The 40493-nt window shown below is 71.3% G+C and carries 29 protein-coding genes and 1 pseudogene; 24 read left to right on the top strand and 6 right to left on the bottom strand.

Annotated features, from left to right (window positions below):
- The first annotated feature begins 457 nt into the window (after positions 1 to 457).
- The 11 genes from ACNFOC_RS14810 to moeZ all read left to right on the top strand — a co-directional run bounded on the left by ACNFOC_RS14810 (position 458) and on the right by moeZ (position 14452).
- Entirely contained in the window at positions 458 to 1945 is a 1488-nt protein-coding gene (locus tag ACNFOC_RS14810; RefSeq protein ID WP_416959574.1) for a DUF3152 domain-containing protein, read from the top strand.
- A gap of 56 nt (positions 1946 to 2001) precedes the next feature.
- Positions 2002 to 2094, top strand: coding sequence for an Ms4533A family Cys-rich leader peptide (locus tag ACNFOC_RS14805; RefSeq protein WP_317886218.1), 93 nt, complete (start codon positions 2002 to 2004; stop codon positions 2092 to 2094).
- Between the two features lie 192 nt (positions 2095 to 2286).
- Complete coding sequence (locus ACNFOC_RS14800; RefSeq protein WP_416959573.1) at positions 2287 to 4005, top strand: ABC transporter substrate-binding protein; 1719 nt, start codon at positions 2287 to 2289, stop codon at positions 4003 to 4005.
- Between the two features lie 4 nt (positions 4006 to 4009).
- Positions 4010 to 5170 (top strand): ABC transporter permease, encoded by a 1161-nt coding sequence (locus ACNFOC_RS14795; protein ID WP_416959572.1) that lies wholly within the window; start codon positions 4010 to 4012, stop codon positions 5168 to 5170.
- Positions 5167 to 6165 (top strand): ABC transporter permease, encoded by a 999-nt coding sequence (locus ACNFOC_RS14790; protein WP_327401458.1) that lies wholly within the window; start codon positions 5167 to 5169, stop codon positions 6163 to 6165. The genes ACNFOC_RS14795 and ACNFOC_RS14790 overlap by 4 nt, the downstream gene beginning before the upstream one ends.
- A complete protein-coding gene (locus ACNFOC_RS14785) occupies positions 6162 to 7790 on the top strand; it encodes a dipeptide ABC transporter ATP-binding protein (protein ID WP_416959571.1) in 1629 nt (542 codons plus the stop codon). The genes ACNFOC_RS14790 and ACNFOC_RS14785 overlap by 4 nt, the downstream gene beginning before the upstream one ends.
- Before the next feature lie 391 nt (positions 7791 to 8181).
- Positions 8182 to 9912, top strand: coding sequence for a DUF3492 domain-containing protein (locus ACNFOC_RS14780; protein WP_416959570.1), 1731 nt, complete (start codon positions 8182 to 8184; stop codon positions 9910 to 9912).
- Positions 9909 to 11369, top strand: coding sequence for a hypothetical protein (locus ACNFOC_RS14775; RefSeq protein ID WP_416959569.1), 1461 nt, complete (start codon positions 9909 to 9911; stop codon positions 11367 to 11369). The genes ACNFOC_RS14780 and ACNFOC_RS14775 overlap by 4 nt, the downstream gene beginning before the upstream one ends.
- Positions 11370 to 11513: 144 nt before the next feature.
- Positions 11514 to 12473, top strand: coding sequence for an NAD-dependent epimerase/dehydratase family protein (locus tag ACNFOC_RS14770; protein ID WP_398991803.1), 960 nt, complete (start codon positions 11514 to 11516; stop codon positions 12471 to 12473).
- On the top strand, positions 12461 to 13210 hold the full coding sequence (locus ACNFOC_RS14765) for a spherulation-specific family 4 protein (protein ID WP_416959568.1): 750 nt from the start codon (positions 12461 to 12463) through the stop codon (positions 13208 to 13210). Before ACNFOC_RS14770 ends, ACNFOC_RS14765 begins: the two co-directional genes overlap by 13 nt.
- 63 nt (positions 13211 to 13273) lie before the next feature.
- The gene (gene moeZ / locus ACNFOC_RS14760) at positions 13274 to 14452 is read left to right on the top strand and encodes an adenylyltransferase/sulfurtransferase MoeZ (RefSeq protein WP_416959567.1); all 1179 of its coding nucleotides are present in this window, start codon (positions 13274 to 13276) and stop codon (positions 14450 to 14452) included.
- 98 nt (positions 14453 to 14550) lie between these two features.
- On the opposite strand, the gene ACNFOC_RS14755 is transcribed toward moeZ, so the two are convergent.
- From ACNFOC_RS14755 to ACNFOC_RS14745, 3 genes are all read right to left on the bottom strand, one after another.
- On the bottom strand, positions 14551 to 16113 hold the full coding sequence (locus ACNFOC_RS14755; RefSeq protein ID WP_416959566.1) for an alpha/beta hydrolase: 1563 nt from the start codon (positions 16111 to 16113) through the stop codon (positions 14551 to 14553).
- A gap of 137 nt (positions 16114 to 16250) precedes the next feature.
- Complete coding sequence (locus tag ACNFOC_RS14750) at positions 16251 to 17795, bottom strand: alpha/beta hydrolase (protein ID WP_416959565.1); 1545 nt, start codon at positions 17793 to 17795, stop codon at positions 16251 to 16253.
- A 106-nt stretch (positions 17796 to 17901) separates the two neighbouring features.
- Positions 17902 to 20673, bottom strand: coding sequence for a lysylphosphatidylglycerol synthase transmembrane domain-containing protein (locus ACNFOC_RS14745; RefSeq protein WP_416959564.1), 2772 nt, complete (start codon positions 20671 to 20673; stop codon positions 17902 to 17904).
- A 186-nt stretch (positions 20674 to 20859) separates the two neighbouring features.
- Here ACNFOC_RS14745 and ACNFOC_RS14740 point away from each other — a divergent pair, with 186 nt between their 5' ends.
- The 6 genes from ACNFOC_RS14740 to ACNFOC_RS14715 all read left to right on the top strand — a co-directional run bounded on the left by ACNFOC_RS14740 (position 20860) and on the right by ACNFOC_RS14715 (position 31875).
- Complete coding sequence (locus ACNFOC_RS14740; protein ID WP_416959563.1) at positions 20860 to 21246, top strand: MGMT family protein; 387 nt, start codon at positions 20860 to 20862, stop codon at positions 21244 to 21246.
- Between the two features lie 257 nt (positions 21247 to 21503).
- Positions 21504 to 24980 carry an ATP-dependent helicase gene (locus ACNFOC_RS14735; protein WP_416959562.1) on the top strand — a complete coding sequence of 1159 codons (3477 nt, stop codon included), beginning with the start codon at positions 21504 to 21506 and terminating at the stop codon, positions 24978 to 24980.
- Between the two features lie 100 nt (positions 24981 to 25080).
- On the top strand, positions 25081 to 28635 hold the full coding sequence (locus tag ACNFOC_RS14730; protein WP_416959561.1) for an ATP-dependent helicase: 3555 nt from the start codon (positions 25081 to 25083) through the stop codon (positions 28633 to 28635).
- Positions 28636 to 28705: 70 nt separating this feature from the next.
- Positions 28706 to 30118, top strand: coding sequence for a dipeptidase (locus tag ACNFOC_RS14725; RefSeq protein WP_416959560.1), 1413 nt, complete (start codon positions 28706 to 28708; stop codon positions 30116 to 30118).
- A gap of 154 nt (positions 30119 to 30272) precedes the next feature.
- Positions 30273 to 31217 (top strand): NAD(+) diphosphatase, encoded by a 945-nt coding sequence (gene nudC, locus ACNFOC_RS14720; RefSeq protein WP_416959559.1) that lies wholly within the window; start codon positions 30273 to 30275, stop codon positions 31215 to 31217.
- A gap of 31 nt (positions 31218 to 31248) precedes the next feature.
- A complete protein-coding gene (locus ACNFOC_RS14715; protein WP_416959558.1) occupies positions 31249 to 31875 on the top strand; it encodes a class I SAM-dependent methyltransferase in 627 nt (208 codons plus the stop codon).
- Between the two features lie 105 nt (positions 31876 to 31980).
- Here ACNFOC_RS14715 and ACNFOC_RS14710 read toward each other — a convergent pair whose 3' ends face one another.
- Positions 31981 to 32223 (bottom strand): mycoredoxin, encoded by a 243-nt coding sequence (locus ACNFOC_RS14710; protein ID WP_416959557.1) that lies wholly within the window; start codon positions 32221 to 32223, stop codon positions 31981 to 31983.
- Positions 32224 to 32350: 127 nt separating this feature from the next.
- On the opposite strand from ACNFOC_RS14710, the gene ACNFOC_RS14705 reads away from it, so the two are divergent.
- The 5 genes from ACNFOC_RS14705 (at position 32351) to ACNFOC_RS14685 (ending at position 36302) form a co-directional block, all read left to right on the top strand.
- Complete coding sequence (locus tag ACNFOC_RS14705; protein ID WP_416959556.1) at positions 32351 to 34603, top strand: ATP-dependent DNA helicase UvrD2; 2253 nt, start codon at positions 32351 to 32353, stop codon at positions 34601 to 34603.
- Between the two features lie 168 nt (positions 34604 to 34771).
- Complete coding sequence (locus ACNFOC_RS14700) at positions 34772 to 35089, top strand: hypothetical protein (protein WP_416959555.1); 318 nt, start codon at positions 34772 to 34774, stop codon at positions 35087 to 35089.
- A gap of 174 nt (positions 35090 to 35263) precedes the next feature.
- Positions 35264 to 35632, top strand: a complete 369-nt coding sequence (locus ACNFOC_RS14695; RefSeq protein WP_019058340.1) for a WhiB family transcriptional regulator — start codon at positions 35264 to 35266, stop codon at positions 35630 to 35632.
- Positions 35629 to 35958, top strand: coding sequence for a putative WhiB-interacting protein (locus ACNFOC_RS14690; RefSeq protein WP_043674579.1), 330 nt, complete (start codon positions 35629 to 35631; stop codon positions 35956 to 35958). Before ACNFOC_RS14695 ends, ACNFOC_RS14690 begins: the two co-directional genes overlap by 4 nt.
- A gap of 134 nt (positions 35959 to 36092) precedes the next feature.
- Entirely contained in the window at positions 36093 to 36302 is a 210-nt protein-coding gene (locus ACNFOC_RS14685) for a hypothetical protein (protein ID WP_416959554.1), read from the top strand.
- A gap of 49 nt (positions 36303 to 36351) precedes the next feature.
- Here ACNFOC_RS14685 and ACNFOC_RS14680 read toward each other — a convergent pair whose 3' ends face one another.
- Together ACNFOC_RS14680 and ACNFOC_RS14675 are read right to left on the bottom strand one after the other, a co-directional pair.
- Positions 36352 to 37740, bottom strand: a complete 1389-nt coding sequence (locus ACNFOC_RS14680) for an ABC1 kinase family protein (RefSeq protein WP_416959553.1) — start codon at positions 37738 to 37740, stop codon at positions 36352 to 36354.
- The gene (locus ACNFOC_RS14675; RefSeq protein WP_416959552.1) at positions 37733 to 38959 is read right to left on the bottom strand and encodes a TOMM precursor leader peptide-binding protein; all 1227 of its coding nucleotides are present in this window, start codon (positions 38957 to 38959) and stop codon (positions 37733 to 37735) included. Before ACNFOC_RS14675 ends, ACNFOC_RS14680 begins: the two co-directional genes overlap by 8 nt.
- Before the next feature lie 218 nt (positions 38960 to 39177).
- Between ACNFOC_RS14675 and ACNFOC_RS14670 the strand changes: the two genes are divergently transcribed.
- Together ACNFOC_RS14670 and ACNFOC_RS14665 are read left to right on the top strand one after the other, a co-directional pair.
- A complete protein-coding gene (locus tag ACNFOC_RS14670; protein ID WP_328679205.1) occupies positions 39178 to 39774 on the top strand; it encodes a M48 metallopeptidase family protein in 597 nt (198 codons plus the stop codon).
- Positions 39775 to 39887: 113 nt separating this feature from the next.
- Positions 39888 to 40376: pseudogene (locus tag ACNFOC_RS14665) on the top strand (TerD family protein); the annotation flags it as partial.
- Between the last annotated feature and the right edge of the window lie 117 nt (positions 40377 to 40493).

Raw genomic sequence — 40493 nt, 5'->3', positions numbered from 1 at the left:
GTCTGCGGCTGGGTCTGGGTCCGGGGCTGGGCCTGGGGCGATCCCTGGCCAACAGCAGTCTTCAGTCGGCGGGAATCCGGGGTACGGCGCGTCGAGTCGCCCGGACGGGACGCCGGCTCGTGGGGTACCGCGTGTCCAGGGGCAGCCGCCGGCTCAAGGCGGGCCGCGTCCTCAGGAGGGGACGCCCGCTCACGGAGTGCCGCGTGTCCAGGGGCAGCCGCCCGCTCAAGGTGGGCCGCGTCCTCCTGATGGGACCCCTGCTCATGGGTCGCCGCGTTTCTTCGGCGGTGCTCCTGCGGCTGGGGGACAGCGTCTTCCTGACGGCACTCCCGCGCGCGGGGTCCCGCCTTTGCCGGATGGCTGGTCCGCGCAGGGTGGGCCGCGTTTCGCGGACGGCACGCCGGCCCACGGCGTTCCCCGGCTTCCGGACGGCACTCCGGCCCATGGGTTTCCCAGGGTGGCCGATGGCACTCCGGCCCATGGTTTTCCGAGGCTGCCGGACGGTACACCGGCTCGCGGTGTTCCGCGCGCGTCGGACGGTACGCCTGCGCACGGCACTTCCCGCTTTCCCGATGGGACTCCCGCGCACGGGACTCCCCGCTTTCCCGATGGCACTCCGGCTCATGGGTTTCCGCGGCTGCCCGACGGCACCCCGGCCCATGGTTTCCCGAGGCTGCCTGATGGCACTCCCGCGCGCGGAGTCCCTCGCCTGCCCGACGGCACTCCACGCGCGCGTGCCGGTCATCCTGAGCAGTCTGAATCCGGGGGCGGCTGGGGTGAGTTGAGGGGGCGGACCGGTGCGGGACCTGGCGGGCGGCTCGGCGTTTCTCAGGGCTTGCCCGGTGCGCCCGGTGGCGTGCCCCAAGTCCCTGTCGCCGGTATGCCCTCCGCCGCGGGCCCGGGGCTGCCCATTCCCCGGCAGCGCCAGGCCCCTCAGGACGGTTCCCGGCGAGGCGGGCGTGCCGGTCGTAGTCCACGGCAGGAGTACGTCGACGCCTTCGAAGGGGACGACGACGTCTTCGCGCCCCGGACCGGCGTCGCGACGCACCCCTCCGACCCGTACGGCTCCGTCACCACCTGGACCCCCGAGAGCGCCGACGAGGACATCGAGGCGCCCCCTGCCCGCACTGACTCCGTGCCCGCCAAGGGCCGTAAGGGACGGACGTACACCGGCATCGCGGCCGCCGCCGTCACCACCGTGCTGGCCGTCATCGTGGCCGGGCAGGTCGCCAAGGACGGTGACAGTGACGGTGCGCGGTCGCAGGCGGCCACCGACCGGGCCCGGGACGCGAGAGCGACGGCCTCGCCGGAGGTCAGCCCGTCCGCTTCTCCGCGGGTGGTGGCCCTGACGTATGCCGAGAAGATGGCCAAGAAGTACCCGCTCAGCGCCAAGCTCAAGGGGCCGGACAAGTTCGACGCGGTGCCCGGTGTCGACAAGGCGCCCGGCAAGGGGCGCAAGTACACGTACCGCGTGGACGTGGAGCAGGGGCTCGGGCTCGACGGGACGCTCTTCGCGCAGGCCGTGCAGAAGACGCTGAACGACAAGCGGAGTTGGGCCCACAACGGCGCCCGTACCTTCGAGCGCATCTACACCGGCAAACCGGACTTCGTGATCACCCTCGCGAGCCCTGGTACCACCGCCACGTGGTGTGCCAAGTCCGGGCTCGACACCACCGAGGACAACGTGTCGTGCGACTCGGCGGCCACCGAACGTGTGTTGATCAACGCGTATCGATGGGCGCAGGGGTCGTCAACATATGGGGACAAGATGTACGCGTATCGACAGATGTTGATCAACCATGAGGTCGGTCATCGTCTCGGCTACGGGCACGTCACCTGCGACAAGGACGGCGAGTTGGCGCCCGTCATGCAGCAGCAGACCAAGTTCCTCGACCACGACGGCATCCACTGTCTGGCGAACCCCTGGCCGTACCCGGGCAGTTGACCGGCGACGCTTATGTCACATTGACACGAGCCGCAACTTCCATCATATTTTTTGGCATGTGGTCTAGTCATGTCGCCAACCGCGCCGCCATCGAGCTGGCGCTCATCGGCGTGACCCCGCTCTGCGTGGCCGACATTCTCTGTCGCTGAACACCGCCTCTGGCGTTTGTGTCGCGACCCGCACCACCATGCCCTTGCCGTACGACCTTGGCAGGGTTTCTCGACGACCTGACGCCGGGGCAGACGGCTGTTCGCTTCCGTCTCACTCCTCGTCCATCTGTCTCACGATTCGAGAACTCCCGGAGAGTTCCCGAGAAACCACCCCGAGAGGTCGTCATTCCGATGCGTCAACCGTCCGTCATAGCCCGGCGCGTGGCCGTGGCATCCGTCAGCCTGGCCGTGGCAGCGGGCGCCGCCGCCTGCGGGCCGAAGGACAACGATGCCAAGGGCTCCGGTGGCGACTCCACGCCCCACAAGGGCGGCACGCTCACGGTCCTGAACGCGCAGCCCCAGGAGGACTTCGACCCGGCCCGCCTGTACACCTCCGGCGGCGGCAACGTCCCGTCCCTCGTCTTCCGTACGCTCACCACCCGCAACCGTGAGAACGGTGCGGCCGGCGCCAAGGTCGTCCCGGACCTCGCCACCGACACCGGGCGCCCGAACAAGGACGCGACCGTGTGGACGTACACCCTGAAGAAGGGCCTCAAGTACGAGGACGGCACCGCGATCACCTCGGCCGACATCAAGTACGGCATCGAGCGCTCCTTCGCCGCCGAACTCTCCGGCGGTGCGCCCTACTTGCGGGACTGGCTGGTCGGCGCGGCCGACTACCAGGGGCCGTACAAGGACAAGAAGCGGCTCAGCGCGATCGAGACGCCCGACAGCCGGACCATCGTCTTCCATCTCAACAAGCCCGAGGGCGAGTTCCCGTACCTCGCCACGCAGACGCAGTTCACGCCCGTCCCGAAGGCGAAGGACACCGGGACGAAGTACGAGCAGCACCCGATCTCGTCGGGGCCGTACAAGGTCGTCAGCAACCAGAACGACGGTGAGACGATCGTCCTGGAGCGCAACAAGTACTGGTCCACCGCGACGGACGCCGAGCGCAAGGCCTACCCGGACAAGATCGACGTGAAGTCGGGGCTCGACTCGTCCGTGATCAACCAGCGCTTGTCCGCGTCCCAGGGTGCGGACGCCGCCGCTGTCACCACCGACACCAACCTCGGTCCCGCCGAACTCGCCAAGGTGACCGGCGACAAGGAACTCGCGGCACGCGTCGGTACCGGGCACTTCGGTTACACGAACTACATCGCGTTCAACCCGACGGTCGCGCCGTTCAACAACGTCAAGGTGCGACAGGCGATCTCGTACGCCATCGACCGTTCGTCGGTGGTCAACGCGGCGGGCGGTTCGTCGCTGGCCGAGGCCGCGACCACCTTCCTGCCGAACCAGAAGTCCTTCGGGTACGACCCCTACGACCTCTTCCCGGCGGGCGCCTCCGGCAACGCGGCGAAGGCCAAGGAGCTGCTGAAGGAGGCCGGTTACCCGAAGGGGATCACCGTCACGCTGACGCACTCCAACGACAAGGACTTCGAGACCAGCCCCGAGATTGCCACCGCGATCCAGGACGCGCTCAAGAAGGCCGGCATCACCGTCAAGCTCCAGGGCCTGGAGATCAACGACTACAAGGACAAGATCCACAGCGTCAAGACTGAGCCGGGCTTCTTCCTCGCCCACTGGGGTGCCGACTGGCCCTCCGGCGGTCCCTTCCTCGCCCCGATCTTCGACGGCCGCCAGATCGTCAAGGACGGCGCGAACTTCAACACCGGCCTGCTCAATGACAAGTCGGTCAATGCCGAGATTGACGCGATCAACAAGTTGACGAATCTTGACGAGGCCGCCAAGCGGTGGGGTGCACTGGACAAGAAGATCGGCGAGCAGGCCCTGACCGTGCCGCTGTTCCACCCCGTCTACAAGCGGCTGGTGGGCAAGGACATCAGGAACGTCGTGATCAGCGACTGGACCGGTGTCCTGGACATCTCCCAGGTCGCGGTCAAGTAACCCCATGAGTGAGGCACTTGTCGCCTCCCGGACAGCCGGGGCGGACGTTTCCGTCCCGGCTGCCTCGGGGGCCCGTCAGTTCTGGCGGCGGCTGCGTGCGCAGCGCGCCGCCCTCGTCGCGGCGGTCGTCGTCGCCCTGCTCGTCCTGGTCGCGCTCGCCGCGCCGCTGCTCACCGCGCTCGAGGGCCAGGACCCCTTCACCTACCACCCCTCGCTCATCGACTCCGCGCGCGGCGGCGTGCCGACCGGCTCCTTCGGGGGCATCACCGGCGACCACTGGCTCGGCATCGAACCGCAGACAGGGCGCGACCTGTTCGCCCGCCTCGCCTACGGCGCCCGGGTCTCGCTCGGCGTCGCGCTGGGGGCGACCGTCGTACAGGTCTTCATCGGGGTCGTGATCGGTGTCGGCGCCGGGCTCGGCAGCCGATGGGTTGATCAACTGTTGAGCCGGATCACCGACATCATCGTGGCGATGCCGTTGATGATCATGTCGTTGGCGCTGCTGGCGATCGTGCCCGGGAGCTTCCCGCGGCCCCTGCTGGTCTCCCTCGTCATCGGTCTGATCGCCTGGGGCAACGTCGCGAAGATCGTGCGCGCCCAGACCCTCACCCTCAAGGGGCTCGACTACGTCTCCGCCGCGCGGCTCAGCGGCTGGAACACCTGGCGGATCGCCCGCCGCGAACTGCTGCCCGGCCTCGCCGCGCCCGTCATCACATACGCCGCGCTGCTCTTCCCGATGAACATCAGCGCCGAGGCCGCGCTGTCCTTCCTCGGCGTCGGTGTGAAGCCGCCGACGCCGTCCTGGGGGCAGATGCTCACCGCCGCCGACGTCTGGTACCAGGCCGCCCCGCAGTACCTGCTGCTGCCCGCCGGCGCCCTCTTCGTCACCGTCCTGGCGCTGACCGTCCTCGGCGACGGCATCCGCACGGCCCTCGACCCGCGCGCGGCCTCCCGCCTGCGCATCGGCACCGGCCGCAAGCGTGAGGCGAAGGCGGACGCGAGCACAAAGAAGGCGATGACTTCGGACGCGCACTTCAAGAAGGCGACCACTTCGGACGTGCACTCCAAGAAGGCCACTGCGGCGGACGCGCACTCCAAGAAGGCAACGGCTTCGGAAGCGAGCGCCAAGAAGGAAGCCGGTACCAAGAGGGAGGCCCAGGGATGAGCGGCTTCGGAGGCTTCGTCCTGCGCCGAGGCATCGGCACCGTGATCACCCTGTTCGCCATCTCGGTGATCGTCTACGTCGTCTTCTTCGTCACCCCCGGCAACGTCGCCCAGATCACCTGCGGCCCGCGCTGCTCCCCGGAGCAAGTGCACCAGGTGGCGCAGCAGTTGAGGCTCGACGACCCGCTGTACCTCCGCTACTGGCACTTCCTCCAGGGCATCCTCGTCGGCCAGGACTACTCGACGGGCACCTCCGTGGAGCACTGCTCGGCGCCCTGCCTCGGCCAGTCGTACCAGGGGGACCAGCAGGTCACCCAGCTGATCCTGTCGAAGCTGCCGGTCAGCCTGTCCCTCGTGTTCGGCGCGATGGTGCTGTGGCTGATCCTCGGCGTCGGCACGGGCATCCTGTCCGCGTGGCGGCGCGGCCGGTTCACCGAGCGCCTGCTGACCGGCATCACGCTCGCTGGCGTCGCCACCCCGGTGTTCGTGATCGGCCTGGTGCTGATGATCGTCGTCTGCGGGCAGCTGCAACTGCTGCCCTTCCCGCAGTACGTCGGCCTCACCGACGACCCCGAACAGTGGGCCTGGAACCTGCTGCTGCCCTGGCTCTCGCTCGCCCTCATCGAGGCCGCCGCGTTCGCCCGGCTCACCCGGGCGTCGATGCTGGAGACGCTCGCCGAGGACCACATCCGCACGTTCCGCGCGTACGGCGTCGGTGAACGGTCGATCATCGGTCGGCACGCGCTGCGCGGGGCGTTCGCGCCGATCATCGCGCTCAACGCCAACAACGTCGGCTCGGCGGTCGGCGGCGCGGTGCTCACCGAGACGCTCTTCGGGCTGCCCGGCATCGGACAGGAACTCGTCCATGCCGTCAATGTCGTCGACCTGCCGGTGGTCGTCGGCATGGTCCTGGTCATCGGCTTCTTCGTGGTCATCGCCAACGCCGTCGCGGACGTGCTGTACGCGGTGGCCGACCGACGGGTGGTGCTCGCATGATCTCGGGTACGGGTATGAGTTCCGTGGACGTGTTGGTGGAAGTCACCGACCTGACGGTCGGGTTCGGGTCGCTGCGCGCCGTCGACGGCCTCTCCTTCCGGCTGGAGAAGGGCGCCGCACTGGGCCTGGTCGGCGAGTCCGGCTCGGGCAAGTCCACAGTTGCCTCGGCCCTGTTGGGGCTGCACCGCGGCACGGGGGCCGACGTCGGCGGCTCGGTGCGGGTGGCCGGCATCGACGTACAGGAGGCATCCGACGCGGACCTGCGGCTGCTGCGCGGCGGGAAGGCCGCGATGGTCTTCCAGGACCCGCTGTCGTCCCTGGACCCGTACTACGCGATCGGCGACCAGATAGCCGAGGTCTACCGGGTGCACACGCGCGTGTCCCGTCGGGCCGCACGCGCGCGTGCCGTCGAGGTACTGGACCGGGTCGGCATTCCGGACGCGGTACGGCGATCCCGTTCGCGCCCGCACGAGTTCAGCGGCGGCATGCGGCAACGCGCCCTCATCGCCATGGCCCTGGCCTGCGAACCGGAGCTGTTGATCGCCGACGAGCCGACGACCGCGCTCGACGTGACCGTCCAGGCGCAGATCCTCGACCTGTTGCACACGTTGCGCGAGGAGACGGGCCTGGGGCTGCTGCTCGTCACGCACGACGTGGGCGTGGCCGCCGAGAGCGTCGACGAGATCCTGGTCATGCGGCACGGGCGGGCCGTCGAACACGGGCCGGTGGACACCGTGCTCGGTGCGCCGGCCGAGCCGTACACCCGGGATCTGCTCGGCGCGGTCCCGCGCGTGGACGCGCCGCGTGCCCTCTCGGAGGCGTCCTCGGCGCCTTCGGTGCCCGCGGAGGTCGTCCTGGAGGCGACGGGCCTGCGGCGCGAATTCGGGCGCGGGAAGCGGGCGTTCGCGGCCGTGGACGACGTGTCGCTGACGGTCCACCGGGGCGAGACTCTCGGCATCGTGGGCGAGAGCGGCAGCGGCAAGACGACGCTGGGCCGGATGCTGGTCGGGCTCCTGAAGCCGACGGCGGGCGAGATCAAGCCCGGCGGCGGCGTCCGCCCCGATGTCCAGATGGTGTTCCAGGACCCCGTCTCCTCCCTCAACCCCCGCCGCAGCGTGGGCGAGTCGATCGCCGACCCACTACGCGCGCGTGGAGAACGCGACGAGGAGAGCATCCGGGGGCGCGTACGCGAACTCCTGGAGCGCGTGGGGCTCGAAGGGGCGCACTACGACCGCTACCCGCACGAGTTCAGCGGTGGCCAGCGCCAGCGCGTGGGCATCGCACGGGCGCTCGCGGCCGACCCGCGCGTGATCGTGTGCGACGAGCCGGTCTCCGCGCTCGACGTCACCACACAGGCCCAGGTCGTCGCCCTGCTCGGCGAACTCCAGCGCGAACTCGGCCTCGCGCTCGTGTTCGTCGCCCACGACCTCGCCGTCGTCCGCCAGGTCAGCGACCGGGTCGCGGTGATGCGACGCGGGAGGATCGTTGAACAAGGCCTCGCCGACGAGGTCTACGACGCCCCGCGGGACCCGTACACGAAGCAGCTCCTGGCCGCCGTACCGGCCCTCGATCCGCAGGTCGCGGCCCAACGGAGGTCGGCGCGACGGGAGTTGGCGACGGCGTGACGGTGGCGTCGCGACGGTGCGGCGGTGCCGCTTCCACGACGAGGCGGTGCCGTCCCCACGACGGGACTGTGTCGTCGCGACGACGAGACTGTGCCGTCGCGACGACGCGACTCTGCCGTTCCAACGACGGGACGGGCTCGTCCCCACGACGTGACGGGCTCGTCGCTACGGCCCCGTAGCGACGGCACGACAGCGGCCTGACGTTCCGTGCGTGATTGATCTCTTAGCGCGACGGAACGCGATCCGCACGGGAAAGTTACGCCCGTTCACCCCTTTTGGTGGCGCGATGGACAACCGTCCGTCGCGCCACCGCCTTGTCCGCATACGTTCGTCCCGCTGCGAGCCGCCGGGTCAACGGCGGCTCCCCATATGGGAGATCGGGGGTGTGCCCGTGCGCATAGGACTGCTTACGGAGGGTGGCTATCCGTATGTGAGCGGTGACGCCAGACTCTGGTGCGACCGGCTCGTACGCGGGCTCGGGCAGCATGAGTTCGACATCTACGCGCTCAGCCGCAGCGAGCGCCAGGAGGCCGAGGGCTGGCTCGAACTGCCGCCCCAGGTCAGCCGGGTGCGTACCGCGCCGCTGTGGACCGCCGAGGACGACGGGGTGACCCTCGGGCGCCGTGCGCGCCGGCGGTTCGGCGAGTGCTACGAGGAGCTGGCGGCCGTGCTGTGCGCGGGGGACGAGCAGGCCTCGGAGGCGGCGGACGGGGTGCCGGGCGAGCAGGGGGTGCCCTCCGCCGATGTGGCGGACCGTTTCGCCAACGCGCTGTACGGGCTCGCGGAACTCGCCCGCGACGAGGGCGGACTCGTGGCCGCGCTGCGCTCCGAGAGCGCCGTACGTGCGCTGGAACGCGCCTGTCGTGCGCCCGGCGCACTCCGTACGGCACGCGAGGCGCGCGTACCCGAACTCCTCACCGTCGCCGCGCACTTGGAGCGCGCCCTGCGCCCCCTCTCGCTCGACTGGTACGAGGACGACGCCCTCGGCTCCGTGGACCTCTGCCACGCGACGGCCGGCGGCACCGCGGCCCTGCCCGGTCTGCTCGCCCGCCACTTCGCCGGCGTACCGCTGCTCGTCACCGAGTACGGCGTGCAGCTGCGGACGCACTACCTGGCCTCCGCCGGTGCCCCGCCCGCCGTGCGGGCCTTGCTCGCCGCCTTCCACGGCAGGCTGGCCGCCGAGATCTACCGGCGGGCCGAGCTGATCACCCCCGGCAACAGCCACACCCGCCGCTGGCAGGAACGCTGCGGCGCCGACCGTACGAAACTCCGCACGGTCCACCCGGGCATGGAGGCGTCCCGCTTCGCGGAGGTCGGCGAGGCGCCCGACGGCGCGGACCCGGACACGCTCGTATGGGTCGGCCGCGTCGAGCCCGCGAAGGACCTGATCTCCCTGCTCCACGCCTTCGCCGAGGTCCGCAAGGACGAGCCCAAGGCACGCCTGCGGATCGTCGGCGCGCCGTCCGGCGCCGAGGGCGAGGCCTACCTGGGCCACTGCCGGGCGCTGGCCGCACAGCTCTTCCCCGACGAGGCCGAGGGCGTGCACGCGGTCGGCGACAACCCGGTGTCCTTCGAGGAGATCGGCGGCCCGGAAGCGCCCACGCTCGCCGAGGCGTACGCGGCCGGCACCGTGATCGTCCTCTCCAGTGTCGTCGAGGGCTTCCCGATCAGCCTGGTCGAGGCCATGTTCTGCGGCCGGGCGACCGTGTCCACGGACGTCGGCGCGGTGGTCGAGGTCATCGGCGGTACGGGGCTCGTCGTACCCCCGCGCAACCCGCGGGCGCTCGCGGAGGCGTGCGTGAGCCTGTTGCGCGACCCGGAGCGCCGTGAGCGCCTGGGCGCCGCCGCGCGCGCCCGCGCACTCGAACTGTTCACCGTCGAGCAGAACATCACGGCATTTCACGGCATTTACCTGGAGATCGTCTCGCACTCCCCGGTCCGCCGGGTCGTCCTGGACGAGGCAGGCGAACCCCTCCCCTTCGCAGCCCCCGCCGAGGCCCATGTCCCCGGCCGCTGGACCGGTCCCATGGCCCGCGTCGTCGCCCGAGGCGGTCCCACCTGGGCCACGGGAGCACCGGTACGCGCCACAACTCCCGTGCCGACGACGGAGGCAGCCCGATGAGCGGCCTCGGCGAACTCGACCGCCCCGGGACGCCTGGCAGCGCGGAGGCGTGGGACGCGCGGTCGGAGGTGTGGCTCGGGGAGAACGGGGAGCCGAAGACGGAGGGGGCGGCGGAAGCGCCGGGCGATCCGTCGGCAGTCGGCCAGGACACCGATGACGTCCTACAGAACGTCCTTGTCGCCGCCGACCGCGACGAAGCCGCAACGGCCGCCGGCCAGGACACGTACGACGCCGTCCCGGTCACTGCCGCCTCCGCTCCACGCGACGCCGGCCCCGCAGACGACTCCAAGCAGCCGCAGCCCCGTACGACGCCCGAACCGACCTCCCGCGCGGCCGGCCGCAAGCCCGCCCCCGCCCGCCGTGGCGCCGCCGACCCGGTCAAGGCGCTGATGCACCGTCACCGCGAGCTGTGCGAACGGGCCGTTGACCCCTTGGAGATCGCGGCGGGGCTGGAGGCGCACGGTGTCACCGACCGGACCGCTGCCCGCTTCCGGCACCGTGACGTGTTCTCGCTCGCCGAGGAGATGTACGCACGCGTGCCCCGCGACGACGCGGCGGCCGCGCCCCACGATGCCGTGGCCGCGCCGCCACCCCGCGCCGACTGGGCCGTACTCGCCCTCCTGCCCGGAGTCCTGTGCGCCGCGGCCGTGACCGGTGTGCGGCTCACGGACGGTCAGCTGCGGCTGACGGTGGCCGTCGTCGGTGTGCTCGCCGTGGCGCTCGCGGTGCGCATCGCTCTCGGCCGCGGCCCGCTGAGCAACCCGCCCGGCACACACGCGTGGCGCACGCCCGCAGGCACCCGCCTGTGGACCTACTGGCTGCTCGCCTACGCCCTCCTCGGCGACGGACTGCTCCGAGCCTCGGACGACGGCGGACCCGACGGCCTGCCGACCGGCCTGGCTGGCGGAGCCTGGCCCACGGCCACCGCACCGGTCCTGGCCCTCACCCTGGCCTGCGCCCCCGCCGCCTGGTGCGCCCACCACTTCGCCGTACGCGCCCGGCGCAAGCTCGCGACCAGTCGTGGACTCGAGGACTTCGCCGACTCCGTACAACCGCTGCTGCTCGGCACGTTCGCCCTGTTCCTGTGCGCCCTGACCGCCCTCCTCGCCCTCTGCGGCGCGGCCCTGGGCGAGCCCGCCGCGTACGCCCAGGCCATCACCCTGGGTGCCCTGTTGCTGCTCGCCCGCCTCCTCACCGTCCACGGCTTCACCCACGCCCCGACCCTCGCGCTCGGCGCGGCGGCCGCGACGGAGGCGACGGCCCTGGCCCTGGACCTCATCGGCCGGCTCCCCGGCTGCGGCTTCCTGGCCACCCCCGTCGAAACCGTCCTGGAGTCCTGGGGCCCGGGCGGCATCCCCGCCCTGGCCTGCGGAGCGGCCGCCCTGGCGCTCCTGTTCCACACCACCCGCACGCTGACCAGAGCCTCCGCGCACGCGCCGGCGAACGAGCCGCGGTGACACCGCCGATGACCAGCACCGATCAGACGCGTCACCCAGCCGCAGGCGCCCGGCCCCACCGCCGGAGGCAACCGCATCACCCTGTGAAGGAGAACACCAGATGATCACCTGCCGATCCGGAGAGTCGGCCCGGGGAGCCGTCCGATGAGGGTCCTGCTGATCGGAGCCAACGGCTACCTCGGCCGATTCGTCGCCGACCGCCTGCTCGCCGACCCGGCCGTCCAGCTCACCGCGCTCGGCCGCGGCGACGACGCCGACGTCCGCTTCGACCTCGCGTCCGGCAGCCCCGGAGCGCTCACCCGCTTCCTGGACGCCGTCCACCCCGGAGTCGTCATCAACTGCGCCGGCGCCACCCGCGGCGGCGCCCGCGAACTCACCCGGCACAACACCGTCGCCGTCGCCACCGTCTGCGAGGCCCTGCGACGCAGCGGCTGCGGAGCCCGGCTGGTGCAGATCGGGTGCGGCGCGGAGTACGGTCCCAGCCAGCCCGGTTCCTCCACGGCCGAGGACGCCGTACCCCGCCCCGGCGGCCCGTACGGCGTCAGCAAACTCGCCGCCACCGAACTGGTCCTGGGCTCCGGCCTGGACGCCGTAGTACTCCGCGTCTTCTCACCCGCCGGACCCGGCACCCCCGCCGGTTCCCCGCTCGGCCGGCTCGCCGAGGCCATGCGCCGGGCCATGCAGTCCGGCGACGGCGAACTCAAGCTCGGCGGCCTGGGCGCGCAACGCGACTTCGTCGACGTACGGGACGTGGCCCGCGCCGTCCACGCGGCCTCGCTCTCCGCCGCGCAGGGCGTCATCAACATCGGCTCGGGCCGCGCGGTCCGGCTGCGCGACGCCGCCGCCGTCCTCGCCCGCGTGGCCGGATACGGCGGCGCGCTGCACGAACTCGACGGCCCGCCCGGCCCGTTGCGGGCGGCCATCGGCCACCCCCGCACCGACCCCGACCACGCGGCCCCGGTCGCGTACCCGTACCCGGACGGCTGCGGGAGCTGGCAGCAGGCGGATGTGCGCACCGCGCGGGACCGGCTCGGCTGGCGGCCCCGGATCAACCTCGAAGAGTCCCTCGCCGACATCTGGATGGAGGCGGCATGCCGCATCTGACCAGCACGACCCCGGGCACCGCGAGCACCGGCGTCCGCACCGGCTTCGGCATCCCCGGCTACGCGCACCCCCTGGTCGCCCCGACCGAATGGGGCGAACTCACCCGCCCCGGCACCCCCTTGCACTGGGTCGTCCTCAACGTCTCCTCGGGCCCGGGGGCCCGCCCCGACCCGCACTGCCTGGAAGCGGCCGGGAGGCTCCGGAACACGGGCGTCCGGGTCCTCGGCCACCTGGACGCCGCCCACGGAGCCCGCGCCTTCGGTGACCTGCTCTCCGAGGCGCACCGCTACCGCGACTGGTACCAGGTCGACGGCTTCCTCCTGGAGCGCTGCCCCACCGACCGGGCCGCGCTCCCCGAGGCCCGCCGCACGGTCACCGCGCTCCGCGAGATCCGTGACGGCGCCCACATCGTCCTGGGGCACGGCACCCACCCGCACCCCGGATACGCCGAGTGCGCCGACCAGTTGGTGACGTTCTCCGGCCCCTGGAGCGACTACCGCTGGTCGCAGGTCGCCGAGTGGACCGCGGACCACCCGCCCGAGCGCTTCTGCCACTTCGTGCACGGCGTCCCGCGCGGTCATCTCGACGAGGCGCTGCGCATCGCCCGCTGGCAGGGCGCCTCGACCATCTACTTCACCGACCGCACCGATCACGGCGGCCGCACCGACCCCTGGGAGACCATGCCCGGCTACTGGGACGAGATCGTCTCGCGGATCGGAACGGGTGTCTCGGAATGAAGAAGGGCATGGCAGTGTTACGGGGAGAACAACTGTAGTGATTGACCGACCAACGGAGTCCCCGTGTCGCTGCCACCCCTGGTCGAGCCGGCTGCCGAGCTCACCGTAGACGAGGTCCGCAGGTACTCCCGCCACCTGATCATCCCCGACGTGGGCATGGACGGGCAGAAGCGGCTGAAGAACGCCAAGGTGCTCTGTGTGGGCGCCGGCGGTCTGGGCTCGCCGGCGCTGATGTACCTGGCCGCGGCGGGCGTGGGCACGCTCGGCATCGTGGAGTTCGACGAGGTCGACGAGTCGAACCTGCAGCGCCAGATCATCCACAGCCAGGCCGACATCGGCCGCTCGAAGGCGGAGTCAGCGCGCGACTCGGTGCTGGGCATCAACCCGTACGTGAACGTGATCCTCCACGAAGAGCGGCTCGAGGCCGAGAACGTGATGGACATCTTCAGCCAGTACGACCTGATCGTCGACGGCACGGACAACTTCGCGACCCGCTACCTGGTCAACGACGCCGCCGTACTGCTGAACAAGCCGTACGTGTGGGGTTCGATCTACCGCTTCGACGGCCAGGCCTCCGTCTTCTGGTCCGAGCACGGCCCCTGCTACCGCTGCCTCTACCCGGAGCCCCCGCCCCCCGGCATGGTCCCCTCCTGCGCCGAGGGCGGCGTCCTGGGCGTGCTGTGCGCGTCCATCGGCTCCATCCAGGTCACCGAGGCGATCAAGGTCCTCACCGGCGTCGGCGACCCGCTCGTCGGCCGCCTGATGATCTACGACGCCCTGGAGATGCAGTACCGCCAGGTCAAGGTCCGCAAGGACCCCAACTGCGCGGTCTGCGGCCCGAACGCGACCGTCACCGAGCTCATCGACTACGAGGCCTTCTGCGGCGTCGTCTCCGAGGAGGCCCAGGAGGCGGCCGCGGGCTCGACGATCACTCCCAAGCAGCTCAAGGAGTGGATCGACGACGGCGAGAACATCGAGATCATCGACGTCCGCGAGGTCAACGAGTACGAGATCGTCTCGATCCCCGGCGCCAAGCTGATCCCGAAGAACGAGTTCCTCATGGGCACCGCCCTGGAGACGCTCCCGCAGGACAAGAAGATCGTCCTGCACTGCAAGACGGGTGTCCGCAGTGCGGAAGTCCTCGCCGTCCTCAAGTCGGCCGGCTTCGCGGACGCGGTCCACGTCGGCGGCGGTGTGATCGGCTGGGTCAACCAGATCGAGCCCGACAAGCCCGTCTACTAGACACACGCTTTCCCGGGAGGGGCTCGGCACCACAGGTGCCGGGCCCCTTTCCGCTGCCCGGGCAGAGATTCGGGCAGGGGAAAGGGCTGACGTGCGCGCTACGAGGCGCAGACCTTCCCGTCCTCGGGCACCGTCCCCTTCAGCAGATACGCGTCCACCGTCGAGTCGACACAGTCGCTCCCACTCCCGTACGCCCCGTGTCCCTCGCCCTTCCAGGTGAGCTCCACACCGACGCCCTTGCCCAGTTCGTCGGCCATCTTGCGGGCACCCTCGTACGGCGTCGCCGGGTCCCCGGTGTTGCCGACCACCAGGATCGGCGCCGCACCGGGCGCGCTGACCTCCGGGGTGTCGTACTGTCCGGCCACCGGCCAGTCGTGGCACCACCCGGCCGTGTCCCAGCCCAGGAAGTCGCCGAACACGGGGGAGATCTTCTCGAACTCGGGCAGCAGCTTCTGCGTCTGCTCCGGCGTCGGCCGCTGCTTGTCGTCCAAGCACGATATGACCCGTTGGGAATGGGTCGTCGTGCCGTAGTGCCCCGCGCTGTCACGGTCGTTGTAGCCGTCGGCGAGCGCCAGCAGCTCCGAACCGTCGCCCTCCTCCGCGGAGTTCAGGGCGCTGGTCAGCGTGGGCCAGCTCTCCTTGCTGTACAGCGGAAGGACGATGCCGGTCAGTGCGAGTGTCTGGGTCAGCTTCCGTCCGGTCGAGGTGGCCAGCGGCTTGGCGTCGATCCGCTTCAGCAGGGCCGCGATCTTCTTCGAGCCCTGAGCCGGATCCTGGTCCCGCGACTTGAGGTAGTCGTCCAGCGCGCGCTGGAAGCCCCGGGTCTGGTTCAGTGCGTGGCCCACCGAGTCGGCGCTCGGGTCGACGACCGCGTCCAGGATCAGCCGCCCCACCTTCTTCGGGAACAAGTGGGCGTAGACACCGCCGAGTTCGGTGCCGTACGAGATGCCGAAGTAGTGCAGCTTGTCGTCGCCGAGGACCTGGCGCATCAGGTCCATGTCGCGGGCCGTGTCGGTAGTCGACACATGTGACATCAGCTTTCCGGCGGCCTTCTCACAGCCCTTGCCGAAGGTGGTGGCGTCCTGGAAGTACGCCTTCTCCTCGGCCGGTGTGTCCGGCGTGGCATCGATGTCCTCGGAGGCCTGGATCGCCTTGTCGCTGCGGCAGCGGACGCCCTCGCTGGCGGCGACTCCGCGCGGGTCCCAGCTCACCAGGTCGTAGCGCTCGTGCAGCGCGGACACCGTGGTGGCGTACGCCGGCATGTAGTCCACGCCCGAGCCGCCGGGGCCGCCGAAGTTGAACAGCAGCGAGCCGATGCGGTCGCCGCCCGTCGACTTGGAGCGGATCAGCGCGAGCCCGATCGTGGAGCCGCCCGGCTTCGCCCAGTCCAGCGGCACCTTGAGCGTCGCGCACTGCCAGTCACTGCTCGGCGCGGCCGAGTCGCCGGTGGCCTTGCAGCGCCCCCAGTCGAGCTTCTGCGCGGTCAGCGACGCGGGCAGCGCGGCCGCGGCGGACGTAGAAGAGGACGAGTCGGCTGCCGACGGCTTGGCGTCCCCCGCGCCCGCGCCGTCCTTGCCGTCGTCGGACGAGCCGCTGCCACAGCCGGCCGTCAGCAGTGCGGCGGCGGCCATCAGGGCCGTCCACCGTACGAATCGCGCCATGTGCATTCCCCCCTCGCAGGCCGTCCGCGTCACGCCGCGGATGGCGGTCAGGCCATAGTAGGCGGCGCGAGCCGAGCCCGTGACGGCCTGTGGATAACCTTTTGACCTGCACTTTTGCCCGGATTTCGGGGGTAGGCTCAGGAGCAGACGGTGCCGGCCGCCGGGACTTTCCCGTTCAGCAGATAGCCGTTCACCGCGCTTTGCACGCACTTGTTCTTGCTGTCGTACGCCCCGTGCCCCTGGCCCTTGTACGTCAGCTCGACCGCGACGCCCTTGCCCAGCGCGTCCACCATCTTCTGCGCGCCCTCGTACGGTGTCGCCGGGTCACCGGTGTTGCCCACGACGAGGATCGGCGCCGAACCGGCCGCGCTCACGTCGGGATGGTCGGCGGCGCCCGGCACGGCCCAGTCGGTGCAGCTGACCATGCCCCAGGCCAGGAAGTCGCCGAAGAGGGGAGAGGCGGCCCGGAACTCGGGCAGCTTCCGCTCCACGTAGTCGGCGGTGTATCTCGGCTTGTCGTCGGCGCAGTTGATGGCGATGTTCGCTGCGGTGATGTTGCTGTACTCGCCGTTCTCGCTGCGCCCGTTCATCGAGTCGGACAGCGCCATGAGGACCTTGCCGTCACCGCTGTAGGCCTGTTCGAGCCCCTCGGTGAGGTACTCCCAGAAGTCCTTCGAGTACAGCGCCTGCGCGATGCCGTTCGTGGCGGCCGTCTGGGTCAGCCGGCGGGGGAAGATGCCTGGGATCGGCTTGCTGTCGAGGCTTTTGAGCAGCTTGGCGATGCGGTCCTTGACGTCCTGCGCGGTGTCGCCGACCGGGCAGTCCGTGGTCTTCGACGTGCAGTCGTCGGCGAAGTTGTCGAGCGCGAGCTGGAAGCCCTTGGCCTGTCCCAGGGAGCCCTGTTCGGAGTTCTGGGTGGGGTCGACGACCGCGTCGAAGACGGCGCGGCCCACGTGCTTGGGGAACAAGTGGGCGTAGACGCCGCCCAGTTCGGTGCCGTACGAGATGCCGAAGTAGTGCAGCTTGTCGTCGCCGAGGACCTGGCGCATCAGGTCCATGTCGCGGGCCGCGTCGGTGGTGCGCACCTGGGGGAGCATCTTCTTGGAGTTCTTCTCGCAGGCCGCGTTGAACTGCTTGGTGTTGGCCAGGAGCTTGGTGCGCTCGGCCGCGTCGTCCGGGGTCGCGTCCTGCTGGAAGTACTGGTCGAGCTGGGAGTCGCTCTCGCACTCGACGCCGGCGCTGCGGCCCACCCCGCGCGGGTCGAAGCTCACCAGGTCGTAGCGGGTGCGCAGGGTCGCGTAGTCCTCGCCGAACGCGGGCAGCGTGGTGACGCCCGAGCCGCCGGGGCCGCCGAAGTTGAAGACGAGCGAGCCGATCCGCTTGCTCGCGGCGCCGCTGGCCTTCGCCCGGACCAGGGCGAGCCCGATCGTGTCGCCCTTGGGCTTGCTCCAGTCGAGCGGCGCCTTCATGGTGGAGCACTGCCACTTGTCGCCGTTCGGCAGCGCCGACGGCGCGGCGCCGCCGCCCTCCGACTCGGACGGGGCCGGGCAGTCCTTCCAGCTGAGCTTCTGGGCCGTCGGATCCTCGTCCTTGGAGTCGCCGCCGCAGCCCGCCAGCGTGGCGGACAGCAGGACGACGGTGGCGGTCAGGGCAGCGGCACGCAGCCGGGAGGGGTTCGGCATGATCCCATCCTGGGGTCGCATGCGGCGGTGCGCTCGGGGCGCGGGCCGTACGAGGTACGCACGCGTGCGTGCACCACGCGCGTACGCGTGCGTGCGTGTGCGTGCTCTACAAGGAACCCTTGCGCGACAGGTGGTTGAAGAAAAGCCAGCCCGGCAGCACCGGAATCCACAGCGTCAGCAGCCGGTACAGCAGCACCGCCGGAGCGGCGACCTCCTTGGGGAGGCCCACGGCGATCAGACCGACCGTCAGAGTCGCCTCGACGGCGCCCACACCGCCCGGGGTCGGGGCCGCGGAACCGAGCGCGTTGCCCGCGAGGAAGACGACCGCGACGCTGGCCAGGCTGAGCGACGTCGAGTCGTCGCCGAACGCCCGGATCGACGCGTCCAGGCACATCACGAAGCAGGCCGTCAGCAGCAGCATGCCGCCGATGCCGGTGATCAGCTTCTGCGGCCGTTGCAGCACGTCGAGCATGCGCGGAATGACGCCCGCGAAAAGCGACCGCACGCGCGTGACGAGGAACTTCCTTAGGAACGGCACCGAGGTCACCACGAGCACGAGCACCGCCACCGTCAGCAGACCGGCGATGACCGTCCTGGACGGCGACAGGGACGGCGTCTTCTCGGTGCCGGTCAAGTAGCCGAACGACAGCAGCATCAGGATGTGGCAGCCAAGACCGAACAGCTGCGACGCGCCGACACTCGCCACCGCGAGCCCGGGCCGCACCCCGGCACGCTGAAGGAAGCGCGTGTTCAGGGCGACACCGCCGACCGCGGCCGGGGCCACGATCTTCACGAACGACCCGGCGACCTGCGCCGCCACGGCCCGCAGGAACGGCACCCGCTCCGGCACGAACCCCAGGAGGGCCATCGCCGCCGCGAAGTAGCTCAGCGCCGAGAACAGCACGGCCGCCGCCACCCAGCCCCACTGGGCGTTGGCGACGAGCGGACCGAACTCGATGTGCGTGAGCTGCGTCAGCAGGAAGTACGCACCGATCGCGCCCGCCATGAAACTGATCAGCGTGCGCGGCCGCACCCGCTCCAGACGGGCCGGTTCGACAGGAGCCTGCGGCCTGATCAGCAGCACCTGGTGCCGGATCTGGGTGAGCAGATCCTCCTCGCGGGCCTCGTCCAACGCCTCGTCGATGGCCCGCTTCTCGGCCCGCAGCTCCGCGCGTACGGCCTTCTTGTCGGCCTTCTTGTCGGGCTTCTCAAGTACGGGAGTGGAGCCCTCCGGGGTCTCCTCCGCGTGGGCCAGCCTGGTCTGCCGGGACGCCTCGAGAATCGCGTCGCGCTCCCGCTGGGCGCGCTCCCGGGACAGCCGTCTCAGCGTCGCGCGCGTGGAGCGCGACAACGCGATGGGCTGGAGCATCGGCAGACAGTCGGCCACGGCGTCGGGCCCGAGCACACCGACCGCCGAGGCCACCGAGCGCTCGGCGCCCACCCGCAGGCCGATCGTCGTCACCAACTGGGCGACGTCCATGCGCAACAGCAGCTCACCGGCGGCGATTTCTCCGCCGCGCAGGTCCGTGAGGATCACGTTGCCGGAACGATCCACCAGAATCGCGTCACCGGCGAGCCTGCGGTGGGCGATGCGCCGCGACTGCAACGCCTGCACCTGGTGCCAGGTGAGGCGCAGGAGATCGTCGGTGATCTCCTCGTCCGCGAGCGAGTCGAGCGTGCGCCCGCCGGTGTGCTCGTAGACGAGCATCACGGCGTCGGGGCCGAGTTCCGAGGTGGCGATCAGCTTCGGGGCGTTGGCCCCGGCGGCGATCGCCGCGTACGCCAGCAGGGCCTCCTGCTCCAGCGCCTGGCGCAGCGACTGGAGACTGCTGCGGGTCGCGAAGCCGCGCAGCGTCAGATTGCGCCACGCGCGGTAGAAGAAGCCCTGGGCCTGCTGTTCCCGGTCGACCACGGTGACGTCCAGCGGTGGACCGTCCTCCAGGGTCACGAAGTAGCGCCGGCCGCGGTCGCCGTTCTCCGTGTCGACGGCCTCCTCGCGGGCCGCGCCCACTGGGTGGAAGCCGACCGTCCGCAGGCCCGCCATCAGCGTCCGGCCGGTGGGACGGACGTTCGGCGAGCCCACCGCGTACAGCGTCCCGTAGGCCACGGTCCAGCCGATCAGCACCGTCAGGATGATCGAGAACGGCGTCGTGTACCCGGTGACCAGCATCGAGAAGGCGTCCAGCAGCAGCACGATCCACAGCACCGAGCGCCAGCGCGGCCTCCGGGACATGCCTACGGCCGTCATGTAGGCGATGACGGGCGCCAGATAGCCGTGCACCGGGTCGGTGAGGGCGTGGATGTCGCCGGGGGAGGGCTGGGTGAGCGCCTCCTGGATGGAGCCCGGGGCGGCTTTGGCGACCCACAGGTCCGTGGCGAGTGTCACTCCGTGCGCGAGGACCGCCGCGAGCACGCCGTCGGCGATGCGCAGCCCGTCCCGCTTGATCAGCCGCTCGATCGCAAAGGCGACCGGCACCAGCAGGATGGCGATGCTGGACGCCAGCCCCGCGATCTTGATCAGCAGGTCGGGCGCCTGCCCGGTGCCCTTGTTGATGTCCTGTTCGAGCCCCGAGGTCGTGCCGTGCGCGAACGCGGCGATCGCGAGCAGTACGACGATCGCGAGAAAGCCCACCAGGAGGCGCATGAGATCGGAAGGGCGGTGCACGCGCGCGGGGAGCAGCGGTTCGTCGCCCTCGACCTCTTCGACGTGCGGGTCGTCGCCGCAGTCGTCGAGACCGGGGCCGGGCGCGGGGCTGGGGGCAGAAGCCTCGGCGGGCCCTTCCGAGGACTCCTGGCCGGTCGTATCGGCGGTGTCCGGGCGCGACGCAGCGTCAGAGGTGCCCTCCGCGTCTTCGGGGTGCACACCCTGCTGCTTCATCGTCTCTTCTTGATCTCGTATCACCAGTCACCGCCCGCACGATGGTGGCATGCCCCACCGACACACGGGGGCATCAGGGTGCAAATGCGGGGGCGCACAGTCTGCCCCACGCGCCGCTCCGGGGCGAGGGATACGCGGAGTCGCCAGCGCGTCGCACTGTCGGTGGGGTGCGGCAGGATGGGGCGGATGAGCGAGGAGAGCCTTCCGGACGACACCGGTCCTGAGCACGGAAATGCGCTGCCCGAGTACGCGGAGCGCGTCCTCGACGTGGCCGAACGGATTCCGCCCGGGCGCGTCATGACGTACGGGGACGTCGCCGAGTGGCTGGAGGAGGGCGGCCCGCGCCAGGTCGGCCGCGTGATGGCCCTCTACGGGGGAGCCGTTCCGTGGTGGCGGGTCGTCCGCGCGGACGGCGTGTTGCTCCCGGGCCACGAACTGGAGGCGCTGGACACCTACCGCGCGGAGGGCACTCCTCTGAAGGAGGCGAGCAGAGCCGCCGAGGGTCACCTGCCGCGCGTCGACATGAAACGGGCGCGATGGGACGGTGGCGAGCGCGCGGACGGTCACACCTGACAGCTTCCGCCATCGGACGCGCCCCGAGGCGACCTGTGGCCCGTACGGGGGAAACCCGGCACGTCCGTGGCATGCCGTACGTTCGAGGGGCGAGGGACGCGAGGGTCGCGCGAGCCGTGGGGGAACGAGCGGAAGCCCTGCTTCCCCGCGACCCGTCGGCGTAGCGTCGGCTGCACCTGTCCCCCTCACCTCGCGGTCACCGCTCTCCACGCGCGGTGGTCAGGCAACCAGCACACCCACCAGGACCGGCGAACCACGTGAGCTCCTCTTCCTCCACCAGGCGCCTGTCGCACCCCCAGGGGCGACAGGGGAACCGTGGCGCTTACCGACTGGTGCGTACCCCGCCGACCCGGCCGGTTCCCCCTCGTCTGGACGCGCCACAGCGCTCGGTGGTTGACCACTCGGCCGGTCCGCTGCTCGTCCTCGCAGGTCCGGGCACCGGCAAGACCACCACCCTCGTGGAGTCCGTCGCGGCCCGGATCGCCCGGGGAGGTGACCCCGCGCGGATCCTCGTGCTGACGTTCAGCCGCAAGGCGGCCGTCGAACTGCGCGACCGCATGGCCCTGCGCATCGGCGCCGCCCGCGCGCCCCGCGCGACCACCTTCCACTCGTTCTGCTACGCCCTGGTCCGCGCCCACCAGGACAGCGACCTGTTCGTCGAGCCGCTACGGCTGCTGTCCGGCCCCGAACAGGACGTCGCCGTACGGGAACTGCTCGCCGGCCAGCCCGGCCTGGAGCGGCTCGGCCTCGCCCACGTGCGCTGGCCCGACGAACTGCGGGCCTGTCTCACCACCCGCGGCTTCGCCGACGAGGTCCGCGCGGTCCTCGCCCGCAGCCGCGAACTGGGCCTGGACCCCGGCGCCCTGGACGCCTTCGCCCGCCGCATCGGCCGCCCCGACTGGCGTGCCGCCGCCGCCTTCCTCGCCGAGTACCTCGACGTACTCGACCTCCAAGGAGTGCTCGACTACGCGGAACTCGTCCACCGCGCGGTGCTTCTCGCCCACCGCCCCGAGGTCGCCGAGCGGCTCGCCGCGGAGTACGACGCGGTGTTCGTCGACGAGTACCAGGACACCGATCCGGCTCAGGTACGGCTGCTGCACGCCCTCGCCGGCGGTGGCCGCACCCTCGTCGCCTTCGGCGACCCCGACCAGTCGATCTACACGTTCCGGGGCGCCGACGTGAACGGCATCCTGGACTTCCCGAGTGCCTTCCCGCGCGCGGACGGCAGCCCGGCCCCCGTGGAGGTGCTCCGGACCTCCCGCCGCTCTGCCGCCGCTCTGCTGACCGCCACCCGGCTGCTGACCCAGCGCATGCCCCTGACCAGGCTCCCGGCGCAGAAGGTGCGCGCCCACCGCGAGTTGTCCCCGGTACGGGACGGCGGCCGCGTCGAGGTGTACACGTACCCGACGTCCGGCACGGAGCTGGACAACATCGCCGACATCCTCCGCAGGGCGCACCTGGAGGACGGCGTCCCCTGGAGCGACATGGCCGTCCTGGTGCGCGCCGGCTCCCGGACCATCCCCACGATCCGACGCGCCCTCACGGCGGCCGGCGTCCCCCTGGACATCGACGGCGACGACCTGCCCCTGCGCCACGAACCGGCGGTGGCACCCCTGCTGACGGCATTGCGGGCGGTGGCGACGGCGGAGGCTTCGGCACGGCCCGAGAACGACACCGAAGCCGTACGAGCCGTAGGGGAGGCCGACGCCGTAGAAGAAGCCGCGGCGGAAGCCGACGACGGACAGGCCACCGGGGAGGCCGAACACGAGCACGAGCACGGACAGGCCGCGGGGGAAGCCGAGCACGAACAGGCCACGCCGGAAGGCGATTCCGAAGAGCCCGCCGTCCCCTCTTGGCTCGACACCGAAACCGCGCTCACTCTGTTGGCCTCCCCCCTCGCCGCCATGGACGCCGCCGACCTGCGCCGACTGGGCCGGGCGCTGCGCGAAGAAGAGCGGGCCGGTGGCAATCCCGTGCCGCCGCCCTCGGACGAGCTGCTCACGCGGGCGCTCGCCGAGCCGGAGCGGCTGGTCGCGCACGACCCCACGTACGCGCGTGGAGCCCAGCGCCTGGGCGCGCTGCTGCGCAAGGCACGGGAGCGACTGGCGGGCGGCGGTACGGCCGAGGAGGCGCTGTGGGACCTCTGGCAGGGCACACCGTGGCCCGGGCGCCTGCAGCGGGCCGCACTGCGCGGCGGCGCGGCCGGGCGCAACGCGGACCGTGACCTGGACGCCGTCTGCGCGCTGTTCGCGACCGCGGCCCGCGCGGAGGAGCGCACGGGGGGCCGGGGCGCCCTCAACTTCCTGGAGGAGATCGACGCCGAGGACATCGCCGCCGACACGCTCACGCGGCGTGCCGTACGCCCCGACGCCGTACGCCTGATGACCGCGCACCGTTCCAAGGGCCTGGAGTGGAACCTGGTCGTCGTGGCCGGCGTCCAGGAGGGCCTGTGGCCGGACCTGCGCCGACGCGGCTCCCTCCTGGAGGCCGACCGCATCGGCCGTGACGGACTCGCCGAACCGCTCACCCCGGGGGCCCTGCTCGCCGAGGAACGCCGCCTGTTCTACGTCGCCGCCACGCGCGCGCGTGAACGCCTCGTCGTCACCGCGGTGAGGGCACCCGCGGACGACGGCGACCAGCCGTCCCGCTTCCTCACCGAACTCGGCGTCGAGCCCAAGGACGTCACCGGCCGCCCGCGTCGCCCGCTGTCGGTCGCGGCACTGGTCGCCGAGCTGCGCGCCACGACCGTCGACCCGCGCGTGTCCGAGACCCTCAGGGAGGCCGCCGCACGCCGGCTGGCCCGGCTGGCCGCGCTCGCCGACGAGGAGGGCCGCGCACTGGTCCCGTCCGCGCACCCGTACCGCTGGTGGGGCATGTACGAGCCGACCGAGAGCAAGGTGCCGCTGCGCGACCGCGACCAGCCCGTCGTGCTCTCCGGAAGCGCCCTCGACCAGCTCGCCAACACCTGTGCCCTGCAATGGTTCCTGGGCCGTGAGGTGAAGGCCGACGCGCCCGCGACCGCCGCCCAGGGCTTCGGGAACGTGGTGCACGTCCTCGCCGACGAGGTCGCCTCCGGACGCACCCCCGCCGACCTCGCGGTCCTCATGGAGCGCCTCGACACCGTGTGGAACGCGCTCGCCTTCGACGCGCCCTGGAAGTCGGCGCAGGAGAAGGACAACGCGCGCGTGGCGCTCGAACGCTTCCTGAAGTGGCACGTCGACTCCAACGGCGTCCGCACCGGCCGCACCCCCGTCGCCAGCGAGCACGACTTCGACGTCACCCTCGGAGCGGGCGACTACGAAGTGCGCATCCGCGGCTCCATGGACCGCGTCGAGGCGGACGGCGAAGGACGCGCCTACGTAGTCGACTTCAAGACCGGCAAACAGACGCCGACCGCCCGCGAGGTGGAGCGACACCCTCAACTCGCCGTCTACCAGATCGCGGTCCGCGAGGGCGCCGTCGACGAGGCCTTCGACGGAGTGCGCCCCGAACCGGGCGGCGCCGAACTCGTCCAGCTGCGCCAGGGCGCCGCCCAACGGGACGGCGGCGAGACCCTGCCCAAGGTGCAGGCTCAGGAGCCCCTGGAGGGGGAGTGGGCCGGTGAGCTGCTGGCCACGGCCGCGGGCAAGGTCCTCGACGAACGGTTCACGCCCACGGCCGGGCAGCACTGCGCGCACTGCGCGTTCCGGGCCTCGTGCAGCGCGCGGCCCGAGGGACGACACGTCGTCGAGTAACCCGCGTGACGTATCGCACCACATGTGCTGACCTGCGCTTCTTCTGCCCCTGAGGGCGATTGGTCCTCGACTGTCAGTGGCCGCCGCTAGCCTCTCCGACATGCCCGCCTGTATCACCGATCCCGATCAGCTCAAGGAGCTCCTCGGCATCCCCTTCACCCCGGAGCAGACGGCCTGCATCATCGCGCCGCCCGCCCCACAGGTGATCGTGGCCGGAGCCGGGTCGGGCAAGACGACGGTGATGGCGGCCCGCGTGGTGTGGCTGGTCGGCACCGGCCAGGTCGCCCCCGAGCAGGTCCTCGGCCTGACCTTCACCAACAAGGCCGCCGGTGAACTCGCCGAGCGCGTCCGCAAGGCGCTCATCAAGGCGGGCGTCACCGACCCCGACGTCATCGACCCGGACAACCCCCCGGGCGAGCCCGTGATCTCGACGTACCACGCCTTCGCGGGCCGCCTCCTGACCGACCACGGCCTGCGCATCGGACTCGAACCAACAGCCCGCCTGCTCGCCGACGCGACCCGTTTCCAGCTCGCCGCGCGCGTGCTGCGCGAGGCCCCCGGCCCCTACCCGGCACTCACCCGCTCCTTCCCGGACCTCGTCAGCGACCTCCTCACCCTCGACGGCGAACTGTCCGAACACCTCGTACGCCCCGAGGAGTTGCGCGCGTACGACGCCGAGCTGCTGCGCGACCTGGAGGGCCGCAAACTCAGCAACGCCGAGCTGCGCAAGGTCCCCGAGGCGGCCGCCGCACGGCGTGAACTCACCGAGCTGGTGAGCCGCTACCGGACCGCCAAGCGCGAGCGCGACCTGCTCGACTTCGGTGACCAGATCGCCCTGTCCGCGACCCTGGCCCGCACCCGCCCCGAGGTCGGCGACATCCTGCGCGACGAGTTCCGGGTGGTGCTGCTCGACGAGTACCAGGACACCTCGGTCGCCCAACGCATCCTCCTGGCAGGCCTGTTCGGCGCCGGCACGGGTCACCCCGTGACCGCCGTCGGCGACCCCTGCCAGGCGATCTACGGCTGGCGCGGCGCGTCCGTCGCCAACCTCGACGACTTCCCCGAGCACTTCGCGCACGCCGATGGCAGCCTCGCCGCCCGCCAGTCGCTCAGCGAGAACCGCCGCAGCGGCGGCCGTCTCCTCGACCTCGCCAACGGCCTCGCGGAGCCCCTACGCGCCATGCACGCGGGCGTGGAGGCCCTCCGACCGGCCCCCGGCGCCGAGCGCGACGGCATGGTCCGCTGCGCGCTGCTGCCCACCCACACCGAGGAGATCGACTGGCTCGCCGACTCCATCGCCCACCTCGTACGGACCGGGAAAGCGCCCGGCGAGATCGCCGTCCTGTGCCGCACGGCCACCGACTTCGCCGAGATCCAGGGTGCCCTCGTCGCCCGCGACATCCCGGTCGAGGTGGTCGGGCTCTCCGGGCTGCTGCACCTGCCCGAGGTCGCCGACCTCGTCGCCGTCTGCGAAGTCCTCCAGGACCCCGGCGCCAACGCCTCCCTGGTCCGGCTGCTGACCGGCCCGCGCTGGCGCATCGGCCCACGCGACCTCGCCCTCCTGGGCCGACGCGCCCGCCGCCTCGTGGCGCACACGCGCGTGGGGGACGACGAAGACCCAGACCGCCGGCTCGCCGAGGCCGTCGAGGGGGTCGACCCCTCCGAGGTGATATCGCTGGCCGACGCCCTCGACACGTTCCTGGAGACACCCCTCTACGGCACCGACCGCGCCGGGGACGACGACGGGCTGCCCTTCTCACCGGACGCGCGCGTGCGGTTCGCCCACCTGGCCACCGAACTGCGCGACCTGCGCCGCTCCCTGTCCGACCCCCTGATGGACGTCCTGCACCGCGTCCTCGCCGTCACCGGCCTGGAGGTCGAACTCGCGGCGTCCCCGCACGCGTTGGCCGCCCGCCGCCGCGAGACCCTGTCGAACTTCCTGGACGTCGCCGCCTCCTTCGCCGCGGGCGACGGCGAGGCCACTCTGCTCGCGTTCCTCGGCTTCCTGCGCACCGCCGCCCAGTACGAGAAGGGTCTCGACAACGCCCTCCCGGGTGGCGAGAACACCGTCAAGGTGCTCACCGCGCACAAGTCCAAGGGCCTGGAGTGGGACGTCGTGGCCGTCCCCGGCCTGGTCACCGGGACCTTCCCCAGTAGCCAGGGCCGCGAGAAGTGGACCGCCCAGGGCAAGGTCCTCCCGCACGCGCTGCGCGGCGACACCGCCACCCTGCCCGACGTCGCCTCCTGGGACTCCAGAGGCCTGAAGTCCTTCCAGGAGGCCATGAAGGACCACCAGCACACCGAGGAACTCCGCCTCGGCTACGTCACCTTCACCCGCCCCCGCTCCCTGCTCCTCGGCTCCGGCCACTGGTGGGGCCCCACCCAGAAGAAGCCCCGCGGCCCCTCCGACTTCCTCCAGGCCCTGTACGACCATTGCGCGGCCGGGTACGGCGAGATCGAGGCCTGGGCGGACCGGCCCGAGGAGGACGCGGAGAACCCCGCCCTGCACACGGCCACCGCCGACCAGGCCTGGCCGCTGCCCCTGGACGACACCGCGCTGGCCCACCGCCGTACGGCTGCCAGAAGGGTTCTGGAACACCTCGAACACCTCGCCTCCCACGACGAGGGCCACCCCGCGGCCACGCACGACCCGAACGCCCACGACGACCCGGACTGGCCCCCACCACCGGAGGACGACGAACCTCCTTACGAAGAGCCACCTTTCGGAGAGCCTCCCTACGAGGAGTCCCTCCCCGGAGCAGAGACCGACGCCGAAGAAGGGCCTCCGGAGGACGACCCCGCCGACTGGGACGCCTGGACCACGGACCGCCCGACCGTCCCGCACCAGGCGACGGCCCCGCACTCCGCCGACCACTCCAGTACGCCAGGGAGCGCACGCCCGCACCCCACGGAACCGCCCGGCACACGCCTCACCCCCGAGGAGGCCCGCGCCATCGCCTCCTGGGACCGCGACCTCGACGCCCTCACCGGCGAACTCCTGCGCGCCCGCCGGGGAGTCACCGACGTCCCCCTGCCGGCCTCCCTCACGGCCACCCAGTTGATGCTCCTGGCCGCCGACCCGGACGCGCTCGCGCAGGAACTCGCGCGCCCGCTGCCGCGCCCACCGCAACCCGCCGCACGTCGGGGCACCCGCTTCCACGCCTGGGTGGAGTCACGCTTCGAAGAGCTGACCCTGCCCATGTTGGAGCCGGACGAACTGCCCGGCAGCGAGGCCGAGATCGCCGACGAACGCGACCTGGAAGCCCTCAAGGAAGCCTTCGAACGCACCGAGTACGCCCGGCGCACGCCCTACCGGGTCGAGACCCCCTTCGAGCTCGCGATCGCCGGCCGCGTCGTACGGGGCCGTATCGACGCCGTCTACAGACAGGGCGACGGTGACGCAACGACGTACGAGATCCTCGACTGGAAGACCAGCCGCACCCGCACCGCCGACCCGCTCCAGCTCGCGATCTACCGGGTGGCCTGGGCCGAGCGGCAGGGCGTGCCCCTGGAGACGGTCACGGCCGCGTTCCTGTACGTGCGCGGCGGCGAGGTCGTACGGCCGGAGAACCTCCCGGACCGGGCCGCGCTGGAGCGGCTGCTGCTGGAGCAGCCGGGCGCGCAGGTGGAATCACCGGGCGCGCAAGGGGAGTAACCGGCCGCGCAAGCAAACTGTGAGGAACCGCCCACCGAGGATGTCAGTGCGGGCCGATAGGCTCGTGACCATGAGCCACACCGTTGACAGTGCCGTCAGCGCGGTCCGCACGTACATCGAGCAGCACCGCGCAGCCTTCCTCGACGACCTCGCCGAGTGGCTGCGCATCCCGTCCGTGTCGGCGCAGCCCGACCACGCGCCCGACGTCCGGCGCAGCGCGGACTGGCTCGCCGCCACACTCCGGAAGACCGGCTTCCCCACTGCCGAGGTCTGGCCGACCCCGGGCGCCCCCGCCGTCTTCGCCGAATGGCCCTCCGACGACCCCGAGGCACCCACGGTCCTCGTCTACGGCCATCACGACGTCCAGCCCGCCGCCCGCGAGGACGGCTGGGACAGCGAGCCCTTCGAGCCCGTCGTCCGGGAGAACCGCCTCTACGCGCGCGGGGCGGCCGACGACAAGGGCCAGGTGTTCTTCCACACACTCGGCGTCCGCGCCCACCTCGCCGCCACCGGCCGCACCGCTCCCGCCGTCCACCTGAAGCTCCTGATCGAGGGCGAGGAGGAGTCCGGCTCCCCGCACTTCCGGGCGCTCGTCGAGGACCGCGCCGACCGGCTCGCCGCCGACGCCGTGATCGTCTCCGACACCGGCATGTGGTCCGAGGACACCCCCACGGTGTGCACCGGCATGCGCGGCCTCGCCGAGTGCGAGATCCGCCTGCACGGCCCCGACCAGGACATCCACTCCGGCTCCTTCGGCGGTGCCGTGCCCAACCCGGCGACCGCCGCCGCCCGCCTCGTCGCCGCGCTGCACGACGAGCACGCACGCGTGGCCGTCCCCGGCTTCTACGACGGCATCGTCGAACTCACCGACCAGGAGCGCGAGCTCTTCGCCGAGCTGCCCTTCGACGAGAAGGAGTGGCTGCGCACCGCCAAGTCGTACGCCACCCAAGGAGAAGCCGGACACACCACCCTGGAGCGCATCTGGGCCCGCCCCACGGCCGAGGTCAACGGCATCGGCGGCGGCTACCAGGGCCCGGGGAGCAAGACGATCATCCCGTCCTCGGCGATGGTGAAGCTCTCCTTCCGGCTGGTCGCGGGACAGGACCCCGACCACATCGAGAAGGCCGTCCGAGCCTGGGCCACCCAGCAGGTGCCCGACGGAATCCGGCAGGAGATCACGTTCAGCGCGGCCACGCGCCCGTGCCTGACCCCGCTGGACCACCCGGCGCTCCAGTCCGTCGTCCGTGCCATGGCCCGCGCCTTCGAGAAGCCGGTCCTCTTCACCCGCGAGGGCGGCTCGGGACCGGCCGCCGACCTCCAGGAAGTCCTCGCGGCACCCGTCCTCTTCCTGGGCATCTCCGTCCCCTCCGACGGCTGGCACGCCCCGAACGAGAAGGTCGAACTGGACCTCCTCCTGAAGGGCGTCGAAACCACCGCCCACCTGTGGGGAGACCTCGCCGACACCTGGCGCCGCGCGCCCTGACGAACCCGCGATCCGGAACGGCTACGCGCGCGAGGCACACTGGAAGAACCGCCCCGCACACCCCGTCCCCGCCGGACCCGGTCGCCTCCTGCCGTACGTCCCGCTGAACCGCCCGCCGAAACAATCCGCATTGCCGGGGGAGTTGGAAGCACCCGTGACCACCTGGACCGACCACACAGCCGACCGACCCATCTCGCTCACCGCCCCGAGCGGCATCGACCGAGCCGCCCACCACCGGCTCGACGAGGCCTGGCTCGCCGCGGCATGGAGCCACCCCACCACCCGTTGCTTCGTGGTCTCCGGCGGCCAGGTCCTCATCGACGAGACACCCGACGGCAAGACCGAACTCGTCATGACGCCCTCCTTCGAGGCGCCCCTCACCGAGGCGCACCGCTACTTCCTGGGCGCCGACGACGACGGCGTCAGCTACTTCGCCCTCCAGAAGGACGCCCTGCCCGGCCGCATCGACCAGTCGGCGCGCCCCGCGGGCCTGCGCGAGGCGGGCCTCCTGCTGTCACCCCGGGACGTGGGCCTGATGGTGCACGCGGTCGCCCTGGAGAACTGGCAGCGCCTGCACCGCTTCTGCTCCCGCTGCGGCGAGCGCACGGTGATCGCCGCGGCCGGCCACATCCGCCGCTGCCCGGCCTGCGGCGCCGAGCACTACCCGCGCACCGACCCCGCCGTGATCATGGCGGTCACCGACGAGGAGGACCGCATCCTGCTCGGCCGCCAGGTGCACTGGCCCGAGGGCCGCTTCTCGACGCTCGCCGGTTTCGTGGAGCCCGGCGAGTCCATCGAGCAGTCGGTGCGCCGCGAGGTCTTCGAGGAGGCAGGCATCACCGTCGGCCACGTCGAGTACGTCGCCAGCCAGCCCTGGCCCTTCCCGTCCAGCCTCATGCTGGGCTTCATGGCCCGCGCCACCTCGACCGACATCAACGTCGACGGCGACGAGATCCACGAGGCCCGCTGGTTCTCCCGCGAGGAACTGCGCGCGGCCTTCGAGTCCGAAGAGGTGCTGCCGCCGTACGGCATCTCGATCGCGGCCCGCCTGATCGAGCTCTGGTACGGCAAGCCGCTGCCGACGCGGACCTTCGTCTGAGGGGCCCAGGAGGCCGGATGACGGGGCGCGGATGAGTGGGGTGCGGATGGCCGACCCGTACTGGAACCACAACGTCCACTACCACCCCGTGGTGGTGGACGCCGTGCCCGCCGGCTGCCGCGCCGCCCTGGACGTCGGCTGCGGGGACGGCCTGCTGGCCCGCAAGCTGGCGAGCAGGGCCGGCTCCGTGACGGGCGTGGACCGCTCGCCGCAGATGATCCTGCTCGCCCGCGCGGACGTGCCGGAGAACGTCACCTTCGTAGAGGCGGACTACCTCGACGGCACCTCGCTCGACTCACTCGGCGAAGGCACGTACGACTTCGTCAGCGCGGTCGCCGTCGTCCACCACACGGAGTTCGAGGACGCCGTCGGACGGCTCGTGTGCCTGACGGCCCCCGGCGGCCGACTGGTGATCGTCGGCCTGGCGTACAACAAGACGTTCCTGGACTGGGTGATCAGCGGCTGCGGGCTGCCCGTGAGCCGGTTCCTGGCACGACGACACGGCGGGAAACTCGGGCCTGTCGGCATGCCGATCGAGGACTCCGCCATGTGCTGGGGAGAGGTCTGCGAGGCCATCCGGCGCCTGCTGCCCGGGGCCCGGTTCCGGCGACGGCTCCTGTGGCGCTACGTAGCCGTGTGGGACAAGCCGGCCGCGTGAGGCGGACGACCGACTCGAGGAGAACGATCAACACAAGGCGGACGGCAAAAAGGCGACCCCTGACATCAGGGGCCGCCTTTCGCGGAGTCGCGCGCGGGGCGTCGTTCAGGCGCCGATCTTCTGCTTGACCTGGGCCAGCGAGGGGTTCGTGAGCGTCGAACCGTCCTCGAAAAGTACGGTCGGGACCGTCTGATTCCCGCCATTCGCCTTCTCGACGAACGCCGCCGAAGCCGGGTCCTGCTCGATGTTGATCTCGTTGTACGCGATTCCCTCGCGGTCCATCTGGCCCTTCAGCCGACGGCAGTAACCGCACCACGTGGTGCTGTACATCGTCACAGTGCCCGACATTCTCTCGCGCTCCTCAACAGCTCGGGGGATGTGTCCTCGCAGTGGAGGGAACGTACGCGACACGGCCGCCATTCCCATCAGGGGCGGCATGCGGCACGTGACGCCTGCCGCATTAGTACGACTGCGGATGCCTCCCTGTGGACAACCGACTCATCCGTCTCCGGCGACCTGGCAGCATGGCCGTGTGACAGCAGCAACGCACTCCTCCCTCTTCCCGCAGGTACCGGACTCGGCCGACGCGGTGCTCGAAGGACTCGACCCCGAGCAACGCGAGGTGGCGACCGCCCTGCGCGGTCCGGTGTGCGTGCTGGCGGGCGCCGGCACGGGCAAGACCCGGGCGATCACCCACCGGATCGCCTACGGAGTGCGCGCCGGGGTCCTTCAGTCCTCCAGCGTGCTGGCCGTCACCTTCACCAACCGCGCCGCCGGCGAGATGCGCGGCCGCCTGCGCCAGCTCGGCGCCACCGGAGTCCAGGCACGGACGTTCCACTCGGCCGCGCTCCGCCAGCTCCAGTACTTCTGGCCGAAAGCGATCGGCGGCAGCATGCCCCGGCTCGTCGACCGCAAGATCCAGCTCGTCGCCGACGCGGCGGCCGCCTGCCGCATCCGTCTCGACCGCGGCGAACTGCGGGACGTCACCGCGGAGATCGAGTGGTCCAAGGTCACCCAGACCGTTCCCTCCGACTACGCGGCCGCGGCGGCCAAGGCGGGCCGCGACGTCCCCCGCGCCCCCGCCGAGATCGCCCAGCTCTACGCCACCTACGAGGACGTCAAGCGCGACCGCGCGGTCATCGACTTCGAGGACGTCCTGCTGCTCACCGTCGCCGTCCTCCAGGACCGGCACGACATCGCCGAACAGGTCCGCTCGCAGTACCAGCACTTCGTGGTCGACGAGTACCAGGACGTCAGCCCGCTCCAGCAGCGCCTCCTGGAGCTGTGGCTGGGCGACCGCGACAACCTGTGTGTCGTCGGCGACGCCAGCCAGACGATCTACTCCTTCACCGGAGCGACGCCGGACCACCTGCTCGACTTCCGCACCCGCCACCCCGGCGCCACCGTCGTCAAGCTGGTCCGCGACTACCGCTCCACACCCCAGGTCGTCCACCTCGCCAACGGACTGCTCTCCCAGGCCCGCGGCCGGGCCGCCGACCACCGGCTGGAGCTGATCTCCCAGCGCACCGCGGGTCCCGAGCCCGTCTACGTCGAGTACACCGACGAGCCCGCCGAGGCCGAGGGTGCCGCCCGCCGCATCCGCGACCTCATGGACGCGGGCGTCCCGGCGAGCGAGATCGCGATCCTGGTCCGCACGAACTCCCAGTCCGAGACCTACGAACAGGCCCTCGCCGACGCCGGGGTCCCCTACCAACTGCGCGGCGCCGAGCGGTTCTTCGACCGCCCCGAGGTCCGCAAGGCCGGCATCGCCCTGCGCGGCGCGGCCCGCTTCGGCGGCAACGACTCCCTTCTCGACGACGTCATCGACCTGCCCTCCCAGGTCCGTGCCGTCCTCTCCGGCGAGGGTTGGACCACCGAGCCCCCGGCCGGCTCCGGCGCCGTCAGAGAGCGCTGGGAGTCGTTGGCGGCCCTGGTCAACCTCGCCCAGGACTTCGCCGCGGCCAGATCCGGAGCCACCCTCGCCGACCTGGTCGCCGAACTCGACGAGCGGGCCAACGCCCAGCACGCCCCGACCGTCCAGGGCGTCACCCTCGCCTCCCTGCACTCGGCCAAGGGCCTGGAGTGGGACGTCGTCTTCCTGGTCGGCGTCGCCGAGGGCATGATGCCCATCACCTACGCGAAGACCGACGAACAGATCGAGGAGGAGCGCCGCCTCCTGTACGTCGGAGTCACCCGCGCCAGGGAGCGGGTCCATGTCTCCTGGGCCCTCTCCCGCTCACCCGGCGGCCGCCCCAACCGCCGCCCCAGCCGCTTCCTGGACGGCCTGCGCCCCGGCTCGACCGGCGTCGCGGGCAGACCCGGTACGGTCGCCCCCGGAAGCATCGAGCGCGGCTTCACGGGCACGCCCAAGGCCGTACCGCGCCGGGCGCAGCGCACCGTGGCCCGCTGCCGGGTCTGCGGACGCACGCTCACCGAGGCCGGCGAGATGAAGCTGATGCGCTGCGAGGACTGCCCCTCCGACATGGACGAGGGCCTCTACGAGCGGTTGCGCGAGTGGCGGGAGGTCCAGGCGCAGCGCAGCGGCCAGCCCGCCTTCTGCGTCTTCACCGACAAGACGCTGATGGCGATCGCCGAGACCGTCCCCGACGACGACGGCGAACTCGCGCGGATCCCCGGAGTCGGCGTCCGCAAGCTCAACCGCTACGGGGCCGACGTCCTGGCCATCTGCGGCGGTCAGGAGCCTGCGGAGGGTGCAGCGGAGGACTGATTCAAACTCGTCGAGAAAATAGTTTGCGCATGCCCCAGCAATCCCCATAGGTTCTTAGACACGGGAACAGGGGGCCTTCTCGAAGGCCCTGATTCCGTGCTGTACTTGCATATCCGAAGGACCGGTCTCACCCCCGGTCCCCCGAGACGCCGAGAGGAGGCGATTCCAGTGATCAGCATCAACACCAGCTCCAGCAGCACCGTGAAAATGACCGATCCCTCGGTCGTCTCCCTGTGCATGCTCGGCGTTTCGAACCTGGACACCGGTCTGTCCGGCATCTCTGCCGTCCGCCCGGCGTCCGCCGTGTCTCTCGCGGTTCTTCCCATCCGTGAGCGCAATGAGCGACCGACCAAGGCACTGGAAGCAGTAGGGGCACAGGCGCAGGCCTATGCCTTTGCCCCCGGTGCCGGAAGCCGGAAGCAGACGACGCAGCACCACCAGATGTGGGCCTTCCGTGGGCCAGAACCCTGGAGTGATCCAGCCTGATTCGATCAGGCCGGCGCCTTCAGGGCCGCGGAACCCCATCCGGGATCCGCGGCCCTTCTGTTTTCCCCGAACGGGGACGACGGAGCGAAGGGGCCTCGGGACAAGAAAAGAACCCGGTACCCAGCCGACAACCGGCCCAACAGGGCCGGACCGACCAGACGAGGAAGAACAACCGTGCAACTCGAAGCGCACGCCCCGTCCGTACCGCCTTCCGAAACGATCCCCCCGCCCGGCCTCACGGAGGACTCCACCTTGACTCCGCTCACTACGCTCACCGCGCTCGACGACGCCATCGAGAACCTGGGCGTGCCCGTCCCCTGCCGTTCCTACGACCCGGAGGTCTTCTTCGCCGAGTCGCCGGCCGATGTCGAGTACGCCAAGTCCCTCTGCCGCACCTGCCCGCTGATCGAGGCCTGCCTCGCCGGCGCCAAGGAGCGGCGTGAGCCCTGGGGCGTCTGGGGTGGCGAGCTCTTCGTCCAGGGTGTCGTCGTGGCCCGCAAGCGGCCGCGTGGCCGTCCGCGCAAGAACCCGGTCACGGCATGAACATCACCCTCGGAACGATCGACCGCCCCCTCACGCACGACCCCAAGAAGCAGGCCCCGATGAAGCCGTCCACTCCCAGCGAGCCCGTGGGCTCCGCGATCCCAGACTTCACCACCCCGGGTGCGACCGAGTCGCGCCAGAACAGGACCCGAGAGATGCAACTCATCCCAGAAGCCCTGGCCCGTGCGCATATGCACGAGCGCCTGCACGAGGCCGAGCGGGAACGCCGGGCCGTACGCCTGGTGACCGCCCGCCGGATGCAGCGCAGGGCCGAGCGCGCCTCGATGCGTGCCCGCCGTGCGCTCGCCATGGCCGTCATGCAGTAACCGATCACACCTGAAGCGGTGGCCTCCCGACCCCGGGAGGCGAAAGCTCCCTCGCGGGGCCGGTCCGTCCGAACGGACCGGCCCCGCGGTGCGTTCTGCCCGCCGATCCACGGCCGCGGCGTTATCGTCGCCGCGTGACGAGTCCTCCCGGAGGCAGTGACACCGGCGCCTCCACCACGGAGCCCCGGTCCCTCGTGTGCGCCCGCTGCGGCACCCGGTCCGAAGGCCCACAGCCCACCTGGACCTGCTCCGTGGAGCACGGAACCAGGCACTACTTCTGCGACACCTGCGCCAGGGAGAACCTCAGGGCGATCGAGGGACGGCTGGACTCGGCCTGGTGGTAGGCCGCACTCGTGCCACCACCGCCCCGACGTGCGCCACCCGCGGCCCGGCTCACGCCTCCGCCGCGGGGTCCTCCTCGTCCAGGAACTCCTCGTACTCGTCCGGGTCCTCCGGTACGAACCCCGGCAGCCACTCCTCCAGCTCCTCACGCAGCCGCACCGTCGCGCCCAACTGACACAGGACGCCGATTGTGCTCAATGTCACCCGGTGTATCAGGAGGTATGCCGGGGGCAGGTTGAGCTGCTTGCCCAACTGGTGGGCGGGGGAGCGGGGGTCGGCGATGCGGGCCGCCTGGCTGCGCATCCAGCCGCGGCTGAAGGTGAACGCGTCGACCTGGGCCGGCTCGATGATCGGCACGAGGTAGTCGAGGACCGCGTCGGGGTCCAGTTCTATCGAGTCCTTGACGAAGCCCTCTGTGCGCAGCAGCTCGTAGACCGCCTCGGCGTCGCCGTCGAGCGTCATGCGCAGGGAGTCGCCGATGGGCGTCGGCAGGCCACCCGGGAGGCGGTCGACCGTGCCGAAGTCCAGGACACCCAGACGCCAGTCGCCCTTGCCGTCCGGGTCGGCGGGCAGGAGGCGGAAGTTGCCCGGATGCGGGTCGGCGTGGAGGAGGCCGGTGCGGGCAGGGCCGGAGAAGAGGAAGCGGGCCAGGAGCTGGCCTGCCCGGTCGCGCTGCTCCTGGGTGCCGTCGGCGATCACCTCCGACAGCGGAATCCCGTCGATCCACTCGGTGACCAGGACCTGGTCGCACTGGTGGACCACGGCGGGCACCATGACATCCGGGTCGCCCTCGAACTCCTCCGCGTGCACCTGCTGGGCCTGCGCCTCCAGGCCGTAGTCCAGCTCCTCGGAGACCCGGTCGCGGAGCTCGGCGATGAGGGGCTTGATGTCCATCCCGGGGATGAGCGGGCCCAACAGGCGGGCGAATCGGCTCAGTTGGGTCAGGTCGGACAGGAGCGCCTCGCCGGCGCCCGGGTACTGCACCTTGACCGCGACCTCGCGGCCGTCGTGCCACACGGCGCGGTGTACCTGCCCGATCGACGCCGCGGCCGACGGCTTGTCCTCGAACTCCAGGAACAGCTCGCGCCAGTCCTCACCGAGCCGCTCCGCCAGCACACCGTGCACGGTGCGTGTCGGCATCGGAGGCGCCGCCTCCTGGAGCTTGGTCAGCGCGGCGCGGTAGGGACCGGCGACCTCCTCGGGCAGCGCCGACTCGAAGACGGACAGCGCCTGCCCGAACTTCATCGCACCGCCCTTGAGCTCGCCGAGCACCTTGAACAGCTGCTCCGCCGTGCGCTGTTGCAGCTCGCGGCCGACGATCTCCGCGGACTCGCCCACGATCCGTTTCCCGAGCCCCCACGTCGCTCTCCCGGCGAAGCCGAGCGGGAGCGCGGCGAGCTTGGCGGTGCGGGTGACCGCCTTGCGGGGAAGATCAGACATGCGCCCTCCAAGTCCCGGCCGGCCGGGCCGAGTCTGCCTTACGGCGCACATCCCTCGACGGCCGGTCCCCTGCCATTGTCGCGTGTCGATCCTCGTCCGTAGAGGTGTGTCCCTCCTTACCTTTCTCCGCACCCTTCTCCGCGGCTCCGCACGGGCAGGCGGAATGCGCCCAGACCGGCCGCGCGTGCCAGTGCAGACCGGGCAGCGAGACCTCCCACCGCGCGCCCGCGCTCGACGGCGACTGCCCGTCCAGGAAGGCCAGCGCGTGCGCGGCCGCCAACCCGGCGACGGTCGTGGCCAGCGTCAGATCGCAGGGCCGCACCTGCGGCTGCCTGCCGGAGCGCCACTGCGCGACCAGACGCGGCCAGGTCGGATCGCGGTCGGTGCGAGCGTGGTGCAGGCAGCCCGCGCAGGACGTCTCGCCGGGCAGGACCAGCGGGCCCACGACTCCCGTGCCCTCCACGACACCGGCGTACAGATGCGGGGTTCCCGAGACGATCAGGCCGGTGGCGGCGGCCGGGTCGGGCGCGTGTACGGCGACGTCGTCGCGCGGGGCGAGGATCACCAGGGAGAAACCGGGGTCGCTCTCCTCCGCCGTGGCCTGCGAGGTCCGGCGGGGTGGGCGGCCCGGTGCCGCCCGGCGTACCGCGCGGCGCGCCGCCTCGTCCCGGCGCTCGCCGACCGCCTCGGCGGGCAGCCCGCCCGGCGCGACGTCCCAGGGCTCGGTGTGACCGCCGTCGCGTACGTCGATCTCGCCGACCCCCGCGCCCGACAACAGCGCGGCCAGCACCGCGCCCACCCGGCCCGCGCCTCTCACCTGCACCCGCAGTTCGCGACGCGCCGCCAGACGGCCCATCGACTCGCCCGGCTCGCCGGTGATCAGGGAGAGCGAGGCGAGGTCCGGGCGCAGCCGGTCGAGGACGTCCTTCTTCGCGCGGAGGGCGTCGGCCGCCGGCCCGCCGCCGCGCGCGTCGTCGAGCAGGCCCGCGTGCGCCAGACCTTCCACCAGCTGGTCCACGTGGCCCTCGGGCAGATCCATCCGGTGACCCTCCTCGCGCAGGAGGGGCAGTCCGCGCGTGCCGTTGAGCAGGTCCAGGAAACTGCCCGTCGCCGTGTCCATAGGGCCCAGCGTCATCGCGTGCGCCGGTGTCATCCCGAACTGCACGGTGTGGAGATCGCGCCAGCCGCGCCGCAGCGCGGGCTTCACCATCGGATGCATGACAGGCCCCCGTAGCCCTAGGAAGTACGTCCCGTGTGCCGGCGGAACCGGTCGGTGCTCCGCCTGCGATGCCAGCCTGCCCGGCCCGGGCGTCGGGTGCAGAAAGTTGTCCACAGGCTGTGGGATTCGTCGTACAAATCAAACGCTTGGTGGCGGATCGATACCGAAACCGCCCCGGAGTCGGGACTTCCCGCGTGTGCAGAGGGTAACGTCGTGGCGTGCCCGCCGACCCACTGCACAGCGCCGGAAAACCACAGCGCAGTACGACGAGCCAGCCGCCAAGCGGCTCGGGGGCGAGCGCGATCGAGGTCCGCAGGAGTGCGCGTCGGCGCAGGACGGTCTCCGCGTACCGCGAGGGCGATCGCACCGTCGTGCTCATCCCCGCCCGCATGTCCGAGGCGGAGGAGAAGCGCTGGGTCACCGTCATGCTCGACAAGCTGGCCGCCCAGGAAAGCAAACGCGTGCTGGGTGACGCTGAGCTGTCCGAGCGCGCCGAGCGCCTGTCGGCCCAGTACTTCGACGGCCGCGCCCGGCCCACCTCCGTGCGCTGGGTCACCAACCAGAACACGCGCTGGGGCTCCTGCACTCCCTCCGAAGGCAGCATCCGCCTCTCCCACCGGCTCCAGGGCATGCCCGAGTACGTCGTGGACTACGTGCTGCTGCACGAGCTGGCGCATCTCCTGGTGCCCGGACACGGGCCGCGGTTCTGGCGGCTCCTGGAGGCGTACCCGCGCACCGAGCGGGCCAAGGGCTACCTCGAAGGCGTGGTCGCGGCCGAGCGGCTGCCCCATCCGCCGGGCGCCCGCGACGAGTGAGGCCCCCTTGTGGGGGATTGTGTACCGGGTCTGTACCGACTTACTCCGGTGTCAGAGATTGCCGTTAGCCTGACGCGACGCACTTGCATCGGGATGGGGGACGGTCGTTACGCATGGCCAGGGAATTCCAACGCGGCCACAAGGCCAAGATCAGTGACCTCACCGCGGGCACGGATCTGTACGTAGGCGTGCAGATCACCGGCCCCGGGCTGACGTTCGACATCAGCTGCTTCGGTCTCGACGCCGAGGAGCGGCTCTCGGACGACCGGTACTTCGTGTTCTTCAACCAGCCGAAGTCCCCCGAGGAGTCCATCCAGCTCCTGGGTGCCCAGGCGGGCGACTCGGAGTCCTTCCGGGTCACGCTCGACAAGATCCCGCCGCAGATCCACAAGCTGGCGTTCACGGCGACGCTCGACGGCGCCGGGCAGATGTCGCAGATCGCCCCCGGGTACGTCCGGATCGTCGCGGGCGGCGAAGAAGTGGCCCGCTACTCGTTCAACGGTTCGGAGTTCACCACCGAGCGGGCCGTGATGCTGGGTGACTTCTACCTGAAGGACGTCTGGCGGTTCGCGGCCGTCGGCCAGGGCTTCGACGGCGCGCTGCTCGTGCCGACAGTCATCCCCGTACCCCACCTCTTCTCATACGGCGCAGGTGGCCCCCGAGCTGGTCACCCTACTAGCTGTCGGTGACAGAGCGGCACCCTCCGGAGGCACGCTGTG

The sequence above is a fragment of the Streptomyces colwelliae genome (genome assembly GCF_048158785.1).
In the GTDB taxonomy this organism is placed as follows: domain Bacteria; phylum Actinomycetota; class Actinomycetes; order Streptomycetales; family Streptomycetaceae; genus Streptomyces.
This window is presented reverse-complemented; position numbering and strand designations above follow the sequence as displayed.

What these genes read in the sequence shown, in the direction of transcription:
- ACNFOC_RS14805 (WP_317886218.1), top strand. Translation starts at nt 2,002, where the DNA reads ATGTGGTCTAGTCATGTCGCCAACCGCGCCGCCATCGAGCTGGCGCTC.
- ACNFOC_RS14800 (WP_416959573.1), top strand. Translation starts at nt 2,287, where the DNA reads ATGCGTCAACCGTCCGTCATAGCCCGGCGCGTGGCCGTGGCATCCGTC.
- ACNFOC_RS14795 (WP_416959572.1), top strand. Translation starts at nt 4,010, where the DNA reads ATGAGTGAGGCACTTGTCGCCTCCCGGACAGCCGGGGCGGACGTTTCC.
- ACNFOC_RS14790 (WP_327401458.1), top strand. Translation starts at nt 5,167, where the DNA reads ATGAGCGGCTTCGGAGGCTTCGTCCTGCGCCGAGGCATCGGCACCGTG.
- ACNFOC_RS14785 (WP_416959571.1), top strand. Translation starts at nt 6,162, where the DNA reads ATGATCTCGGGTACGGGTATGAGTTCCGTGGACGTGTTGGTGGAAGTC.
- ACNFOC_RS14775 (WP_416959569.1), top strand. Translation starts at nt 9,909, where the DNA reads ATGAGCGGCCTCGGCGAACTCGACCGCCCCGGGACGCCTGGCAGCGCG.
- ACNFOC_RS14770 (WP_398991803.1), top strand. Translation starts at nt 11,514, where the DNA reads ATGAGGGTCCTGCTGATCGGAGCCAACGGCTACCTCGGCCGATTCGTC.
- ACNFOC_RS14765 (WP_416959568.1), top strand. Translation starts at nt 12,461, where the DNA reads ATGCCGCATCTGACCAGCACGACCCCGGGCACCGCGAGCACCGGCGTC.
- ACNFOC_RS14755 (WP_416959566.1), bottom strand. Translation starts at nt 16,113, where the DNA reads ATGGCGCGATTCGTACGGTGGACGGCCCTGATGGCCGCCGCCGCACTG.
- ACNFOC_RS14750 (WP_416959565.1), bottom strand. Translation starts at nt 17,795, where the DNA reads ATGCCGAACCCCTCCCGGCTGCGTGCCGCTGCCCTGACCGCCACCGTC.
- ACNFOC_RS14745 (WP_416959564.1), bottom strand. Translation starts at nt 20,673, where the DNA reads ATGAAGCAGCAGGGTGTGCACCCCGAAGACGCGGAGGGCACCTCTGAC.
- ACNFOC_RS14740 (WP_416959563.1), top strand. Translation starts at nt 20,860, where the DNA reads ATGAGCGAGGAGAGCCTTCCGGACGACACCGGTCCTGAGCACGGAAAT.
- ACNFOC_RS14730 (WP_416959561.1), top strand. Translation starts at nt 25,081, where the DNA reads ATGCCCGCCTGTATCACCGATCCCGATCAGCTCAAGGAGCTCCTCGGC.
- ACNFOC_RS14725 (WP_416959560.1), top strand. Translation starts at nt 28,706, where the DNA reads ATGAGCCACACCGTTGACAGTGCCGTCAGCGCGGTCCGCACGTACATC.
- ACNFOC_RS14715 (WP_416959558.1), top strand. Translation starts at nt 31,249, where the DNA reads ATGAGTGGGGTGCGGATGGCCGACCCGTACTGGAACCACAACGTCCAC.
- ACNFOC_RS14710 (WP_416959557.1), bottom strand. Translation starts at nt 32,223, where the DNA reads ATGTCGGGCACTGTGACGATGTACAGCACCACGTGGTGCGGTTACTGC.
- ACNFOC_RS14705 (WP_416959556.1), top strand. Translation starts at nt 32,351, where the DNA reads ATGCCTCCCTGTGGACAACCGACTCATCCGTCTCCGGCGACCTGGCAG.
- ACNFOC_RS14690 (WP_043674579.1), top strand. Translation starts at nt 35,629, where the DNA reads ATGAACATCACCCTCGGAACGATCGACCGCCCCCTCACGCACGACCCC.
- ACNFOC_RS14680 (WP_416959553.1), bottom strand. Translation starts at nt 37,740, where the DNA reads ATGTCTGATCTTCCCCGCAAGGCGGTCACCCGCACCGCCAAGCTCGCC.
- ACNFOC_RS14675 (WP_416959552.1), bottom strand. Translation starts at nt 38,959, where the DNA reads ATGCATCCGATGGTGAAGCCCGCGCTGCGGCGCGGCTGGCGCGATCTC.